The following is a 57,671-nucleotide window of genomic DNA, read 5'->3' on the forward strand; positions in this document are numbered from 1 at the left end:
TTCGATCCCTGTTGTTCCCACCACATTATGGCCCAGTGGCTCAGTTGGTTAGAGTGCCGGCCTGTCACGCCGGAGGTCGAGGGTTCGAGTCCCTTCTGGGTCGCCATAATTATGCTGGCATGGCTCAACGGTAGAGCAGCTGACTTGTAATCAGCAGGTTGTAGGTTCGATTCCTATTGCCAGCTCCATGAATTTAATAAAATAAGGCCCCTTGGTCAAGCGGTTAAGACACCACCCTTTCACGGTGGTAACACGAGTTCGAGTCTCGTAGGGGTCACCATTATAATGTGGGAGCATAGCTCAGCTGGGAGAGCATCTGCCTTACAAGCAGAGGGTCACAGGTTCGATCCCTGTTGTTCCCACCACATTATGGCCCAGTGGCTCAGTTGGTTAGAGTGCCGGCCTGTCACGCCGGAGGTCGAGGGTTCGAGTCCCTTCTGGGTCGCCATAATTATGCTGGCATGGCTCAACGGTAGAGCAGCTGACTTGTAATCAGCAGGTTGTAGGTTCGATTCCTATTGCCAGCTCCATGAATTTAATAAAATGAGGCCCCTTGGTCAAGCGGTTAAGACACCACCCTTTCACGGTGGTAACACGAGTTCGAGTCTCGTAGGGGTCACCATTAATATGGGAGCATAGCTCAGCTGGGAGAGCATCTGCCTTACAAGCAGAGGGTCACAGGTTCGATCCCTGTTGTTCCCACCATTTTTTTATTGGAGCTTAAAATAAGGTATACATCTTAGATGTATACCTTATTTTTTACTTTCTTCTTGCTACATTTTTTCTTACTCTTATATCATCGCCATAAAATTTATATAGATTAAAGTTTCCAAGTAGTCTAGATGATATTCTTTCTGAGTATGTCTTTAAAATCAATTCTAGAGTAAAGTTTGTAGAAATAATCATTTTCTTTCCTTTAAGCAGTTTTCTATTTAATAAGTTGAATAATTCTCCCTTAGAAAACTCAGTCATAGGCTCAGTGCCTAAGTCATCTATTATTAATAAGTCACAATTTAAAAGTAAATCTTCTAACTCATCATTATCTCTATAGCGTATCTCTTTTAAGTTTTCAATTAAATCAACTGCTGTTCTGTATATAACTAAATATCCGTTGTCAAAAAGCTCTTTTGCAACACAGTTAGCTAAAAAACTTTTTCCAGTTCCAGAATCCCCGTAAAATAACAAGTTTTCATTTGTATTAGGAAAGTTATTTATGAAGTTCCAACAATCATTTGCTATTTTCTCCATGTTTTTTCTAGGGCTTTCAGGCTCATTGGATCCTGCATTAGTAGAAAAGTATTCAAAGCTAAAGTTATCGAAGTTATTAGTTTTGAGGAGAACATTTAATTCAGAGTTTTGATATAATATTTTTACTAAATTATATTTATAGCAGCCACACTGCACATTGCCTATACGCCCAGTATCTTTACACTTGGCACATCTATAATGCAATTCTAAGTAATCTACAGAATAACCTCTAGAAACTAGTAGCTCTGACTTTCTTATTCTTAATTCTGTTATTTTCTCCTTTTGACTATTTATATAGGAGTTTATATCTTCTCTACCTCTTAATATATTTAAGGAAAGCTCTAAGGAAAGCTTTCCTACTTCTTTTTCTAACCTTATAACTTCGGGAAGTTTTTTTTCTATTTCTTCTCTTCTTTTTAAAAGGGCCTGTTCCTCTTGTGTCCTTATATTTTCATAAAGCTTAAGAACTTTTTCATGATAAACTTTAAGCATTATTTATCCCATCCTAACAATTTCTTTTCTAGCTCATCAAAATTATAATTTCTTTGATCATAACTATTGAAACTATCCATTTTAACTTTATAAGAGCCATTCTTTTTAATAGTCTTTTTATTATCTTTCTTGTCTATATCTTCTATAGTTTTGATACCTTCCCTTTGCCAACTATTTAAAATTCCATCTATATATTTAAAGTCAGCTTTATTTATTCGTTGAAAGCATATATCACAAGCCCTATGTATTATATCCATGCTAAAGCCATAGGTGTATAACCACTTAGTTAACATTTCTTCTTGAGGTTTCATTATTTCCCCATCTTTTATACCTAAGTAAGTTAGGATCTTCCTTATATTAATCCATTTATTTTCATGCTTTTTTATAAAGCCTTGTGCATCTTCAATGGATTTAATATTAGCATCATACCAAGCAATGGCAATGGTTTCTATATATCGGCAGTCAGTTTTGCCCTTAGAAACACAATATTGAATTAGGAGAAGTATTATCTCAGGTAAAAATGCATAGTCTTTAATCCAACCTATATACATAGTCATTTCCTTACTAGAGAGAGGTCTTCCTAAAAGCTTTTCAATATCTTGAAGCATATCTTTAGTAGAGTTTTTATTTAATTCCTCAAGTAAGTTTATGTTATTTTCATTTTCAGATGATATAGAAGTTGTAATATCTAAAAATTCTATAGTATAGTTACCCATATTATCTACAGGTATCATCTTTATAAGTCCTTCATCATTCCAATAACTCCAAGCATTAAGTACATCTGTTTCAAGTAAGTGTAGGCTACTTGCCATTATGCTGGAATTTACTCCAAGTTCTCCAGATACACAATATTTTAGCCCAAGAAGATATACTTTTACAAACTCTCCACGGGCTTTCGGCATGTACTTATCTATAAATATATTGCTTACAGGAGTATACTCAGAATGCTTATTTTTAAATACAAATGTACTCATTTATAAGCCCCCTAAAAATTCCTAATTATTTTACTTCAACTAATTATAACAAAGTATATTTATTATCTCAATAACAAATACTTGATAACTTAGCTAAAAAATAGGACATACTTATATCATATAAATAATAATAAAATTATAAGAAATGCATATAATAAGTAAGGATTGGTTAAAAATAGATTAACATAACATGTGATTAAGAATAGAAAGGAAAATAAATGATGAAAAAGAAGTTAATAATTGGGGTGCTTTCAGTAAGTATAACTTTTACTTCTACAGCTTATGTTATAAGTGCTGAAAGGATAGCAAAAGAGGCAAAGTATACGTCTAGCAGCACTATGAAAGAATCCAATATTGATATGGTTGAAGTTATATCTGTAAAATCAGATGGTAAGGAAGTTGCATTAGTTAAAGATAAATCTGAGATTAAAAAGTTGATTGATATGGTAAAGAAAGAGGCTATAAAGCAAAGTGATGTAAAAGAGGTAGAAGAAGTAAGATTGAATAGTAAAATTACATATGTACCAAAGGTAGTTAATAGCTCAGAAATAAATGACTTAGCACACTATGTTTTAAATATAGCTGTAGGTCATGATAATAATTGGCCAATAAAGTTTCAGGTAAAGGGTTATAAAGAAGGAGACAAATGGATACCAGTTTCAAGAGGAACTATTTCATCCAGCTTTGGAGAAAGATGGGGAAGGATGCATAAGGGAATAGATATAGCCGCACCTACAGGAACTCCCATATATGCAGTAAGAAAGGGCAGAGTTATATTTTCGGGATGGCAGGATGGATATGGAAAGGTAATTAAAATAGATATAGGAGAAGACACTGTTATAATATATGGCCATTGTAGTGTTCTAAATGTTAATAAAGATGATTTAGTAGATACAGGGGATAAAATTGGAGAAGTAGGAAGTACAGGAAATAGTACTGGACCACATCTTCATTTTGAAGTAAGAAAAGGTGATGTTCCTCAAAATCCAGAACCATATTTAAAAAAATATTAAAACAACATTATTTTAATGATTTACCGCTTTACAAATTTATCATGCTAAAGTATAATAAATTTATAAATTTTAAAAGTATAGGGGGATTAACTATGAAAAAGAAATTTTTATTAGGAGTAGCAGCTTTAATTTTAAGCTTTAGCATGATAGGATGTTCATCACAGGGAAGTAACAGCAAGGAAGATAAGTCTTTGGAATCAATAAAGCAAAAGGGTGAATTCGTAGTAGGACTTGATGACACCTTTGCACCTATGGGATTTAGAGATGAAAAAGGTGAAATCGTAGGAATGGATATAGATTTGGCAAAAGAAGTAGCAAAGAGAATGGGAGTTAAAGCAGTATTTAAACCGGTTGAGTGGGATGGAATAATAATGAGCTTAAACAATGGTGATATAGATCTTATATGGAATGGGTTAAGTATTACTGAAAAGAGAAAAGAGCAGATAAATTATTCAAATTCATATTTAGTTGATAGACAAGCTATAATGGTAAAGAAAGATTCAAGTGTAAAGACTAAGAAAGATTTAAAAGATAAAGTAGTAGCATTACAAATGGGAAGTACTAGTGAGGATGCAGTACAAAAGGAACCTGAATTATTAAAGTCATTTAAGGAGTTAAAGAAATATGGAAACTATGCTGAGGCTCTTATGGATTTACAAATAGGAAGAGTTGAAGCAGTAGTTATTGATGAAATAGTTGGAAGATACTATATGACTAAAAAGCCAGGAGTATATACTGTATTAGATGATTCCCTTGAAGAACAACCAATGGGAGTAGGGTTTAGAAAAGCTGACGGTAGCTTTAAGGATGAAGTAAATAAAATTCTCGATGAAATGAAAGCTGATGGCACAGCTAAAAAGATATCTGAAAAGTGGTTTGGAAAGGATCTTATTAAAAAATAGAGGTGAAATAAATGGATAATCTTCAATCATCAGTACTATTTATATTAAAGGGAAGTATAGTAACAATTAAACTATTTTCTGTTATATTTTTATTTTCTATACCAGTTGCAGTAATATTATCTCTTATGAAGGTTTCTAATAATAAAATATTAAAAGGAATAATTGGAGTATATACATGGGTGTTTAGAGGAACACCCCTTTTACTTCAATTGTTTTTTGTATACTTTGGTCTTCCGGTTACAGGGGTAAAATTATCTCGTTTTGCAGCAGCATCAATTGCTTTTATATTAAATTATTCAGCATATTTTACAGAAATATTTAGAGCTGGAATTGAGTCTATAGACAAAGGACAATATGAAGCTGCGAAGGCTTTAGGGATGAGTTATTCACAAATCATGAGAAGAGTTATAATACCTCAAGCAGTAAGAAGAGTAATACCTGCTACTTGTAATGAGGGCATAAGCTTAGTAAAGGATACAGCATTAGTAGCAACCATAGGTATGGAAGAGCTATTACGAGCAGCTAAGCAAATTCTTTCAAGGGATTTTACCATTACGCCTTTTTTTATAGCTGGATTTATATACTTAATATTAACTTCTATAGTGGTGATATTTTTCAAAAATGTGGAAAAAAAATACGCCGCTTTTGAGTAAATTTTCAAATTTTTTATTGACTTTATTTTTTTTTAGATATATACTTTGACTATCAAAATATTTGAATATCAAATAGTAGGGAGGGGAGCTTATGAATATTCCTCCTTTGCAAATTGGAGATCTAACCTTAAAAGTTCCTATTATACAGGGGGGCATGGGAATAGGAGTTTCCTTGTCAACTCTTGCAGCAGCAGTAGCGAATGAAGGAGCTTTAGGAGTGATTTCTGGGGTGCAGATAGGATTTAGAGAAGAAGACTTTAAATCTAATAGCAAAGAGGCTAATATTAGAGCTTTAAGAAAAGAAATAAGAAGAGCAAAAGAACTAAGTCCAAAGGGAGTTATAGGGCTAAACCTAATGGTAGCTATGAATAATTACGAGGACATGGTAAAAACAGCAGTAGAAGAGAAGATAGATATTATAATATCAGGAGCAGGATTACCAACTGTTTTACCAAAGCTTGTAAAGGGAAGTACTACTAAAATAGCACCTATAGTTTCATCAGCTAAGGCGACTAGAGTTATATTAAAGTTATGGGAAGAAAAGCATAATTATATCCCAGATTTAATAGTAGTAGAAGGTCCTAAGGCAGGAGGACATCTTGGTTTTAAGAGAGACGAACTAGAAGTTATCGAAAAATATGATTTAAGTAATATATTAAAAGAAGTACTTGATACTGTAAGTGAATATGAAGCTAAGCATAATTGTAAGATACCTGTTGTAGCAGCAGGTGGAGTATACTCAGGGAAAGATATAGCAGAGCTTTTAAGTATTGGCGCTTCTGGAGTACAAATGGGTACTAGATTTATAGGAACTTATGAATGTGATGCTGATGAAAAGTATAAAAGAGCATTTATAGAAAGCAAAAAAGAAGATATAGAAATAATTCAAAGTCCAGTTGGAATGCCAGGAAGAGCTATAAAGAATTCATTTATAAAGAGTGTAAACGAACAAAGACCTAAAATAGATAGATGTTATAATTGTTTGAGAAAATGTGACCCTAAAACTACCATATATTGCATATCTAATGCATTAATGGAGGCAGTTAAGGGAAACATTGAAAATGGGTTAATATTTACTGGAAGTAATGGGTATAAGATAACTAAATTGGTTACAGTAAAAGAGCTTATAAATGATCTTATTAAGGAAGTGATGGAGTATGAGCAAGTCAATTAGCATACTAAATGAGTTACTGGTGGAATTGTTCAATGATATCCTCACTATAGAACAAAATGCATTACAGTCCGGAGCGTTTAAAGATTTATCTGTGACTGAAATACATACTATAGATGCCATAGGCATGTATAGTAAAAGAACTATGTCTGAAGTTGCACAAGAGTTAAGAATTACTGTAGGAACCTTAACAACTGCAATTAATCATCTAGTAAGAAAGGGTTATGTAGAAAGAAAAAGGTCAGAGGAAGACAGAAGAAATGTATATATAAGCCTTACTAAAAGAGGAAAGCTTGCCTATAGAATTCATCAAAAGTTTCATTCAGATATGATTAAAAATACCATATTAGGACTTAATGGCGAAGAGGAAAGAGTTCTTATGGATTCTCTTGAAAAATTAAATGGTTTCTTTAAAAGTCATTATGACATAAAAAATTAAGAGAAGGAGACATAATTAAATGAATGAGGTAGAAATTATAGCAACAGGTAGCTATGTTCCAGATAGAATAGTTACTAATAAAGAGCTTTCTGAATTTGTAGATACAAATGATGAGTGGATAAGAAGTAGAACAGGTATATCAGAAAGAAGAGTTTCACTTAACGAAAATACATCAGATATTGCAGCAAAGGCAGCAATTAATGCCTTAAAAAGTTCTAACTTATCTGCTGAAGATATCGATCTTATAATAGTTGCTACAGTTACACCAGATTGTTACACTCCTTCTACTGCATGCATTGTCCAAGAAAAAATTGGAGCAAGTAAGGCCACTTGTTTTGATATTTCGGCAGCTTGCTCAGGATTTATATTTGGATTAAATATTGCATCTCAGTTTATAAAGACGGGTGCTGCAAAAAATGCATTAGTAATAGGAGCAGAGACATTATCAAAGATTTTAAACTGGAATGATAGAAATACCTGTGTATTATTTGGTGATGGAGCTGGTGCAGCCATTATAACAAAAAGTGAAAAACAAGGTATAGTAAGTTTCCATACTGGATCAGATGGAACAGGTGGAAAATTTTTAAGTTGTACTGCGGCACCTTTAAAGGTAAACAATGAAGAATTTAATAAGAAGCTTAAGGGTTCCTGTGAAAATTCCATTTATGAGGAATTGTTTTTATCTATGGAAGGTAAAGAAGTTTTTAAATTTGCAGTAAGAGCTATGAATGAAACAATTAAAGAATTATTAAAATCAAATAATTTAACTATTGATGATATAAATTATGTGATTCCACATCAAGCTAATTTAAGAATAATAGAGCATGTTGGAAAGAAGCTAAATATAGATAAAAATAAGTTTTATATAAATTTACACAAGTATGGAAATACGTCTGGAGCAAGTATTGCAATAGCACTAGATGAAGCTAATAAGAGTAATCTTTTTAAGAAAGAAGATAAATTAATATTAGTAGGATTTGGTGCAGGACTTACTTGGGGCGGAACCTTAATAAAATGGGCTATATAAATTGAGATATTTAATTTTGAGGAGGGTACAAAAATGGTTTTTGAAAAAATAAAAAATATTATTGTAGAACAATTAAATATAGAAGAAGAAGGTCTAACTTTAGAAACTAGTTTTGAGGAATTAGGAGTGGATTCATTAGATCTTTTCCAAATAGTTATAGAAATTGAAGAAGAATTTAATCTTCAAATAGAAGATGCAGAATCAATAAAAACTATAGGCGATGCAGTTAAATTTGTAGAAAATAATATAGAAGAATAAAATGAGGCCTTTTAGTATTAAATTTTTGGAGGTCAATGATGAAAAGTAATAAATTTTGTGAAATGATAGGTATTGAATATCCAATTATCCAAGGAGCTATGGCATGGATAGCAGATAGTAGTTTAGCTGCTGCTGTATCTAATGCAGGGGGACTTGGAATTATTGCTACTGGCAATATGCCTGTAGAACTTGTAAGAGAAGAAATAAGAAAAGCCAAAGAGCTTACAAATAAGCCGTTTGGAGTTAATATAATGCTTTTAAGTCAAAATGCTGAGGAAGTTGCAAGGATAGTTTGTGAAGAAAAGATAAAAGTGGTAACCACAGGTGCAGGGAGTCCAGGAAAGTATATGGAGATGTGGAAGAGCCATGATATAAAAGTTATCCCAGTAGTAGCTTCAGTAGCACTTGCAAAGAGAATGGAGAAAGCAGGTGCAGATGCAATTATAGCAGAAGGATGCGAATCAGGAGGCCATGTAGGAGAACTTACAACTATGGCATTAGTGCCTCAGGTAGTAGATGCTGTAAGTGTTCCTGTAATTGCAGCAGGAGGAATTGGAGATAAAAGAGGAGTAGCAGCAGCCTTTATGCTTGGAGCAGTAGCAATACAAGTAGGAACAAGGTTTTTAGTAGCTAAGGAATGTAATATACATGAAAATTATAAGCAAAAAGTTTTAACTGCTAAAGATATAGAAACTGTAGTCACAGGAAGAAGTACAGGTCATCCTGTAAGAGTACTTAGAAATAAGCTTACAAGAAAGTTTCAAATCTTAGAAAAGGAAAATGCTCCTTCAGAAGAGTTGGATAAATTAGGAAAAGGCGCATTAGTAAAGGCCGTTAAAGAAGGAGATTTGGATAATGGGTCCTTTATGTCAGGTCAAATTGCTGGCTTGATAAATAAAGAAGAAACCTGTAAAGAAATAATAGAAGAAATGTTTGATTTAGTAAACTTATTAGAAAAAATTAATAAAGATATTAGATAGATAAAGAGGAGATAAGTATGAGTAATTCAAGTAAAGTAGCTTTCATTTTTCCAGGACAGGGAGCTCAATATGTAGGGATGGGCAAGGAATTATATGAAAATCATCCTAAGTGTAGAGAAGTATTTCAAGAGGCAAGTTATGCTTTGGGTTTCGACATGGCAAAGCTATGTTTTGAGGGACCTGAGGAAAAATTAAACAGTACAGAATTTACTCAACCAGCTATTTTAACTGTAAGTATCGCAGCATTAAAGCTACTAGAAGAAGAAGGGATAAGACCTGATGTAGTAGCAGGATTAAGCCTTGGTGAATATTCTGCATTAGTTACAGCAGGTGTAATTAAGTTTAAAGATGCAGTAGCTTTAGTAAAGAAAAGAGGAAGGTTTATGCAAGAGGCTGTTCCCAGTGGAATAGGTGGAATGGCTGCAGTGCTAAAACTTGATGAAAAGCAAATTTATGAAGTATGTGAAATAGCTAAAGAAAAGGGTATAGTGGAACCAGCTAACTTTAACTGTCCAGGGCAAATAGTTATTGCCGGGGAAATGGAAGCTTTAAGTTATGCTTGCGAAATAGCTAAGGAAAAGGGAGCGCTAAAAACTGTAATGCTTCCTGTAAGCGGGCCTTTTCATAGCTCTATGCTTAAAGATGCGGCAGATAAGCTTTATGAGGAACTACAAAACTTAGAGATCTCAAAGCCTAATATACCTGTTATAACAAATGTTACAGGGGAATACATGAATGAAGATAGTATCAGGGAGACATTAAGACTTCAAGTTATGACTTCTGTAAAATGGGAACATAGTATAAGAAAAATGATAGAAGAAGGTGTAGAGTCCTTTATAGAAATTGGGCCTGGAAAAACCTTAAGTTCTTTTGTAAAGAAGATAGATAGAAAATTAAAAACTATTAATTATGGAGCATAATCAATTGCTCCATTATAAGTTAGAGAAGGAGTTGTTAGTTTGGATAGAGCACTGGAAGGAAAGGTGGCTATAGTTACTGGAGGAAGCAGAGGCATAGGAAAGGCAATATGCTTTAAACTTGCGAGCCTAGGAGCTAATATAGTAATTAACTATAGAAGTAGTAATAATTTAGAAGAACTAGTTGGAGAGATTAAAGGCATGAATGTAGAATGTATTGCTATTAAAGGAGATATAAGTGATTTTACCGAATCAGAAGTTATAATAAAGGAAACAATAAATAAGTTTGGAAGAATAGACATTCTTGTAAATAACGCAGGTATAACTTTAGATGGATTGGTCATGAGAATGAAAGAAGAAGACTTTGATAAAGTTATAAATGTAAACCTAAAGGGTGCATTTAATTGTATTAGACATGTATCTTCTGTAATGGTTAAACAAAGATATGGTAAAATAATAAATATGTCTTCTGTAGTAGGAATTACAGGTAATGCAGGCCAAGCAAACTATGCTGCTGCAAAGGCAGGAATAATAGGTCTTACTAAAAGTGTAGCTAGAGAACTAGCATCAAGAGGGATAAATGTTAATGCAATAGCACCTGGCTTTATAGAAACCGATATGACAAGTAGTTTATCAGATAAAGTTAAGGAAGAATCAGTAAAGAGTATACCACTTAAGAGATTTGGAAAAGCAGAAGATGTAGCAGAATTAGTGGCGTTCTTAGCTTCTGATAGTGCCTCATATATAACAGGTCAGGTTATAAATGTAGATGGAGGAATGGTGATATAACTTGGAAAATAGAGTAGTAATTACAGGAATGGGAGCTATAACTCCCCTAGGAAATAATGTTAAGGATTTTTGGAATGGTCTAAAAGAAGGAAAATGTGGAATAGATTTCATAAAGGCATTTGATACAGAAAACTTCAAGTCCAAACTAGCAGCAGAGGTTAAGGATTTTAAGCCAGAAGATACAATTGATAAAAGAGAAGCTAAAAGAATGGATAGATATTCACAGTTTGCAGTGGCAGCTGCTGTAGAAGCTATGGAAGACTCAAAGCTTGATTTAGAAACTATAAATAAGGATAGGCTTGGAGTAGTTGTAGGTTCTGGAATAGGTGGGATAGACACTGTTGAAAAGCAACATGGAACTCTTGTGGAAAAGGGACCTGGTAGAGTACATCCATTGTTTATACCAATGATTATAAGTAATATGGCAGCAGGAAATATTGCTATAAGATTTGGAGCAAGAAATATATGTACAACAGTTGTTACTGCCTGTGCTACAGGTACAAATGCCATCGGCGAAGCATTTGAAATGATAAAATCGGGAAGAGCAGACGTAATAATAGCGGGAGGAACAGAGGCATCTATAACTCCTCTTTCAGTAGCAGGCTTTATAACATTAACTGCTTTAAGTAAAAGTACAGATCCAAGCAGAGCATCAATACCTTTCGATAAGGAAAGAGCAGGATTTGTAATGGGAGAAGGAGCAGGGATAGTTGTTTTAGAATCTTTAGAACATGCATTAAAAAGAGAAGCTAATATATATGGTGAGGTAGTGGGCTACGGATCAACTTGTGACGCTTATCATATAACATCTCCAGCACCAGGTGGAGAAGGAGCAGCAAGAGCTATGAAAATGGCGCTAGAAGAAGCTAATATTAAACCAGAGGATGTTTCTTATATTAATGCTCATGGAACAGGAACAGAAGTTAATGATAAACTTGAAACAGCAGCAATAAAACTAGTATTTGGTGATAAGGCTAAAGAAGTACCAGTGAGTTCCACTAAATCTATGACTGGACATCTTTTAGGAGCAGCGGGCGCAGTAGAAGCTATAGCTTGTATAAAAGCTATGGAAGATAGTTTTATACCTCCAACCATTGGATATAAAGTTCCTGATGAAGAATGTGATTTGGATTGTGTTCCAAATAAGGGAAGAGAGAAAGAACTTAAATATACAATGTCAAACTCATTAGGTTTTGGTGGACATAATGCAGTTATTTTATTAAAAAAATGGAGTGATAAGTAATGGATTTTAAGGGAATTACTGAACTTATTAAGGTAATGAGTAGTTCTAATATAAAACTTCTTGAGGTTCAAGAAAATGGAATATCAATAAAGATGGAAAAGGATTCACAAGGTATAGTTATTAAAAACGAAACACCTGTAGTCAATCCCCCAAGTTATGATATTCTTGATGAGGAAGTAAGTAGAGATTTAGCTGTAGAAAAAAAGGAAGTAGTAAATGATGTCAATGTATATACCATAACTTCACCTATAGTGGGAACCTTTTACGGTTCACCATCACCTGATAAAGATTCTTTTATAAAAGAAGGAAAAGAAGTGAAGAAAGGTGATACTATTTGTATCATTGAAGCCATGAAGCTTATGAATGAAATACAAAGTGAAGTGGATGGAGAAGTTTTAGAGATTCTTGTAAGTGATGGAGATATGGTAGAGTATGGTCAGGAAATGGTAAAAATAAGAAAGCTTTAATTTATAAATAAGCTAGGAGGTTATTATGGAAGGTTTAGATATAAAAGATATTATGGAAATAATTCCTCATAGATATCCATTTTTATTGTTAGATAAAATAGAGGAATTAGAACCAGGTAAAAGAGTAGTAGGAATAAAAAATGTTACTATGAATGATAACTTTTTTCAAGGTCATTTCCCAGGTAACCCTGTTATGCCAGGAGTGCTTATAGTTGAAGCTTTAGCTCAAGCTGGTGCAGTAGCAGTTTTAAGTCTTGAGGAGTTTAAGGGTAAAACTCCATATTTTGCAGGAGTTAATAAGGCTAGATTCAGAAAAAAGGTTGTACCAGGGGATACTTTAAAACTTCAAGTAGAACTTACTAAATTAAGAGGAAATTTTGGTGTTGGAGATGCCGTTGCATTAGTAGGTAATGAGAAAGTAGCGGAAGCCGAAATTATGTTTATGATAGGGTGATTATATGTTTAAGAAAATATTAATAGCAAATCGAGGAGAAATTGCAGTAAGAATAATAAGAGCATGCAGGGAAATGGGAATAGAAACTGTTGCAGTTTATTCCACTGCAGATAAAGATGCGCTACATGTTCAAATGGCAGATGAAGCAGTTTGCATTGGACCCCCTGCGTCAAAGGATAGTTACTTGAATGTAAAGAATATCTTAAGTGCTACAGTACTTACAGGTGCAGAAGCAATACATCCTGGATTCGGATTTTTATCTGAGAATAGCAAATTTGCACAAATGTGCAATGAATGTAACATAACATTTATAGGCCCTGATGCTGAAACCATAGACTCTATGGGTAATAAATCCAATGCTAGAAAAATGATGATAGAATCAGGGATTCCTGTAATCCCTGGAGTAGAAGAAAAAATTACGGAAGAAAATATAAAGGGCATAGCAAATGATATAGGATATCCAGTTATGATTAAGGCATCAGCAGGTGGCGGCGGAAGAGGAATAAGAATTGTAAGAGAAGAAAAAGAATTATTGGATGCGTTTTTTGCAGCAAGGGAAGAATCTAGAGTTGCCTTTGGAGATGATGACGTATATGTGGAAAAGTATATAGAAAATCCTAGACATATAGAAATTCAAATCCTTGCAGATAACTACGGAAATGTGCTATATCTAGGAGAAAGAGACTGTTCTATTCAAAGAAGAAATCAAAAGGTTTTAGAAGAGGCTCCAAGTCCAATAATGACTGAAGAATTAAGAAGTAAAATGGGAGAGGCAGCTGTTAAAGCAGCTAAATATGTAAATTATAAAAATGCCGGAACCATAGAATTCTTAGTAGATAAACACATGAACTTTTACTTTATGGAAATGAATACAAGAATACAAGTGGAACATCCTATAACTGAGTTTATAACTGGTGTAGATTTGATAAAAGAGCAAATAAAAATAGCATCAGGAGAGAGATTGAAATTTACACAAGAAGACATTCAGATAAAAGGGCATGCTATAGAATTTAGAGTAAATGCAGAGGATCCTTCAAAAAACTTTATGCCGTGTCCAGGAAGAATAGATGGATTATTTATGCCAGGGGGATTAGGTGTAAGGGTAGATAGTGCAATATATGAAGGATATACTATATCTCCATATTATGATTCAATGATAGGAAAACTCATTGTATATGGAAAAGATAGAAATGAAGCTATAAATAAAATGAGAAGAGCATTAGGTGAATTTTTGATAGAAGGACTTACAACTAATATAGAGTATGCATTTAAGATTATTGATAATGCGGAATTTAATGAAGGAAATTATGATACAGGATTTGTAGGTAGAAACCTAATGTAGGAGATGATTTTGGTGTTTAAAGGATTATTTAAAAAGACTAAATATATAACCGTAAGTACTCAAAATTTAAATACATCAGTAAATGATAAGGAAGAACAAAAACCTAATATTCCAGGAGGAATGTGGGAGAAGTGTGAAAAGTGCGGGCAAATAATATATATCAACGATTTGAAGGAAAATAATAAAGTATGTAATTTTTGTAAGTATCATTTTAAGATGCCTGCATATGAAAGAATAGAATCTATTTTAGATGAAGGAAGTTTTCAAGAGCTAAATAAAGAAATGAAAACTTTGAATCCATTGGACTTTGAAGGATATGAAGAAAAGGTAGAGCTTTCAAAGGAAACTACAGGACTTAAAGAAGCTGTTATTACAGGAACAGGAACTATAAATGAACAAGATGTTGTAATTTGTGTTATGGATAGCAGATTTTTAATGGCAAGTATGGGATCTGTAGTAGGAGAAAAGCTTACAAGAGCAATTGAATTTGCAACTAAAAAAGGATTACCTCTTATAATTTTTACAGCATCAGGTGGTGCTAGAATGCAGGAGGGAATGTTCTCTCTAATGCAAATGGCTAAGGTTAATTCAGCACTTGCAAGATTTAAGGAAAAGGGATTACTATATATTTCTGTAATTACAAATCCTACCACAGGAGGAGTTACTGCTAGTTTTGCAATGGTGGCAGATATAGTAATTGCAGAGCCAGGAGCACTAATTGGTTTTGCAGGAAAAAGAGTTATTGAGCAAACCGTTAATGAAAAGCTTCCAGAAGGATTTCAAACAGCTGAGTTTATGTTAAAGCGTGGATTTATAGATAAGATAATTCACAGAAAAAATTTAAGAAATGCCCTAGGATATTTAGTAAAGGTTCATAGAAATGACTGTATTAAGGATATTAATAACATTGAAAACAATGAAGACGGTAAGGAAAGTATTGAAGAATGCAATGGATTAACGGCCTGGCAAAAGTTAAACCTTGTTAGAAAGGCTAATAGACCTACTGCTCTTCACTATATAGATAAAATATTTGATAATTTTATAGAAATGCATGGAGATAGATACTTTGGAGATGACGGATGCATAATAGGTGGAATAGCTACTATAAATGGCATGCCTTTCACAGTAATAGCTCAGCAAAAAGGTAGAGATCTAAAGGAAAATATAAAAAGAAATTTTGGAATGCCAAATCCTGAGGGATATAGGAAGGCATTAAGACTTATGAGGCAAGCAGAAAAGTTTAAAAGACCTATTATTTGTTTTGTGGATACACCAGGAGCTTATCCAGGTATAGGAGCAGAAGAAAGAGGTCAGGGGGAAGCTATAGGAAACAACATTTTAGAAATGAGTCAAATCAAATCTCCTATTATTTCTATAGTAATAGGGGAAGGCGGAAGCGGAGGAGCTTTAGCTTTAGCCGTAGCTGATGAAGTATGGATGCTTGAAAATGCCATTTATTCTATATTAACTCCTGAGGGATTTGCAAGCATACTATGGAAGAATTCTTCAAGGGCCGAAGAAGCTTCGGAGATAATGAAAATAACTGCACAAAACCTAAAAGAGTTTAAGATAATAGACAAGATTTTAAAGGAACCATCAGGAGATGCATCTACAGATGTAGAAAGATTATCCGAAGAATTAAAGATAAGTCTAATAAGCAAAATTAATGAATTATCTTTATTATCAGATGAAGAGTTGTTACAAAAAAGATATGATAAATTTAGAAATATGGGTATGTATTCAGAATTTTAATTTTTAGGGAGTAATGCAATATAAGATTGTATTACTCCTTAGTGACTTATGGAAGTAATTTTTCTATATCTATTACTCCAGCACCTTGTATCCATCTTGATATATTTAGCATATTACAAGATATTTTTAAAAGAGAAGTAACGTCTTTAAATGTAAGATCAGGATTAGTTTCAAATAATAAAGCACAAAGCCCTGATATATAGGCTGCTGCACAGGAGGTACCAGTATATGTGATATAGGGGTCATCTAAAGGTCGAGGATATATACGCCTATTATTACGTTCAGATATATAGTTTATATTAGAGTTTAGAGAACATATATCTACACAAGATGCAGATAAGTTAGGTTTATCTAACTTTCCTACAGGTCCTGAGGATGAATTGGCATAAGCCTTTAAATCATCAGAGGAAGTATCAATTCCACCTACAGTAATACAATTTGATAAAGTTGCTATACCTCTTATAGAACATTCTATGTTTCCATTATGTCCAGAAGGAACAACAACAACTATTCCATTATCAACTGCCTTTTGAAATAACTTAGAAAATAATGATAATATAAATTCATTGTTTTCATGAAGTTCACAAGGTAAGCATATAACCTTTATGTTATAGATATCCTTTTCTTCTATTAGCTTGTTTAAAGAGAATAGTATATTAGATACATAACCCTTTCCTAAGTTATCAAAGGCTTTTATGCAATACAAATTGCTATTAATAGCTACCCCTCTATAAACTCCTTTAGATGCAGATCCATTACCACATAATATGCCGCTTATAAAGGTTCCATGTCCATTATCATCATATGGATACTTATATTGATTTATTAAATCAATAAAGCACTTAATTCTATTATAAGGATTTACTAAATCCATGTGTGGATAAACTCCACTGTCAATTAAGCCAATGGTAATTCCTTTTCCAGTAAGCTTATGATTGCTTTGTAAAGCACATCCATTTGACTTTAATATGCTTTTAGCACAAAGAAAAGCCATTGTATCTAAGGATATATAGCTTATACTGGGAAACTCCAATAGCCGTTCTATTGCATTAGGAGATAAATTAGCTACAATGCAATTTATATCAGGAAGTGAATGAATAACATGGCCTCTATAGCTTTTTATTTTCCCCTCTATTTTTTCTTGGAGCAGCTTACAATGAATAATAACTCTTAAGCTTTTGTAAAGCTTATTTTTTACGAGTACCTTTAAATCAGGGCTTAATTTACTTTTAAAAAAATACATAGTAAGATACTCCTTAAAATTTATTCCATTATATATTATAGTGATAAAGAGATATATATGTGATAAAAACTATATAAAATTTTAAAATTCATTTTGTGAATATTTAGGAGGTACAAAATGTATCTCCTAAGAATTTAACATTTCCATTTAAATATAATAATACCTATAATCATAACTCCAACTCCAATTATTTTTGTTAGTCCAAATTTAACTTGGGCGGAATCAAAAAGTCCAAAGGCATCTATAATAGCAGCGGCAGTTAATTGCGCTACCAATATAGTTGCAATGGAGCAGGTAGGACCAAGTGATTTTATTCCCATCATAACTGTATATATTATTATCACACCTAATATTCCACCGGTAAGGTATAACTTGTTTGCTGCACGTAAATTTTTAAAGCTGCCATTTCCCGAAATTAGAAGTGCTATTAAAGTAACAATTAAGCCAGTACCTTGAACAAATACATTTGTTTCCCAAATTCCTATTTTTTCACCAAGTCTTGTGTTGAATACTCCCTGAAAACTCATAGCTATTCCTGCAATTATCGAAAAAATTATTCCTAGCATAATTAATTTATCACTCTCCTTTTTTTTAGTGTAACCAAAGAAGAATGTAATTATAAAAAAAAGAAGTAGTTAAAAACTACCTCTTAATATCCAATAACCTGTCTTTGATGATTTATGAAATTTTTTTTATGATAACCTTTTTCGATATCCTCATCTGTAAAATTTAAATACTTACCTAATAACAGAAAGTCTTCAAATAAAGTTTGATAGTGATCTTTAGAAGGGCAAATTATAAAATCATTTACATCTATATACAAGTTTGTAAATTTATCTGTTATATCTGCTTGTAAGCTAACATCAGGTATAGTAAGTGATATATCAGTATAGTTTTTTTCAAGGCCTATGGTTAATATAAAATGAAGACAATCCACATATTCTTCCAAGATAACATCTTTTGAAGATGGACCTTTAGTGCTCCAGTACTTAAAGCAACGTGTTTCATTAGCAAGCTCCGCTATTTCAACTTGAAGTGCAAGTAACTTTTGCGGCAAAAGGGGTTTATCTTGAAGATTATGTTGGTTTATTATATATTCATCCAGCTTTTCTTGCATTACAAAAAGATTTTTAAGATTCATATTGTAAGGCCGCCTTTCTATATACTCTTCTTAAGATTTTAGTTACATAATATATTTTATATAAACTTATTAAAAAGTTAAAGGTGCAGCAATCGGTTACATGAAAATTTTTTTATATATGTGTGAAAAATGGATTAAAGTAAATGTGAAAACGGTTTTCTTAGGTTAAATCGTTGATAAATAAAAGAAACACCGCAAAGCGATGTTTCTTTTATTTACATTAGGTTAACAAAACCTTATAAATAGGAATAATAAGTACACTTAATAAGGTACTAATTGCAACCATAACAGCTGCATATTTATAATCTGCATCATAAATCCTTGACATAATAGCTGTGTTGGTCATTGCAGGCATTGCTGCTTGTACAGTAAATACGTTTTTCATTAGTGGAGGAAGTGGGTAAACAAGAATAACAATAAGAACTAGTATGGGGGAAATTACAAAACGACCTATGAGTGACCCGATCATATCCTTATCTACTTTAATTCCCTTAAAATCAACATAGTAAATAGTATTACCTATAAAGATCATAGATAAAGGTGTAGTGATGTTTCCTAAATATCTACAGCTATCTAATATAAAGCTTGGAAGTTTAATACCTAAAAGAATTAATACTATAGCCGATGAAAAACCTAAAAGAGGAGGGGAAATTATTCTCTTTAATGTATCTTTAGAAAATAACTTAGCTCCACCAGTCTTTCCATCTTTACTTATTTCATAAACCCCAATTGTCCAAAAGAATGTTGTATTTGCTATATAATATAAAAGTACATAAGGAACACTTTGTTCTCCAAATAGAGCTAGATTTACAGGAAGACCCATATATATGGTATTTGATACAAAGAATATAGATTGGAATGCTCCCTGTCTTCCCTTTCTTACTCTAAATATACGACAAAAGATCTTGGCACAAATATAAGATAAAGCAATGGAGGCAAAGGGAACAAATAGTCCCTTGCCAGCATCTAAAAGTTTTTCCTTGTCGAAGTTAACCATTAAGTTATTTATCATCATAGTAGGAAGTCCTATATTGGTAATTAATTTTGCAAAAACCTTAGCATTTTCTTCATCAATCCACTTTTTATGTGTTAGAAAATACCCTAGTGCTATCATTATTACTATGCTAAATACACTCCCTAAGGCATCTAAAAAAGCCATTGAACTCCCCCTTTAAAAATTATTTATTAAAATTCAGCAGAACCTGTAGTTCTTGGATAAGGAATAACATCTCTAATATTAGAAATTCCGGTGATATACATTATTATTCTTTCAAAGCCTAAGCCAAATCCAGCGTGTTTAGTACCACCATATTTTCTAAGCTCTAAGTACCACCAGTAATCTTCCTTATTAAGGCCTAATTCTTCCATTCTTTTTTCAAGGACATCAAGACGTTCTTCTCTTTGGCTTCCACCTATTATTTCCCCAACTCCAGGAACAAGTAAGTCAGCAGCAGCAACTGTTTTATCATCATCATTTAATCTCATATAAAATGCCTTTATATCCTTTGGATAATCAGTAACAAATACAGGTTTTTTAAATATTTTTTCTGTTAAGTATCTCTCGTGTTCAGTTTGTAGATCTATTCCCCATTCAACTGGATATTCAAAATTTTCTCCGCAATTTTTAAGAAGTTCTACAGCTTCAGTATAGGAGACTCTTTTAAATTCTGAATTAACTACATTATTTAATCTCTCAAATAAGCCTTTATCTACAAAGCTATTAAAGAATTCCATTTCCTCAGGAGCATTTTCCATTACATAGTTAATTACGTATTTAACCATATCTTCAGCTAAATCCATGTCATCTTGTAAGTCTGCAAAAGCCATTTCAGGTTCGATCATCCAAAACTCAGCTGCATGTCTTGCAGTATTAGAATTTTCAGCTCTGAATGTAGGGCCAAAAGTATATACATTTCTAAAAGCTAATGCATAGGTTTCAGCAGATAACTGACCGCTTACTGTAAGATTAGATTCTTTAGCGAAAAAGTCCTTTGAAAAGTCTATATTACCATCTTCAGTTTTGGGAATGTTATTCAAGTCTAAAGTGGTAACCTTAAACATTTCCCCTGCACCTTCACAATCACTGCCAGTAATTATTGGAGTGTGAACATATACAAATGCTCTTTCATTAAAGAATTTATGTATAGCAAAGGCAGCTAGTGAACGCACCCTAAATACTGCAGAAAACATATTACTTCTTGGTCTTAAGTGTGCTATAGTTCTTAAGAATTCAACAGTATGTCTTTTCTTTTGCAGTGGATAATCTGAAGATGAAAGTCCTTCAATTATTATTTTTGAAGCGTGTAATTCAAAAGCTTGCTTTGAATTAGGTGTAGCCACTACCTTTCCTTCTACTGTTAAGGATGAGCTTATAGCAAGTTTTGTAATTTCTGCAAAGTTATCAAGCTTATCATCAAATACTATTTGAACATTTTTAAAGAAACTTCCATCATTTAATTCTATAAAACCAAATGTTTTAGAATTTCTTTGAGTTCTTATCCACCCAGATATGCTAATTTCTTTGTCTGTAAACTTTTCTGTTTCTCTGTAAAGCTGTTTAATTAATATAGTTTCCATAGTTATCCTCCCTATATCTAATTATATTATGTAAAAATTTATTTATATGTTATAAATAATTTGTAAAATAAAAAAAGACTTTCATCCTAAAGGGACGAAAGTCTTATATTCGCGGTACCACCCAATTTGCCAAAAGGCCTCTTAGCTACATAGAAAAATCTACATACCAACTATAAGGTGTTGGGAACCTCTAAGCCTACTTTTACGTAAAATTTCGGTTAGAAACTCAAGGATGTTCTTCTGTAAAGGCTTCACACTGATCTTGCACCATCATCAGCTCGCTTTGGCTATATCCTATACATACTCTTCCTATCATAGTTTTTACATATTATTATATCTAATAATTATAATAATTCAAATATTTTCTGTCAAGGTAAAGTTTAATAAGATTATTTATTTAAACCAATTATCAACTTCATGCAATATTTTAAAGTTAGTTAAATCATAATGAAGAGGAGTAATAGTTACATAGCCATTATTAAAGTAAAACTTATCAGTTCCGTCGCCTATATTATTATTTAAAGTACCTCTTAACAGTACTGAAATTTCGTTGTTTTCAGTAGTTGATTCTAAATAATAATTATCATAAGTTCTACCACCGATAGGGCAAACCTGTATTCCCTTAATATCCTTCTCTTCAACACAAGGTACATTTACATTTAAAACTAAATCTTTATAAATTCCATTTTTCATTGCCGTATCTAAAATTTTAGGTGCAAATTTTGCAGCTATATCATAGCAAAGTTTATCCTTGCGTACCTCTGAAGAAATAGCTATTGATGGAATTTTATAAATAGCAGCTTCTATTGCAGCAGATACAGTCCCAGAATAAAGCACATCAGTTCCTAGATTAGTTCCCAAGTTTATTCCTGATATAACCATATCGAAGCTATCACTTGTAAGCTTATCTATTGCAACTCTTACACAATCTGCAGGAGTGCCACTTATACTATAAGCTTTTGATGATACGCCTTGTAAATTTATTGGTCGTATTATAATAGGGTTTTCAATTGTTATTGAATGACCAGTTGCGCTCTTTTGAGCATCTGGTGCAGCTATTACAAGCTCATGGTCCTTTTCTAATTCTTTTGCTAAGGCAAGTAATGCCGGAGATTGTATGCCATCGTCGTTAGTAAGTAATAATTTCATAGTTACCTCCTAAAAATATATTAAATAAAGTATTAATATAACTAATTATGCTAATTACTATTTATTATATATTAATATTATATATTTATATACAAATTATTATCTTCAAAGCTTTTATGAAATATCTGAATTATTATATTCAGAAAAAGTATTTATAGAAATAAAAAAGGTTAAATTTTCATAAGTTATTTGATATAATTTTAGATGCATTAAATAAATAGGAGGGAACAATATGGCAGAGTTTTTTACGAATACCATTGGGCAGGTAAATAATATACTATGGTCTTATGTATTAATTGCGGTTTTGGTAGGAGTGGGTTTATATTTTGGGTTTTTAACAAAATTTGTTCAAATAAGATATTTTAAAACCATGTTTAAGCTTTTAGGAGAAGGTGCAGGAAAGGCTATAACAGAAAAAAATAAAAGTCATGTTTCATCATTTCAAGCATTTTGTATAAGTACAGCTTCAAGAGTTGGAACAGGGAACATGGCAGGAGTAGCAATTGCTATTGCAGCTGGAGGGCCTGGAGCAGTATTTTGGATGTGGGTTATAGCAATCATAGGAGGAGCCTCTAGCTTTATAGAAAGTACGCTAGCACAAATTTATAAGGTTAAAGATGAAAATGGAGGGTACAGAGGTGGCCCTGCATATTATATGGAACAGGGTTTAAATAAGAGATGGCTTGGTATAATATTTTCCATTCTTATAACGATAAGCTTTGGATTAGTTTTTAATTCAGTGCAAGCTAATACTATATCTGTGGCTTTTGAAGAAGCTTTTGGTGTAAATAAGCTTATAGTAGGTGTAGGATTAATAGTCCTAACATCTATTATCATATTTGGAGGAGTAAAGAGAATAGCTCAAGCTGCAGAGGCTATAGTGCCTGTAATGGCAGTAGCATATGTATTGACAGCATTATTTGTAGTTATAAGAAACATAACCTTAGTACCACATATGTTTAATCTTGTAGTTACAAATGCCTTTGGATTACAGCCTTTTGTAGGAGGTGCAATAGGTACAACTATTATGATGGGAATAAAAAGAGGTTTGTTTTCAAATGAAGCAGGTATGGGAAGCGCTCCTAATGCAGCTGCAACTGCAGAGGTTACTCATCCTGTAAAGCAGGGATTTATACAAACACTTGGCGTGTATACAGATACCATTTTAATATGCAGTTGTACAGCATTTATAATACTTCTTTCAGGTGTTTATACTGAAGCTAATTTAACAGGGATACAACTTACTCAGAAGGCCTTGAGTTCACAGGTAGGAAGTTGGGGAAATACATTTATAGCAATATGTATATTTTTGTTTGCCTATAGTTCAATAATTGGAAATTACTATTATGGAGAAACAAATATTGAATTTATTAAGGGAAATAAGGTATGGGTTTTTGTATATAGAATAGCGGTACTTGGTATGGTTATATTTGGAACTGTAGCTAAAGTACAAATAGTTTGGGATATGGCTGATTTATTTATGGCATTTATGGCACTTATAAATTTAGGTGCTATCTTCATGCTTGGTAAGGTAGCCTTAGCTGCATTAAGGGACTACGAAGTTCAATTTAAACAGGGAAAGGATCCTCATTTCAATAAAGATAGCATTCCTAATTTAGAAAATGTTGAATGTTGGGATAAATAAAATATATAAGAATTTATAAATTTAAAAGGCATGCAGTGTATTACATACTACTACATGCCTCTTTTATTTATCAGTTTTTCCAGCATTTAAATAAAGACTTTCAAGTTCATCATGGGATAAGAGTCCTTCTATTATAAAGCCCATGAGGATTATACCAGGAAGGTTTACAAGGAGCCTTGCAAAGGTAAACTTATAACCTAAAGCTGTAAGTTCAAATAAAAATGTTGATATCTTTGTGACACACCAAGCATTCATAAATATTAGTATATTGCTGAATCGTACACCTTTCTTTAATAATACCGTTGTAAAAGGAAAGGCTGCATACATAGGTCCAGCAGCAAGGGAACCTATAAGTATAGAAAGTAATATTCCTAAAAGCCCTGAATTCTTTCCCATATATCTCATCATTGTTTCTCTAGAAACCCATGAATCCATTAATCCTAGCATTATCATTATCGGGGGTAATACTGAAAGCATTTGTTTAAAACTTGATAGCGTTATAGTAAAAGACTTTAACCCAATATTTTTATTAAATAAGGTTAACAGAATAGTAATAAGAATAGAAAATAAAAAGAAACTGTATCTTTTTAATATTTTAGCAAACTTCATTTAAAAACCCACCCTATGATAAGTGCTACAATAAAAGAAAACAAAAAAGCCACAAAGTTTCTTAAAAAAGCAGCTTTTTTGCCAATGTATTTAGATTCTAGAGGCAGAGTAATCACTCCTACCAGCGTTAATGTAGATACAAGTGCTCCAACTTGTGCATAGCCGGCACCATTTTTAAGGAGCATGTCAGCAGTAGGAAACGCAACAAAGGTTGGCATCATTGTTATGGATCCAATTATTGAAGATAAAAATACTCCTAAAACCCCAGAATTCTTACCAATAAAAGTGGATATGACTTCAGGCTTAAGTAGTGCAAGCATTATTCCAACTATAAATATTATCCCTAAAAATTGAGGCATTATATTTTCAAAGGATTTTAGGGATTTAATAAGTGCCTCCTTAGTTTTATTTTTATCTCTAAAGTAAGATAGCATAAGTAGGATTCCAGCACTTATATAAAGTATTAAAGATGACATTTAGACCTCCAATATAATAAGCACTAATATACTATTAGTCTATTATAAAAATGCAAATGGGTGATAGGAGTAATCAAACTTTATAAGGTATGTTGATTTAAATAAACAAATCATTAATTAACTTTCCATCAGTATTCTCCATGGAAATACCAAGTATTTTAGCAAGGGTAGGACCCTCATCAATAATATTAGCTTCTTTAATTATTCCGCCTTTTTTTATATTTTTACCTATAGCTGCAAACATTGTACTGTAATTAGGTTTTAAAGGAGAGTAGCCATGAGTAGCCTTTGTATAGTGTTTTTTAATGCCTATAAGTGATTCATCTACTTTCTCCAAAATACTTCCAGTATACTTTTCTAAAAAGTAATATCCCTTCTTAGCTTCAAGCATAAACGAACATTTATCATTAGCCCCTAAGCCTATTGCTTGGTCCCTATTAAGTAAAGATTCTATTCCACTATTCTCTCTTTTTATGAAATCTATAAGTATATCTTCAACCCTTTTAATTAAATGACTACTATGAGGGTCTTTTAAATAAACATAGCCACTTCCATCACAGCTGCTAAAGTAAGCTTCCCAGTCCTTTAATTCTCCATTTGAATCTAAGGTAATTAGGCCATTTTCTTTAAAGAGCACATTTATATTTATTGTGGTATGTTCATCTAATGCACTATGATCACCTAGTATGACAAATGTAGTGTCTTCATATATACCAACATCTTTAGTAGCCTTTAATATTTCACCTAATCTAAAGTCATGACGGTGAATAGCATCTACAGCTTCTTTTGAGTTATATCCATATAAATGCCTATTTGTATCTACATCTGTAAAGTGAACTAAAAGTAAGTTAGGCATTTTACTCTTAATAGTGTACAATGCAGACTGCAGTATGAAGTTATCTAAGAAGGGCTGAGATATACCTTTTCTTAGCTTACCAAACTTACTATTTAATTTAAGTATATAGCAGAAAGAGCCACTTAAAAGGGAAACTAAGGCTTGATTCTCATACCATTTATTTGGCCATATTTCAGGGAGATTATAATCTATATTAGCACCAGCGGTTACAGGCCAAAGAAGCGCTGCAGTCTTTAATCCTTTTTCTTTAGCTAGATCATATAATGTAGGGCGCTTTATATATTTCCTATGCCAATACCAATCAGGACTCTGTTTTCCAGGTTGAAACAATGTATTATTTACTATACCGTGATTTTTAGGCAGCATACCTGTAATGATAGATGTATGTGCAGGATAAGTTAAGGTTGGATATATAGAGGTTACTTTTTCTATATGGGAACCATTATCTAAAATAAACTTAAAGTTTGGAAGAGTTTTCATATAGTCATAATCTTCTGAAGACATAGCATCAAAGGATAACACTATTAAATACTTAGAAGTTGTCATTTTTTCACCCCTTCAGGTTAGATATATTATATATATTATGCATGAATAAAACTAATTGATAAGGAATATTAAATATTCACCTATATTGTAACATGTACAGTTTATTAATCATAAAATAATTTGATAAATAATTTTTGGGGGAATATTTATAAAAACCAATGGATTGTTAAATCTTTTAATAAATGTACCACAAAGTGTATTGGCAAAGTTAGCGGAGTTATCAAAGAATGAACAATTTTTAACTGGAAAAGTGGAATTAACAGTAATATATAATGTTCGGCCTGAGGAAATATCTAGCCAAGTTGCAGCTATAGGAGGAACATTTGAAGATTTAGGCTATAATTTTGGAATTGTAGTTTTAAATGTAGGTGACATAGAAAGGATTTCTGAAATAAGGGGGATACAATATTTAGAACTTCCAAGGACAGTATACACATCAGATTTGAATAGTAATAGAGCTTCTTGTGTTCCACCAGTATGGAGCAGCGGATTGACAGGGAAGGGGACACTAGTGGGATTTATAGATTCTGGAATAGACTATACAAGTTCTGCATTTATAAACGAGGATGGTACTACAAGAATTGATTATATATATGATTTATCTCAAGGGGGAATGGTATATAACAGAGCGGATATAAATAGAGCACTTCAATCTGGAAACCCATTTAGTATAGTTCAGCAAAGAGATACCCTTGGACATGGAACTCATGTTGCAGGTATAGCATGTGCTGGCGGAAAGATTTCCAGGGAAAATTATGGGGTAGCTTTTGAAAGTTCTATAGCTATGGTTAAGATAACTGCAGGAGGACAAATAAATTATACTAAGGATACTTTAATTATGAGAGGAATAAAGTTTCTTTTAGAAAAAGCTGTAGAACTTAATAAGCCGTTGATAATAAATTTAAGTTTTAGTACTAATGATGGATCACATACAGGAAGTACTTTATTTGAACAATATATTGATACTGTCTGCAGGTTAAATCCAATTAGTTTTGTAGTTGCAGCTGGAAACGAAGGAGATAAGGCACATCATGCAGGCGGTGAATTAAGACAAAACCAAACAATACCTTTGAACATAGCACCAGATGAGAGAGGAATATTATTTCAAATATATAAGCCTGTACTAAATGATATTACTATACAAATAGTAAATCCTAGTGGAATACGTTCAGAGCAAATTAGAATAACTGAAGGATACAAAGAAGGTACAATAGGACAAGATAGATATTATGTTTATTATACAGGCCCTAAACCTTATAACATGAATGGAGAAATTATAATAAGTTTAATACCTACAGGAGATTTTTTGACGTCGGGAATTTGGAATCTAAATATTACATCACAGGGAGAATATCAAGGAAGATACAATATATGGCTTCCTATAACAGAAGGCTTAAATCCCAATACCAAATTTCTAGAGCCTGAAGTGTATTTTACCATAGGTATACCAGCTACAGTAGAAAGTGTATTTTCTGTAGGAAGTTATAATGGAATTACAAATACTATTTCAAGTTTTTCAGGAAGAGGAGAACTTGGAGGAAATATAATAAAACCAGATTTAGTGGCTCCGGGAGAAGATATTCAATCTGTAATACCAGGTGGCAGGCTAGATACTAAAAGTGGAACCTCTATGGCAGCTCCTCATGTAAGCGGAATATGTTCACTTTTTATGCAATGGGGTATGGTAGATGGGAATGACCCCTTTTTATATGGAGAAAGACTTAAATATTATCTTGCACGAGGTGCCAACAAGGATAGACCTCAGGTTATTTATCCTAATCCTACTTGGGGGTATGGTCAGGTGTGTGCACAAGCATCCTTTGATTTATTAAGACTTTTTAGGGGTGATCTATTGAATATAAATGATAACTATTATGATAAACTAATTCGTGAGCAGCAAGAAGTTCAACCAGCGCCAGAAGGTCAAACATCTCCTGAAGCTGGGGGAGTTAATCCAGAGCCAATTCTTTTAAATTATCTTGTAGAATATGATGGGGATATAGTTGCAAGACTTCAGCAAGTACCTTATGCAAGTGCAGCGATTTTGGATGAAAATTACGCCATAATATCGGTGGAGCGAGGTAGGGAAACAGAAATTTTAAGAATACCAGAGGTGGTTTATGTAGATAGGTCATCATTATATACATTGATGCAAACACAACCTCAAGAATCTGCAAATATATATCAATTTCATGTAAATCCATATCTCAATTTATTAGGTACAGGAGTATATGTAGGAATAATAGATACGGGGATAGATTATTTAAATAAAGAGTTTATGTACGAAGATGATACAACAAAAATACTAAGTATTTGGGATCAAAGTGATAATGAAGGAACTCATCCAAAGGGACTTAATTACGGAACTGAATATAATAGAGCACAAATAAATGAAGCAATAACTATTTCAAAGAATCAAGGAGATCCTTATAGAGTTGTAAGACAAAGGGATACTATAGGCCATGGAACACAAATGGCAGGAATTATAGGAGCAAGAGGATATAATAAGGAAATCATAGGTGCCGCGCCTGATGTGCAATTTATAGTTGTAAAGCTTAGACAGGCCAGTGCTGATGCTATAGATGAAGGAATAGCAAGTATTTCAACTCCAGTACCTGTGTATGAGGGAACTGATATTATAACAGCTATAAGATATGTATCTGACGTGGCAAAATCGTTGAACAAACCTACAGTGATTTTTATACCACTTGGAACTAATTGTGGACCACATGATGGCAATACAATTATAGAAAGATATATAGATGAAGTTTCAAAGGTAAGAGGGATAGCGGTGGTAACAGGTGTTGGAAATGAGGGAGATGAAAACGGACATACTTCTGGAACTTTAGAAAAGCAGGGTGATAGGAAAGTTATTGAATTAAATATGGCTCCAGAACAAAGAAGCTTAGTTTTTCAAATATGGGTAAGAAGGCCTGATGTGTTTTCTATAGGTATAGTATCACCTTCAGGAGAAACTATAGATAGAATTCCAGCTAAGCTTCAAGAAGTAGAACAAATAAACCTAGTATTTGAAAGAAGCAGAGTATTTGTAGAATATTCACTTCCTGAAGAGTTAACAGGAGATGAATTAATATTAATACGAATTGAAAATGCTAGACCTGGAGTATGGCAGTTTGTACTATATGGGGATCTTGTTTTAGATGGAAGATATGATGCATGGCTTCCTCAAAAGCCATTGGTTAGGGAAGGAACGAGATTTTTAAACCCTACACCCTTTGTTACAATTCAAACACCAGCTACTGCAAGACAAGTACTAGTAGCTGCCTTTTATAATCAAAATACTAATGCAATAGTTGTGGAATCTGGTAGAGGGTATACTAGGGATGGAAGAGTAGTTCCTAATGTAGCGGCTGGAGGCATAAATGCTAAAACTACGGCAGTAGGAGGAGGAGTTACTACTATTAGTGGCAGCAGTGTAGCAGCAGCAGTTTACGCTGGAGCTTGTGCCCTATTATATCAATGGGGATTAGTAGATGGTAATGATCCAAGTCTTTTTGTAGGAAAGATGAAGACTTACTTTATAAGAGGGGCAAGAAGAAGGCAAGGGGATATCTATCCAAATCCTGAATGGGGTTATGGGCAGTTAGATTTAGAAAGGGTTTTTGAAACAATCCGTGCTGGAGGTAGGGGGCTAGATGAAACAATGCTAAGAAGTAGAAATATATCAATAAAAGAAGATTGTATAGAGTGTAATATAGGTGAAATATTTTTAAGAATACCAAAAGATATATAAAGTCGCCATTTAGGCGACTTTATAGTTTAAAGCAATATCTTTAAAAACGCATCTATTTCCCGGGAATTCAGATATATATCTCCGATTAGTCCATGTTTTAAATCAGTTTGCTTATTTGTATGAAAGTCAGAACCAGCAGTATAAAATAATCCACTTTCAATAGCTATTTTCATGAAAAATTCCATATCACTAGGTGTATGTGTAAAATGCTTTGCTTCTATACCATCAAATGGCATATTAATAATTTCTGTAAGACAGTTCTTATTTATAAGAATGGGGTGAGCTAAAACTACTGTTGCTCCAAATAGCTTTAACGCCTTAATTCCATCATCAACAGATAACCTATGGCTATTTTTATTATAACTGCTTTGTAGATTTATTAAGTGTTTTGCATCATTTCCTCTATGATTTTTTACAAGGTTTAGGAATCTCTCAAAGGTTTTATCCTTATATCTATCATCTTTAAAGTAACCTAAAATATGAACACTCTTATTTTTATAACGTGAAGATAATTCAACCCCTGGAATTACCGTAATTCCAAGTTTTATACCTGCTTCAATGGCTTCTTCAACACCTAATATAGTATTGTGGTCTGTGATAGATATTATATCCATATGTTCATTGCTTGCAAGGCTTACTATTTCACTTGGAGTAAGGTCGCCATCGGATGCTGTAGAATGTATGTGAAAATCACCCTTATAAAACATATTAAAATCCTTTAATTAATTATTATACATTTATAGTATTAAAAAGAATTAATAAAGGGTACTAGAAATCATAGATATTATAACAAAAATATAGATTATAAATATTAAGTTTAATATTTATCTATAGCTTTTCTCTAATTATAGGCATACTCATGCACCTTGGACCGCCACGTCCTCGTGATAACTCATAGGATTGGAATTCTAACACTTCAACGCCATTTTTGCGAAGTGCTTCATTTGTAACATAATTACGATCATAACAAATTACTTTCCCAGGAGAAATAGCCAAAGTGTTACTTCCGTCACTCCATTGCTCTCGGCTAGCAGCAATTGGATCTCCGTTTCCACATCTAATTAAGTTTACCGCAGGTAGACTTAAATGTTTTTTTAGTATATCGCATAAGTCATCACATTCATAAGTAATGCTTATCTCATTATTTTTGCTTCTAGTTATTCTATATACATCTAAAGGATCCTCAATTCCTGGATATATGCTAAACTTATCATAGTCTACCATTGTAAATACAGTATCTAAATGCATATATGCCCTTGCTTTTGGAATATCTAAGGCTAAAACTACTTCGAAGGGTTCATCTGAAGCTAAGAGTTTATGTGATAATCTTTCAATAGCCATTGGATCTGTTCTATCGCTAATACCTATAGCTAGTATTTTGTCAGAAAGAACTAAAATATCTCCACCCTCGATAGGATGTGTCTTATCACGGTTGTACCAACGGCTTACATCTTTAAATCTAGGGTGATAATTAAAGATATATTTAGCAAATAAAGTTTCTCTATTCCTTGTGGTATTTGCCATCACATTTAAAGAAATCCCTCTTCCAATTGAGGCAAATGGATCCCTTTGAAAATAAAGATTTGGAATAGGATCCAAATAAAATGGGTAAGGATTTTTAACCATATCGCCTAGTGATTTAGGCTTAATATGCCTAAGTTCCTCTTTACGTACTCCAGATATACATTTTCTTATAAGTTCATGAGGGGAATATGGGTTAAATAATTCCATAATGGCTTCTTGCAAGCCCCATGTAACTACACCGCCTTCCTCCATAAACTCTGTCAAAAACTCTTGCCTGATTTGTGGATATTGTAAGATTTCTGCCATCAAATCTGTTAAGTATAGGACCTCCACACCTTCTTTTTTTAAAATATTGGCAAATTCAGTGTGCTCTTTGCGAGCTTGTTTTAAATAAGCAATTTCATCAAATAAAAGTCTTCTTAAATAATCTGGCACTATATTTTCAATTTCTTCCCCAGGGCAGTGAAGTAGTACACATTTTAGTTTTCCTATTTCGTTGTAAACAGAAATACTTGGGTTAGAATACATAGGCTTCATCCTTTCTATTATCTATTCTAACCATTAGTTTATCAATTCAATAAAATATTATGCTAATTTATATTTACATAGAAATGGATTAAAGATTAATTGGATTTAATTCTATTAAATTCAGATGTTATTTTTTGTAATTTATCTTTATTTGTAATCAAAGTGAGTCCAGTAATTGCTAGAGCTTTTGCACCGATAATTAATGCCTCATCGGCTTCCTTAGAAACAGATGCTTCACAAAATTCAGGGGTATGTCCTACTAAGGTATTACCACCAATTTTTATATGAGGATGTATAGTAGGAACAACCTGACTTATATTTCCTGCATCTGTTGACCCTAATCCCTCTTTTGCCTTGGTGCTTATTTCTAAACCAAGCAAGTTAGAACTTTCAATAAATAGTTCATCAAAACTTTTATTGATAAGAAAGTTGTCAACTTTATTTTGAAAGGCTATTATATTTAGTTTCGCACCAGTGGCAAGAGCAGCACCTTGCGCAATGTTTTTAATTTTAGAGGTAACTTCATCACAAATTTTTCTAGTAGCTGCACGAATAAAAAATCTTGCTTTTGCATAATCAGGCACTATATTTGGGGCATCACCACCATGAGTAATAATTCCATGTATGCGTACATCCGTAGGCACATGTTGCCTTAAGGCATTTATACCGTTAAAAAGCTGAATAACCGAATCTAGGGCATTAATACCCTTTTCAGGTGAACCTGAGGCATGGGCTGATTTGCCTATGTATTCGAAATCAAGTGGGTCCACAGCTAGAGAATTTCCAGTTACCCCTGTTGTATTTGCTGGATGAATTATCATACAAGCATCTATACCCTGAAGCAAATTATGATTAACAAAACTTGCTTTGGCACTTCCATTTGGTCCACCTTCTTCTGCAGGAGTACCTAGGACTACGACTTCTCCACCTATTTCATCTAAAAGGCATGAAAGGGAAATAGCGGCTGCCGTACTAATTGTTCCAATCATATTATGCCCACAGGCGTGTCCTAGTCCTGGCAAGGCATCATATTCTGCTAAAAATCCTATAGTAGGACCTCCAAGCTTTGTTGATTTTTTTCTTGCTATAAAGGAAGTATCATGACCTGCTACAGCTCTTTCTACAGAAAAACCTGAATCAGCCAAGGTATCTGCAAGAAGTCTAGATGCAAAAAACTCTTGATTACCTATCTCCGGATTATCATGAATTTGATGACTTATTTTTATATATTTATCTCTTTCATTGTCCAATTTATCAATAATGCTTTTTTGATAGTTATTTAATATTTTACTCATTGTAATAGTTCCCCCTTTTTATAAGCATATAAAGATACTAGTCTTTATAAACTTGCGATAATAAAATTAGATAAAATAAAAATCTTCTTCCTAGATGGAAGAAGATTTTAAAACATAAACTCTTATAAGAGCAATATTTAAATTTAACACCTTCCCTCATCTACCAGAACAAACTTCTGTTGGATTTAGCACCATACAGGCTAATGATACCTGCTGGTTGCTGAGACGTCATAGGGCCAATCCCTCGGTCTCTCTTGATAAGGATACTTATTAACTTTTAACTTTATCATGACAAAGATTAATTGAGTAAGATTATATATGCATAAGTAAGAATTGTCAACAAATTTATAATGTTTGTTGGATTGACGGTAATGTATGATTATTACATGATTAAATAAAAAATTTTGTGAATTATGTTTAATTTAATAATTTATTTTTCAATACTTTCCCCAAATATATTAAAGTATATTTATTATATGAATAGCAAAAAAAGTTTATTTTTCTATAAAAAATTTTATTGACATTTAAAAAAGATGAGAATATAATAAGTCTCAAGCAGAAAATGCTAACTTAAAAATCGAATATAGATCCTTATCTAGAGAAGCAGAGGGACTGGCCCGATGAAGCTTCAGCAACCAGCAATGCTTATTTGCAAAGCAAGGTGCTAAATCCTGCAGACATTAGTCTGAAAGATGAGGGAAGGTAATAGTTTAAAAGCGGTCCTTCCATGGGGCTTTTTTTATTGAAGTTATCCTCTTTCTCATCTGGGAAAGAGGATTTTTTATTTTATTTGGGGAGGGAAATGAATGATTTATTTAAAGGATGTTAAAAAAGTCTATGAAACTAAAGAGCATAAGATAGAGGCTGTGAAGGGAGTGAACTTACATGTAGAAGCTGGCAAGATAATGGGAATTATCGGATATAGTGGAGCAGGGAAAAGTACTTTAATTAGATGTATTAATTTACTTGAATCTCCTACTTGCGGCGAGGTAATTGTAAATGGGAAAAACCTCACAAAGTTATCACCGAAGGAGCTTAGAAAAACTAGGGAAAAGATAGGTATGATTTTTCAGCACTTTAATCTTATGAGGAGTAGAAATGTATTTGAAAATGTAGCCTATCCTCTTAAAGGAAAAGGTCTTACTAAAGAACAAATAAAGCAAAAGGTAGAAAGCCTTTTGGAATTAGTGGGATTAAGCGATAAAATAAAGGTTTATCCTGGAGAGCTAAGTGGAGGACAAAAGCAAAGAGTTGCCATTGCTAGAGCACTAGCAAATGACCCACAGGTGCTTTTATGTGATGAAGCTACTTCAGCATTAGATCCTCAGACAACTGGATCCATTCTAAAGCTTTTAAAACAAATAAATGAAGAATTACGACTTACAATAGTTATCATTACTCATCAAATGGAAGTTGTTAAAGAAATATGCCATAAGGTAGCAGTAATGGAGGGGGGAGAAGTTATTGAAGAAGGAGATGTTCTTCAGATATTTATAAATCCTAAGGCACAAATGACTAAGGATTTTGTATCTACAGTATTTCATTATGATAAGATTTATGAGGTTTTAGATAAGGAGTCCTTTATAGGAGAGCTTACTGAAGAGGAAGTGATTGCAAAGATATCATTTGTAGGTCAGAAATCAGGCCAGGCCTTTATTTCAAAGGTTTCTAGAAAGTTTAAGGTTGATGCAAGCATTTTATTTGGTAATATTGAAATAATTCAAGAAGTACCTATAGGAAATTTAATTGTCAAATTTAATGGTTCTAAAGAAGGAATAATTCAATCAATGAGTTATTTAAAACAAAATGATATTTATGTGGAGGTGATTAAAAATGCTGGAACTTCTGAATACCTTTATGCCGAATGTAGTAGAACTCTTTCCTGATATGATGAAGGCATTAGGCGAAACCATACTTATGGTAGTTATAGCAGGAAGTATTTCAACCGCTATAGGAATAATAATAGGAATAATTATTGTGGTAACAAGGCCGGGAAATATACTTGAGAATAACGGAATTTATAGTACTGTTGGGAAAATAATAAATATATTTCGTTCAATTCCTTTCGTAATACTTTTAGCAGCAGTTGTACCTTTTACAAGACTCATAGTTGGAACAACAATTGGATTAAAGGGCGCCATAGTTCCATTGGTACTTGGGTCTGTTCCATTTGTGGCAAGGCAAATTGAGTCAGCTCTTTTAGATATTGATAAGGGAGTAATAGAGGCAGCACAGGCCATGGGTTCAAGTCCTTTTGAGATAATCTACAGGATTTTATTAAAGGAAGGGCTCCCAGGTATCGTTTATGCTCTAACAATTACAACAGTTAGCTTAATAGGGTTTTCAGCTGTTGCAGGAACTGTAGGAGGGGGCGGACTTGGAGATTTTGCTATAAGATATGGCTATCAGTATTTTAAAACTGACATAATGGTAGCTACTATAATAATTCTTCTAATCCTAGTTAATGGGATACAAAGCTTTGGTGACTTTTTACTAAAGAAATTAAGCCATTAACAAAATAAAATATTTAACATAATTTAAGGGGGCTTTAATAATGAAAATAAAAAGATTAGCAGCGTTAGTATTAGGGGTAGTAATAACTGCTACAGCATTTGTCGGATGTGGACAGTCAAAAGGAACATCTGCTGATGCAAGTAAGAAACAAGTTATAAAACTAGGAGTTACAGGGGATGACCATAAAGTTTGGGATAATGTGAAAGATAGATTAGCAAAGGAGAATATTGAGTTAAAGATTGTAAGCTTTAGCGATTATGTAAGGCCGAACATGGCATTAAATGATGGAGAAATAGATGCAAATGCATTTCAAACTGTGGCATATTTTGAACAATTTAAAAAAGACCGCAACCTAGACCTTGTATCTATCGCAAATACTGTTTTAGCACCTATGGCAATATATTCAAGTAATTTAAAGGATTTAAAAGAGCTAAAAGATGGAGATAAAATTGCTATACCTAATGATGCAACCAATGGCGGAAGGGCACTTTTACTTCTTCAAGAAGCAGGTTTAATTAAATTGAAGGAAGGCTCAGGCATAACACCAACTGTTAAAGATATAGTAGAAAACCCTAAAAATTTTGAAGTAATACCACTTGTAGCAACACAAATTCCAAGATCAATAAAAGACGTAGCAGTTGCGGCTATTAATAACGGTGTTGCGGTGGAAGCAGGGTATTCTCCGCTAGAAGATTCCATATACATTGAGGATACTAAGAAGGATAGTGTTAAAAACTACTTTAATATTATAGCTGCAAGAGCTAAGGATAAAGACAATGCAGCGCTTAAAAGATTAGTAGAAATTTACCAAACTGATGAAACTAAAAAGCTTATAAAAGAAACAACTAAGGGATCATCTATTCCTGCATTTTAAGCTTTAGCTAAAAAAGATTATGGAAATTATTTGTTCAATAATATCCATAATCTTTTTTATACATTAATAATATCTTATGTCACTGATTTGATAGTCTTCCTGCAAGTACATTTATCCCATCAACAGAAGTCATGCCAATTCTATGTAAGGTATATATTCCGTCGCCTCTTCTTGCAATTCTTCCTCCTGTTGTAAATCCCATAATATATCCAGCACTTTTTGCTGCTTTTATTGTATTTTCATTATATTTACCAAAAGGATATGCAATAAAATTTACTTTTTTATTTAAGATTTTTTCTAGTGTATCTTTTGATTGTTTTAAAGCTGTTAATTGTTTTTCATAAGAAAGACTACTTAATTCTTCATGCTTAAAGGTATGACTTTCTATATCTATTCCATTATATTGTAATTCCTTAAGTTGTTTTGAATTCATACTTCTATTGTCCTTATCTATATTATCTACAATAACAAATATTGTAGCTTTAAGTCCAAGTTCTTTAAGTACTGGATATGCATATTTATAATTATCTAAATACCCGTCATCAAAAGTTATAACCACAGATTTCTTAGGGACAGGTTTATTTTGCATAAAAAAGTTATATAATTCTTGAAGAGTTAGAGTGTTATAACCATTATCTTTTATATATTTCATTTGTTGCTTAAATTCTTGCTGTGGGATTCGTAGTCTATTATTTTTTTCATAACCTATGGAGTGATACATAAGTACACATACTCGAGCTGTATTGTGTTTTAATGGCACACTTTTATTCATAGAAAAATTATCTTGATTTATCATCTTTGAGTTGGTACATTTCTGTGATAATTCATTAAATACATTTACACTTGAGATTGACCTTTCAATCTTTGTTTTTTTACCAATATATACCTTGTTGCAATATATTGTCTTATATCCATATGATTTTATAAATAGTATGCCTAAAATTAAAATAAGAATTTTTTTGAGAGTGTCCATAATTTTCACCTCTGATTAGTGTTTTCAAGAGTTAATAATGATTATTATGTACATCTGATATAATATTATTTATTATTTTACTAATGTTAAATCTTAAAAAGTGTATTAAAGTTTTAAAATATGCTCAATTATTATTTGTGATATAATATTATAGGGTGATAACATGCAAATATTAAAAAATGGTTGGCAGGACTTATTAGAAGATGAATTTAAAAATGCATATTATTTAAAACTTAGAGATTTTTTAATAAATGAATATAAAACAAAAGCTATATATCCTAATATGTATGATATATTTAATGCTCTACATTACACTGATTATAAGGATGTAAAGGTGGTTATATTAGGTCAAGATCCATATCATGGTCCTAATCAGGCACATGGACTAAGCTTTTCTGTAAAACCAGGCGTACCAGCACCACCTTCTCTTATGAATATTTATAAGGAACTTAATAGTGATATAGGTTGTTATATCCCTAATAATGGTTACTTAAGGAAATGGGCGGATCAAGGAGTTATGCTCCTTAATACTGTACTAACAGTTATAGCTGGTGAGGCAAATTCTCATAAGGGAATAGGTTGGGAGCACTTTACTGATAAAGTAATTAGCCTATTAAATGATAGGGAAGAACCTATTGTCTTTATATTATGGGGAAAAAATGCTCAATCCAAAGTTGATATAATAAATAACCCAAAGCATTACATAATAAAATCCGTTCATCCAAGTCCACTATCTGTTCATAGAGGATTTTTCGGAAGTAAGCCTTTTTCTAAGACTAATAAATTTCTTATCTCCATAGGTAATATGCCTATAGATTGGCAAATTGAAAATATATAATAATGTCCATTTGAGGCTATCCATACTATAAAATATAGGTGATTGTAACTTAATTTCATTAGTGATGCTAAGTACAATAACCTATATTTATTTTTTGACTAAAAACTTTAACTTTTTACAGCAATTTTTATATTACTGCATATTAAATATATAGGTAGAGATTTTTTGGAGGTGGATTACTTATGGCATTATATAGACAATTACAATTATCCTTTTGGGGAGACGCTTTTGTTATGGATTTAACACCGGAGGAGAAGTTTTTTTATGTATACTTGCTTCAATGCACCAATACTAAACAATGTGGGATTTTTGAACTTCCTAAAAGAACTATTGAATATGAGACAGGCTATAATAGAGAAACTGTGGGGAAGCTTTTAGAGAGATTTATTACTTATGGCAAAATAGAATATTGTGAGGAAACAAAAGAGATTATGATTTTAAACTGGATAAAGTACAACTTTATAAACAGCCCAAACACAATAAAATGCATAAATAAGGAAATAAAAGAAGTCAAACATAGAGAGTTTGTATACAAGCTTTATGATTTATGTAAGAAGCTAGTATGCCCTATACATTTAATTTTTGATGGCGTAGAGGGCTTTCAGAAAAAAACAAGGGGCTTAGAAGGGGCTTATAAGGACCTAGGGGAAGAAGAAATTAAAGAAGAAATTAAAAAAGAAATTGAAGAAGTAGAAGAAAAAGAAGATGCAGAAGAAATAATAGGGAACTCTGCTGCTGATGTTTATAGGAATGTAGTTAATGGGACAGAAAATGAAGGTATCAGTGAAGTTTTAGAGGTGTTTAATAACAATATTCACCCAATAACCCCTATAGAGTTTGAAAGCCTTCAGGATTGGAGTAAGGATATGAGCTGTGATTCCATAATTTTGGCCATTAAAGAGGCGGCGTATCATAATGCTCGAAGCATGAAATACATAGATTCGGTTTTAAATAATTGGTATAGTCTTAATCTTACAACGTGCCCAAAAATTCTAGCTTATCAAAGGGAATGGAAAGATAAAAATAAAGATAAGTGCAATGGAACTAAATTTGAAGGTGCTAATGCTGAAGCTTATGTATACGTAACGTAGAGTAGGGGTGATTGGGGTGTACTAAAAGTGCCACCCACATAGCAAGATTAAAAAACAATAGAATATCTTTTGCTTTACTAGTAATTTGTAAGCACATAGTCCATTTGTTTGCAGCCGATGGCAGAAGCAACTGAACTGCATTTTGCTCGCAAAAGATAAAATATAGTTTTATCTTTAATATCACTTAATGTTTCAAAATTAGCTTGCCCTTTGCTTATAATAAGATCTGCCTTGTTAAATTCACTCTTAAATTCACTTGAGCAATCTTTTAATATGGTTCCCTGTGCAGCGTGTCCATTGTCGATAACTTTAACTAGATCTACAATTCCTGTACTTATTGCATCCTGCATCGTTGCATCATTAACTATTGGACCTCCTTTTACCACATAAGTAACCTTGTTTAATGGAAGATTCTCTAATAAAAATTTATCAAATATGATTTCCCCAGCATTGTCAGCAATATACATAATATTATTTGCTTTCTCTGCTGCTTCTCGCAGAGCTGCTGTTCCAGTACCAAAAATATCATGCTTGATACTGTCCTCAACGGACTTAACAACATCTGAGTGCTCTAGCTTTAGACCAACTGAAAAATCTATAATATTTCCTGCAATAGCCAGCCTACAGGACATATCGAAGGGATCTTCTGCATTATCTAGCCATTTTTCTTCAATAATTTTTTTGTAAATTTCACTAGCAATTTCATTATATTGTTCTTTTAGCCTTGCATATGGATCAGTAATATTAGTAATATTCTTAGCATGCTGATGCATCCTAAAGGCTATTTCAGGTGCTGTTTCATTGAAGTTCATTTCCCCTAATTCCTTCAAAGATTTTTTTATTATTTCTTCCTGTATTAGTACATTGCTTGTAGCTTCTTCAGCTATTTCTACTGCTTGCCTAGCAAGACAGTGAATGCATTCATATGATATTTTCATAGCATCTTCTCCTTAAGAGCAATATGATTTTACTTCACTAATTGGATTATTTATATTATACCATCTTAATTTATAATTAAGAAATTACATTTATTTATGGTACGATCACCGTATCATAAGTAGATGTAGTTTATTTGATAAATATTCATATGAACTTACTTGAAAAACACTTTAGAGTGGTTTTATATAAATATTTTTTGACAATTGCCTAAGCTTATCTACATCCAGTATATATATTTTTTTGTCATCACATTTTATAATTGATTTTTCCTCCATACCTTTAAGTGTTCTGTTTAAATGTCTATATGTTGTACCTAAAAATTGTGCAATATCCAAATACGATGAATTTAATATCATGTAATTCTTATCTGTTAAATGTTCAATTAAATAACTTGATAACCTATTAATAAGCGGATATACAAAATTATATGAACCGTTGTTAATAGTTCCGTAGAGCTTTTCACTCAAAGAATCTATTAAATGATGCAAAAACTTTATATTATTAAAATACTTTTCCATGAGTATTGCTGAAGGTATTGCTATCAAATAAGTATCTTCCACTGCATCGACATTGCAAAGTATGGGAATACCCTTAAAAAGTTCTATATCTCCTAATGTATTAAAAGTCTTATAGAATTTCAATAGCATTGATTTCCCATTTTCAAAAGGATAATAAATTTTAATTTTACCCTCCACAAGTAAGTAATAATATTCAAGATTTTCTCCTGATTCTAATATATACTCTTCTTTTTCATAGAAATGAAGTTGTGCATATTTTATTATTTCATCATCAAATATATTTTCTATATTGTGTTTTTTAATATACTTATTTAACAGGTTATTATCTGAGATTTTTCTCATAAATCCTCCTAACATGACTAATGTCATGTTCTAATTATTATAAATATATTATTTTATTTATAAGGACTTGTAAAGAGATGAATCAATAGGTCAAATGCTTACAAGTGCAATTATAGATTATTGGTATTTTAATATTGTTTCCACGGGGAAGGTAATAGTTGCATACTATTTTTAGCAGGTATTATACTTAATGCAAAGTCTAATAAAAACTATAAGCAAAATCAAATTAAGTTATTTATATAAAGGCTGGAGGACATATTATGAAATATGAAGTGATATTATTTGATGCAGATGATACTTTATTTGACTTTAAAAAGTCTGAAAGAGAAGCTTTTAAGAATACTATGCTACAATTTAGTATAAAATATGATGAAAGTTACCATTTGAAAATTTATCAGGAAATAAATACAGTTATATGGAAAGAATTTGAACAAGGACTTATTACACAAGATAAATTAAAGGTAGAAAGATTTAAAAGGTTATCAGATAAATTGAATATAAAGTTTGATGAAACTAACTTTGCAAAGTCATATATAAAACATTTGGCTGATGCGTCATTTCTATATGATGATAGTATAAATCTTATAGAGAATTTAAATAAGTCTTATAAGCTTTCTATCATAACTAATGGTCTCACATTTGTTCAAGATGGAAGAATTAGAAAATCTATCATTTCAAAATATTTTGCTGATATAGTAATATCTGAGGAAATACTAATATCAAAACCAAACCCTAAAATTTTTGAACATGCTCTAAAAAATATTAATCATACTAATAAAAGTAAAGTATTAATGGTAGGAGATAGCTTAACTTCTGATATACAAGGGGGAATAAACTTTGGAATAGATACATGTTGGTATAACCCTAATAAAATTAAAAATGAAACATTAATAAAACCTACCTATGAGATTTTTAATTTTAATGAACTAAAATCTTTACTACTTAAGCCATGAAAAATTCCAATGAATAATATCACAAAAGGTATAGAATTATATTTAAATCTATACCTTTTTTAATATTAGTAGAAACCTCATTTATAGATTTTAATTCACAAACAAAAATGGGCCACCTAGAAACAAATTAGGTAGCACATTCTATATTAATGCATTTTCTCTTTTGGGAAACAATTCTTTGTATAGTCTTAGGTGACAGATAATACTTCTCTGAAAGTAATCGTGTAGACATTCCTTTTAGATAATCTTCATATATATTTGTATTCCTCTTTAAAAGTTCAATTTTACTCTTGGTTAGTTCACCCCATGCAATCTTATTTTCCTCTTTCTTCGGTATATAAATGTATTCACCGTCCACGTAGTTTTGAATTATTTCTAATACCTCATTAGGTAAAATATCTCTCGCATTTGAATAGCTCATTTTGCTCCTCCTAGTTATTCACTTTTTAGGATTTGCAAATGCTATTTTATTACATTTTTATAATAATGCAATAGCCTCTGCTATGCATTAAAAATATCTCTCATCATAAACAATTCCTCCAGTATTTATATATATATATTTTATCAGTTATGCATAGTACATAAAACCTCATTCTTATTTCATAAATAAAAATGAGACAATATGATAAAGATCATAATGACTCATTTTTTTGCATAAAATCTCATTTGTTTATGGTATAATTCTCCATAGAAGTTGTAAGTGAGGTTTTTGGTTAAATAACGGATTTTATAATCAAAGAGGTTCTATCTATAAAGCATTGGAAAGTTTTACTTAAGAAAGTAAGATGTCCATTAGCCACATTCTCTCCTAGGCTAGGGTATTTTCAGTTCTTTGAACAATGAGATAGCATCCGCCGGTTTCCTTTATTTACAAATTAAATGGCTATTTCATGGTCAAACACGTATCTTTTTATTAAATATCTCATCCAACAACAGTATTTCCTCTTTTGCACTTACAGCATGGTTTCCAAGCAAAACATCAATCGTAAAATCACTGCTCAGCATCTTGCGGTACATATGAATAATATCCTTTTCCGACATTTCCCCTATTGACTTCGTTTCTGGAGGGATTACTGGAATTCCCGCTTGAGATACCATGTGTAAATTTTGTTTCAATTCTGCGGCAATGTTTAGTAAAGTGCTTTCACTTTTTGCAGTCTCTATATCCATCATTCCAGTATTCGTATAAAAATGTTTTATAGCTATAGCGGTTGCGGTATGAGAAATATGGAATGCGATTATGTTTTCTTGTATTTCATAGTGTAAATTTGATGTTTCAAATATTTGAGCAAGGTCTTTCACTCTTTTGGTAATTTGTCCATCTATTTCACCAAAAATTGTTCCTTGATGCTTTTCAGAACCAAATTGCGCATACAGAATACCATCTTTCATGTCACCACCTGCACCTGGGAATCCTGGAAGCAACCGGTCTCCTACAATTTCAAGCCAACGGTCATATCCCATGGTATTAGTGAAGGTGATAATGGTTTTACTATTATTATTCTTAATTGCATACAGCGCAGATTCAGCCTGATCATAACGTACCGGAACAAAGATGAAATCATAAATATCATCATCCTCAAGTTTTCCGATTGTCTTAATAGATATGGAATTTATCGTTCCATTGTCATTATATCGTAATCCATCCTTTTTTAGGGCCTCTAGCCTTTTTCCTCTGGCCAATAATGTGACATCTAGTCCAGACTGTGAAAATCTAAGTGCATATATACTACCAACCACACCGGCACCAAATATTAAAATTCTTTTTTGTTTTGTATTCATATTATCATTCCTTCCAGTAAATTAGCTGCATGTTGTTTAAGCAACACTTGTATGATATTATATTAGTACGACATTCTTATGATTACAACCAGCAGAATAAATGAAAAGTTGCTTAGACAACAGATTTTGATATTTGATGTTTTGGAAAGGAATATATATGGTGAATAAGGAAGATCCAAGAGTCTTGCGCACACGACAATTAATAAGAGAAGCCTTTAGCACTTTATTACAGAAAAAAGAATTTGATGCAATTACCATAAAGGATATTGCGCAGAGAGCTTCTATTAACCGTGCTACCTTTTATGCACATTATGAAGATAAGTATGCTTTGTTAGAAGAAATTACAGAACAGGCTTTTTATAAGATGATTCCTGAAGAAGTTATGTATTCTCAGGAATTTACGGATGAAATATGTAACAAGTTGATCTTATTGACACACAATTACATAGTAACTTTTTATAAGATATGTGGATGGAATTCCAAATCTATTGCTACGCTTGTTGACGAAAAAATAAAAAAGATGCTACAACAAATAATAGAAGGCATATTTTTGAAAGGGAATACTTTCTGTATAAAAGACAACCTAAATATAAAAATTATTTCATCCATGACATGCTCAGCTATCTACAGTGCTACTTATTCTTGGTTTATGGCTGGTGAAAATGATCGAATCAATTCACTTGTAGATATTGTCCGTCCCTATGTAATGAAAGGTCTCGATTTATATGGCAATTGTGATGTATAGCTGTCTTATTTCTTTATCAATTTGGATTTATGTCGATATATTAGACATAAATCCATGTCCTCTCTTTATAACTATCGACCTCCAGCAAAGTTCGTATTTACTTATGGTACGGTTCGCCGTACCGCTCTAGCTGCGTTTTTTTGATATGTATTCATTTACAGTTTTGCCTATAAAATCGGATAGGGATAGTGTACCTATCTGTACAAAGGTTTATTTCAGAAGTTTCATATCAATCTTATTGTGCCCGCCAACATTTACTCCTCGCAGCAAATTAACATAAACCATTATAGTACCTACTATCATAAGTACTGTGCCTGACACCTAGAATTTATCATTTAGTAAGCTGTAATTGGCTCTTTGCTCTATAATTCCATCATCCATTTGAACCTGAAAAGTTTTTTCTAATACAAAGCCGCATCTTTCTAAAGCCTTTATTGATTTTATATTTTCCACTCGCACTTCTTCCGCTACTATTTTATCTAGTTTCAATACTTCAAATGCATAATTCATGGCAGCATGAATGGCTTCTTGGATATAACCCTTGCCTCTATACTTTGGCAAAAGATCATAACCTATCTCAGCTTGGATCTTATCATCCGATATATTCCATAAACATATCCCGCCTACATACTCCTTTGTATCCTTCATATCGATTGACCATAGAATAGCCTCATTTCTATTGATCATTCCTTCTATCTTTACCAAATATGCTTCTGCTTCTTGAACCGTCTCATATCTTTTTATTCCCGTAAACTTGGAATACGCTTCATCTGAGCGGATTTCGAATATATTTCCTGCGTCGGATATATTCACTTTTCTTAGAGTAAACCTTTCCGTTTTTAATGTAGGAAAAGGTGTGAAATTAATACTATTCATTTTAGCAGCCTCCTCTTTTCAACACTATTATTTTCATAATATACCCCTTTGAGACTATGACCTAGTAGCCTTACGTAGATTTAATAACTATTATAATCTTTATACATTCATTATACCTGAGAATTAGTAATAGATTAACATTCAAGATCATCCATTGATAAAAACAATATAAAGATTCTGCAATTTATTTTATAAATGAATATAGCGCTCACTTATGATACGTTTCACTGCATCAGTTGCAAGTGAGGTTTTTACAATAGATTTTACAATATGTTTTCTGTTCCTATATTGTTTCTTTTTTCAATAATGCTGTAACTTCTAATTGCTTCAACTTCTCCTGCACATTAATGTCTTACCGCCAAAAATAGTAACCTTAAGATCAGTAACATTCCTCTCAGTAATCTTAGCTGCACGCTTGGATTTCAAATCTCGGCCACATGCTATACCCACATCCATAGCTACTGAAACCTCTGCTTCGGTGATGTTGTCTCTTAAGCCTGGAAGTGTAATGCTTGCTCTTGAACCTTCTGAGTTCAGTTACTAGTTCCTTTTGTTTTTTTAACTTTACCAGATGAGGACCGCTAGTGTAAGTAATATTTTCTATGCGTGGTGAATAGGCTAATATATGGTGCTCCGGCATATAATTAGTATGTAATTGAGAGGTAATTGCAATGATGAAGCTTGCTTTGATAGGCTGTGGAAAATGGGGAAAAAATTATTTGAAAACTATAAATGTAATAGAGGGCTGTGAATTGAAGTGGGCCTGTGACCTAGACTATGAAAAGCTAAATCAGGCAGCAGCTGTTTACCCTCAGACCAGGTTAACTGAAAATAAAGCAGATATATTGAATGACAGTGAGGTACAGGGGGTTATTATAGCCACAACACCTGAAAGTCATTACATGCTGGCGAAGGAAGCAATAAGTAAAGGCAAAGCTGTTCTCGTAGAAAAGCCCGTGACAATTAACAGGAAAGACAGTCATGATCTAATTGAATTGGCTACTGCTCAAAATACCGTATTGATGGCCGGCCATACATTGATTTACCATCCTGCTGTGAAAAGGATAAAGGAGCTTCTGGAAGAAAAACATATTATTGATGATCTATGTTACGTCAACATGTCCAGAACCAGTTCCACCTTTCAGGCTCCCAAAGTAGATGTTCTTCATGATTTGGCGGTTCATGATATTTATCTTTCCCGGCACCTCATAGGGATGGACCCTATCTGGGTAATTGCCCATGGTGAAAGATATATTCAAAGTCCTTATAACAATGTTATCAATATACTGTTGGGTTTCCCCAATGGTAAAATAGCTTCTATATTTGCTAGCTTTATTCATACGGAAAAAACCAGGAAAATGACACTGGTTGCATCGAAAACAAAATTGGTATTTGACGATGCACAGACTGACGATAGAAAAATCCAAATCTTCCATAACGGAGAGCAGGAGCATTTTTTGGCAGTGGAAGGCAATTCGCAACCTCTGACACAGGAGTGTATTCATTTTATGGAATGCATTAGAGAACACAAGGAGCCTCTTAGCGGCAGAAAAAATATAGAATTTGTGGCAAAAATAACTGATTGCATTTCACAATCTATCGCAAAAGGCGGAGAGAAAATCAACATCTTTTGATGGAGATGGTAAGCACTATATTCAGGAAAGTGTGGTGAAATTATATTGTTTGTAAAGAGCTATTCAAAAGAACTTGAGAATGAATGGGAGGGATTTGTGAGTTCCTCAGTTAACGGCACTTTTATGCAGGAGAGAAGATTCCTGGGTTATCATCCCTCAGACAGGTTTTCAGACCATTCCCTGATATTTATGGAGGATAAGGGAATCATTGCTCTTCTTCCTGCTGCTGTAGTACAACAAGAGGATAAACGCATCCTAGTTTCCCACCCCGGCGCTTCCCATGGAGGGCTCATAATAAAGTCCAGTCTAAGCACTAAAAAATGCCTGGAGCTCGTAAGTGCCCTTGTGGAATATTGTGTCATGGCTGGTTTTGACTATATACGGCTAAAACCTGTTCCGAAGGTTTACCATAAGGAGATTTCGGACCAACTTGACTTTGCTTTAAGGTTTTCTGGGTTTAGGCTTGAGTATACAGAGCTGGCCACAGTCCTTGAGCTAAAAAAAAGTGAGGAATTTTTTGTAAAGCGGGTAATGAGTGACACAGCTTTTCGAAACTATCAGAAGGCATTGAAAAGTGGGTTATCAGTGGTGGAGGATGCCGATATAAATGATTTTTGGCCTATTCTGGAAAATAAACTTAAACATAATCATAATGCAAAGCCTGCACATACATTAGATGAAATTAAACATCTAAAAACTCTTTATCCTCACAGGATAAAACTCTTTGCAGCATATGAAGGAGTAACTCCTGCAGCGGGTGTTTTGGCATTTTTACTGAACGACAGAGTTATAAACTGTTTTTATATTGCCCACCACGATGGTTTCCAGCATAAGCGGCCGTTAAACCTTATTTTTGGTCATATGATGGAATGGGGACTAAAAAACGGCTTTTTATATTTAGATTGGGGTATTTCCACTGAGGTAAAAGGAAGTAGAGTCAATACAGGGCTGTTTCGTTTCAAAGAAGGTTATGGAGGGCATGGGGTATTGCGTGAATGCTATTTGTATGAAGTAAACAATAGCAAATAATTTAAAGGAGTTAGGCAATGAAATTAGCAGGTCATCAACCGAATTATATTCCCTGGCCGGGATATTTTGTTAAGATGGCACAGTGTGATATTTTTTTCATTTTAGATACTGCTCAGTTTCAAACGGGCAGTTCATTGGATAATAGGAATCTTATCAAAACTTCCCAAGGGACTCAGGTACTGACTGTGCCGGTGAAACGCAAAGGCATGGGCTTGCAGCGGTTTAATGAAGTTACTGTTATACCAGGTTGGAAAAGGCATCATCTTATGGCACTCAAAGTAAACTACGCAAAAGCACCTCATTTCAAAGAAGTTTTCCCCATGATGGAGCAGGTATTGCAAGATACCGGATATCTTATAGATACCAACATAGCTTTCATTAAGCTGGTACATGACCTGCTGGGACTTAAAACAAAGCTTGTGTTTTTATCAGAGTTACCTCAATTTTCTGAGCTTAGAAAAAATGAACTGATAGCTGCAATCTGCTCCCACTTTTCTGCTGACAGTTACCTGTCCGGTATTGGAGGAAGGGCATATATTAAGCCAGAGATTTTTGAAAAACAAGATATTAAATTGGAGTATTTGGATTATGAGCCTATAGCATATCCGCAGCTTTGGGGCAATTTTATACCCAATTTGTCTATAGTTGATATGTTATTTAATTGTGGGGCAACGGGCACACGCAAGCTTTTGTTGAAGGAGGTGTAAGTATGAAAAGAATATTGTTTTTTGCACATAGTTCTAAATATACTCTTGGGCTGCCCCAGGGTTTTAGAGAATTGAACTGCCCTGTTTTTATCCTGAGGGATTTAAGTAGAAGTTCTATAACAGAGGCAGTTGACCACTTTAGGCCAGATATTATGATAACAACGGGATGGGCTTACCGCAGATATAGCCGTGAGCATATAGAGGAGCTTACGAAAAGAGCTTCTAAATATAAGGTGAAACATGTCTATTGGGCAACTGAAGATCCAAGATGGACCGAAAAGTGTTCCTTCAGGTGTATTGAAACCTTTAAACCTAATGCAATTATGACCATACATCCTGGTAGTGTAAATAAATACAGAGGGCTTGGGCTTCCCACCGGGCATCTGGATTTTGGCTGCAATCCGGAATTCAATAAGAATGAACCTCCAAGCAGTAAATATGATTATGATGTGGCCCTAATTGGTAATGGTGGACGAGAGTGGAAGTCATATCGGAAGGATAGCGTTCAGATATTACTTAAGCCTTTGGTGGAAAGGGGATATAACATTGCTATTTGGGGTAAGCGATGGGACCGTTTTAATGAGGAGCTAATGGGTTTTAAGATCCCAACGCATATGCTTAAAGGTGAACTACCTTATGAGGAAACAAATAAAGTATATAATTCAGCTAGAATTATATTAGGTTTGCAAAATGACCATGACATGTTAACATCTCGGACTTTTGAAGTACTGGGTTCGGGCGGTTTTTTGCTTACCGTACCAACACAATCTGTCACCAAGCTGTTTATAAATAATGTTCACCTGTCATGTGCCTCTTCCCCAGAAGATACAGTTGACCTGGTAAATTATTTTCTTAAAAATACCGCAGCACGGCAAGAAATAGCGCGCAATGGTCAGCTGGAGGTTTATTTAAACCATAGTTATAAGGAACGCGCCAGACAAATTCTTGATTTCTGCAGATTAGTTGAAAGGAATTGAAATTGAAATGGATAATCAGACAACTATTAAACAAAGGGTTTCTTTAATGGGTACTAGCATTGCTGGCGAAACTGATGCAAAGGTAACTTTTTATCCAGCACCGCCGAGTACTGGTATAATATTTATCCGTAATGACCTGCCAGGCTGCCCTAAAGTAAAAGGCTCATTTGAAAAAGCAAAGGTTGAATACAGATGGACTTCTCTTGTTGATGGAGATGTTCGCATCGAACACACGGAGCATGCCTTGGCAGCCTTATCAGGATTAGGACTCGACAACGTATTTATTGAGCTGGAACAGGCCAGCCTGCCCGTAACAGAAGATTACAGCAGTAAAGAGTTCAAAAGAGCGCTCACGGAAGCTGGGATAGTGGAACAAAATGCCAAGAAGGAAATGATAAAAATACTTAAGCCCATTATTGTATATAAACGTGAAAGCTTAGGGGATATGGAATATGAAAAGTTCCTGATAGCTCTTCCCTACGATGGATTTAAGCTAACCTATGTGGTTGACTATCCCAATCTGCCTCAATTATCTCAAGTAGCTGAAATGGACATAACTCCTGAAACCTTTGCTAAAGAGCTGGCAGATGCCCGTTCTTATATAATTGAGTCAGAGATTGAAGATGTTGTAAACCTAACTGGGAAAGTCAGCTCAAATGTATTGGTAGTCAAATCCGGGGCTGAGTACAGGTCCTGGAAATGGCCCAATGAACCTGCCCGTCATAAAGTGCTTGACCTTCTCGGAGACCTTAGTTTACTTGGGAAAAAGGTACTGGGACATGTAATAGGCTTCAGATCCGGTCACCGGTTAAATCTAGAGCTGTGTAAAAAAATTTATGAGGAGTGTAATTATGAATGAAATCAATGATACTCTCAGTGTATTGGTTACAGGTGCAGGTTCCGTATACGGGCAGGGTATTATCAGGTCACTGAAAGAATCGGTGCTTCCTGTTGAAACAATAGCAATTGACGCTAACCCATATTCTCTAGGTTTATTTTTTGCCGACAAAAGCTTTATCGCTCCACAGGTAGCAGATGAAGAAAGCTATTATATGTTTATTAAAAATCTTTGTATAAATCATCAGATTAAAGCGATATTTATCGGCTCTACAGCAGAGCTTCCCTTTTACTCCAGAAATAGAGAATCCCTTGAAAAATCTACAGGAGCGAAGGTGTTTGTAAATTCTCCGAGAGTGATAGAGCTTTGCACCGATAAGTGGCTGACCATGTGCCATTTATCATGCTCCGGTTTTCAAATTCCTGCAACAATCAGGTATCCTGAAGATGCTGGTATGCTCTCCTCATTTATTGAAAGTACTGGGTTTCCCTTGATAGTCAAGCCGCGTTTTGGACGTGGCTCAGTAGGTGTTGTTCTAGTTAAGGATAAGCAACAGCTGCTTGAAAATATAAAGGGTAAGAAAAGCCTAATTATACAGGAATATCTTACAGATGAGGAGCAAGAGTTTACCGTAGGGATTTGCATAAACCAAAAGGGAAAGGTGATTTCCAAAGTCGCTTTAAGGAGGTATTTACTGGAAGGGGTTTCTATTGCTGCAGTTTCTGATGATTATCACCACATTGCAGATTATTGTGCTATGGTTGCAAGTACATTGGGAGCCTATGGGGCTATAAATATTCAATTGCGTCTTAAAGATTGCATGCCAGTAATTTTCGAAATAAATCCCAGATTCAGCAGTTCTACATGTATGCGGTTACTATTTGGAATAAATGAGCCGGAAAGCTTAATACGCTCAGAAGTGCTTTGCCAGGAGGTAATACCAGGCATCCCAGCAACCGGCCTTGTATTGAGACAATACATGGATTATTACTTCCCACTAGATAAGCTTAACTCGCTTTCTACAGCCAGGCCTCACTAGATATAAATATTTACGTGAAAATTATTGAAAACCACGACTAATTAATTAGTCGTGGTTTTTATGTTTTTTATTTATAGAATCGATCAGCAGTATCCTTTGCAGTAAAGCGCTTAAATATATATCTACATAATGCTTCATACAACGGAAGCTTCAATGTCCTATCATCTCTCCAACTGAATCCAGCTTTGCTTATAGTATGTTATTTTAGGCTAAAACCTCATTTACTTATGGTACGGTTCACCCTTTATTATTCTAAATGCTCTATATATTTGTTCTAAAAGCATTACTCTAAACAGTTGATGAGGAAAGGTCATTTTAGAGAAACATAGCTTGTAATGACATCTATTTAAAACTTCCTGTGCAATACCTAGGGAACCACCAATAATAAAGGTTATATGACTGCTGCCTGATAAGGCACGGTCTTCTATAAAACCGGCAAGTTCATCAGATGAAATCATTTTTCCCTTTAAATCCAAGGCAACTACATACATATTATCTTTAATATGTTTTAAAATTGACTGGCCTTCCTTAAGCTTAATATTTTCTTCTTCCTTAGCTGAAGCATTTTCGGGAGTCTTTTCATCAGCAACTTCTACAATTTCAAGACTGCAATATTTGCTTAATCTTTTAGAATACTCATTTATTGCTTCTTTAAGATATTTTTCTTTTAGTTTACCTACAGTTATTATTGTTATATTCATTTTAATTCTCCTAATGAAGAAAGTCGGGATATCCCGACTTTCAAATTTATAAGTATTAATTTTTATTAAGCTTCTTTACCACAGCATTTTTTGTATTTCTTACCGCTTCCGCATGGGCAAGCATCGTTTCTGCCTACTTTATTGTTATTAACTATAACTTTAGATTCCTTCCACTGATTACGAATTTCTTTTCTCTTTTCAGGGGAGAATACAGCTTCCCATTGAGGAAGTGTATAAAGGTAATCAGCTTTAGCATCTAACATGTTGAAATATAGCTTATCAAAGTCTATAGCTAAATTTAACTCTGCATTAGCATCTATAGCATCTAAATCTAGAGGGTTAATTAAGCTATCATTTACTCCATCAATAAATCCCATAAAAAATATTGTAGAAGTATTAAAGTCATTAGCTAAATCTTCTAGTTTTCCACTAATTTCTTTTGTATGATTTGCAAGTATTTTGGTATATATATTTTTTTCAATAGCACCATATTCCTTCCAAAAAGCAGCTTCACCTTTTGTTTTAACATACTCTACAACCATATCTGTCCATTCTGTATATAAACTCATATCCATTCTCCTTTTGTAAAAAGTATAAAATTTTACAATAATATTATAATAAAAAAAGTTAAAGATTTCAATTAAAAGCAAGTTAGAAAAAAATATATTTATCTTTTTTCTAATTGTTCTACATCAGATTTTCCTATAGGTTTAGCAATATTAAAGTTGCCACCTAAGGTATCAACAGTTTTATTTTCTACCAATATCTTAATTTTATCAATTGAAGGTAACTGGGTAAGTGACCATATAAGACTTCTTAAGCAGGCTTCTTCAGCCACAGGAGACATAGTTAAAATAGCTTCTTTGCTTAAATTTACATATGCAATTCCGTCATTAATAGAGAAACTTAAAAGTCTTGTGTTTTTAGGTAAAATAGGGCTTAGGCTACTATTTACTGCAGGGCCCTTTATAAGTTCACGAACTATAATTTCACCAATCAGTTCATTTTCCTTAATAATTCGCTCTTCCTTAGTAATAGTTACTTTCTTATTATCTTTAGAGGAATTAAAGTACAAATTTAATTCTAAAGTATCGTTATCAGCTTCAGATAAGGTAAATTGCTGTACTTTTTGCTTATTTTCTGAGCTTAAAACATCTGTTTTTTCACAACCTGAAAAGGTAAAACTTAAAAATAGCATAAAAGAACACGATAAGATAATAGATTTTTTCATTAACTTCACCCCTTTTAAAACTCTATACATTTAGTGGGTGCACTTCTGTCAGCCATAAGCAAATCGATATCCTTATTTAATTTTAATTTGTTTTCTATAAGAATATTCTTTACAGTTTCGTAAGCTAGTTCAGGATAATTATTGGTTTTACTCAAGTGTCCAAGCATTATCCTTTTAAAGTTGCCATCCATTAAATTAATGATTGCTTTTCCACAATCATCATTAGAAAGATGACCTTCATTGCTTAATATTCTTCTTTTTAAAACATATGGGTAAGGACCAAACTTTAGCATTTCTACATCATGATTACTTTCAAGCAGTATGGCATCAGCACCTTTTAAAGCTTCTTCTACTTCCTTAGAAAAGTAACCTAAATCTGTAGCAAGGGAAAATTTTTTATTATTGCTACAGATAGAATATCCATGAGGAGAAACGGCATCATGAGATATTCTATAGCTTAAAATATCCATGTCTTTAATATTTACATGATTATTTTCAATAATTTTTATGTTCTTTTCCTTGATTTTCCCAATTGACTTACTCATGGCTTCCCAAGTAAGAGCGTCAGTATATATTGGAATATCATATTTTCTTGATAAAACTCCAACACCTTTAGTATGATCTGTATGCTCATGAGTAACAAATATAGCATCTATTTCGTTAGGGGACTGCCCTATAGTTGATAAAGCATTTTCAATACTTTTCCCAGGCAATCCTGCATCAATTAGTACTTTTGATTTTTCTGTAGAAACTAATATGCTATTTCCACTACTACCACTATATAAAGAACAAAAAAACATATATTAATTCACCTTGCCTTAGGAATAAGATACGCGCTTAATATCTGCACCTAGCTTATTAAATTTATTTTCTATATAAGGGTAACCTCTGTCAATATGCTCAATATTAATTACTTCAGTAATTCCTTCAGCAATTAAACCAGCTATTACCATAGCAGCTCCGGCCCTTAAATCTGTGGCTTCCACTTTTGCTCCTTTAAGTTTATCTACTCCAACTATAGTGGCAATTCTACCATCTACTTTTATGGATGCACCCATTTTTATCAGCTCATCAACATGTTTAAATCGGCTTTCCCAGATGCTTTCATTTATTATGCTTGTTCCCGTAGAAATACATAATAAAGTACTCATAGGTTGTTGAACATCTGTTGGAAATCCTGGGTAAGGTAATGTTTTGATATTAACTCCCTTTAGGTTTTTACTGGATATAACACGTACAGATTCACCATTTTCAATAACTTCTGCACCCATTTCTATAAGTTTGGCAGATATGGATTCTAAATGTTTAGGTATAACATTATTTACAGTAACATCTCCACCACAGGCAGCTGCAGCAATCATATAAGTTCCAGCTTCTATTTGATCTGGAATTACACTATAAGAACATCCTTTTAATTCCTCTACACCAGTTATTCTTATAATATCAGTTCCTGCGCCTTTTATATTTGCACCCATACTATTTAGAAAATTAGCTACATCTACGATGTGAGGTTCCTTAGCTACATTTTCTAGTGTAGTTATACCTTCTGCTAAAGTAGCAGCAAGCATGACATTAATAGTAGCTCCAACACTGACTACATCAAAGAAAATATTAGTTCCTATAAGTTTATCTGCTTCAGCAGTTACTACACCATCTTCAAGAGTAACTTTAGCACCAAGGGCCTCAAAACCTTTGATATGTTGATCTATAGGTCTTACACCTATAGGACATCCTCCTGGCATCTCAACTCTGGCTTTTTTAAATCTACCAAGTAAAGCACCTATAAGGTAATATGATGCTCTCATTTTTTTAACATCTTCACTATTAGCATTATAGCTATTTAAAGTTGTACTATCTATAACAGCAGAATTATCCTTTATGGATACCTTACAACCTAAGTTTTCTATAATTCGTTCTATACAATGAACATCTTCTATATTAGGAATATTATCAATATAACAAGTTCCTTTACTAGCGATTATTGCAGCAGGCAATATTGCTACTGCAGCATTTTTAGCACCACTAATATCAATGCTTCCATAAAGGGGTTTACCACCATTGATAACTAACTTTTCCATCCCCGCATCCATCCTTATCTATAAATTTTAATTTATATGTAAATTTACTGATGTAAATTGAAAAATTCATGACTATTTATTCATAACCCCTATTATATCATAAGTTCATATTATTTTAACATGAAATTTTAAAATATGTACAAGCATATTAAAAAAATAATTAAAAATCCAAAGGAATTATATAAAACCTTTGGATTTCTAGGAAATTATTATTCTTTTTGGAAGCTACCACAATCTGTACATTCTACAGTATTAGCTACAGATTCATGTTTTGATACTTTAATTTGATCAAGGGTACAGTAGTCATCATCCTTACAGTGAAATTTGCACTCATCAACTATACATGCTATACTATCATTATGATCGTGTCTCATAGTATAATCCCTCCTACATATTTTTCTATATTAATGCCAATAATATTTTTGATATAATTGACAAAGTTATTTTCCCACGAAGGATTTTTTATATGCATGTGTAATTAATATTATTAAAGTTTAATAAATACTATAACTGGGGGAAAAAAATGAAATATTATTTAGTTGCTTTATTTGATGAAGAATCACGAAAGTCAATGGAAGAAATGCAAAAAAAAATATCTAAAAAGTATAAGATATATCGTAGTACTCCTGCGATACATTTGACGCTAGAAGTTATAGATAATCCTAATTTAGAAAAGCTTATACCTATAATTCAAGATGTGCTAAAGCCATATAAGAGGTTTAAGGTTTCTGTAAATGGTGCTTTATGTTTTGATCCACCTTATAAATCTGTCAATTTAAAAATTGAAAATAAGGGATATGCAATAAGAATTAGTAGAAACCTAAATGAAACTCTTAAGTTATCTGGATTTAATGTTAGGGAAAATATAGATAAATGGGACTTACATGTATCATTAGCTAATACAAATTATGCTGCAAGGGAATGGAGTAATAAAGAATATAATGCAGCATGTGAAGTTACTAAGATGGAGAATATGAACAGAATGGCAACAGTTGATAGAATTGAACTGTGGAAGCCTATTAATAATAAAAAAGAGATGATTGTAAAATCATTTCCACTAAGAGAATATTAAAAAGTATTAGGTATTTTTATAGATAATAATTAAGGTAGAAAATTACCAATAGGTGATTCTCTACCTTAATTATTATCTTATGAAATTTCTTAGCAGTTTATTAAAAATCTAAAAGATTTTTCTTGTAATTAGAATACAGTTTCCTTAGCGTAGCAATTCTTTCATCTAATTCAAGTTGTAATTCAGATACTTTAGCATAATCTTTTTCATCTGCAGCATCTTTGATTCTTGTAAATAAGCTCTTAGTAGTATAAGTATCTTTCATTAAGTATCTTCTTAACTCATCAATAGCAATCCAATTAGATAAATCTAAATCTAATGCGTTGTCCATTGAATGAAGTTTCTTGTAGCTTCTTATTTCTTCACCATAGTTATTTATAAGCCTAGTAGTTATTTCTGTAATCCATCTATTAATAGTTATTAATTTAAAACTATTAATAATTTTATCACTTAATA

At 33.0% G+C, this 57,671-nt stretch carries 60 protein-coding genes, 8 tRNA genes, 2 riboswitches and 1 other annotated feature (1 of these 71 running past the window's edge); of the genes, 39 read left to right on the top strand and 29 right to left on the bottom strand.

What is annotated here, in order from left to right; genetic code table 11:
• Positions 1-29: 29 nt before the first annotated feature.
• From DP68_RS04365 to DP68_RS04400, 8 genes are all read left to right on the top strand, one after another.
• Positions 30-106, top strand: a tRNA-Asp gene (locus tag DP68_RS04365).
• A 7-nt stretch (positions 107-113) separates the two neighbouring features.
• A tRNA-Thr gene (locus DP68_RS04370) sits at positions 114-188 on the top strand.
• A gap of 17 nt (positions 189-205) precedes the next feature.
• Positions 206-280: transfer RNA gene (locus DP68_RS04375), tRNA-Glu, on the top strand.
• Positions 281-289: 9 nt separating this feature from the next.
• Positions 290-365 (top strand) — tRNA-Val (locus tag DP68_RS04380).
• A gap of 6 nt (positions 366-371) precedes the next feature.
• A tRNA-Asp gene (locus DP68_RS04385) sits at positions 372-448 on the top strand.
• A 7-nt stretch (positions 449-455) separates the two neighbouring features.
• Positions 456-530, top strand: a tRNA-Thr gene (locus DP68_RS04390).
• A gap of 17 nt (positions 531-547) precedes the next feature.
• Positions 548-622, top strand: a tRNA-Glu gene (locus tag DP68_RS04395).
• A gap of 7 nt (positions 623-629) precedes the next feature.
• Positions 630-705 (top strand) — tRNA-Val (locus DP68_RS04400).
• Between the two features lie 54 nt (positions 706-759).
• Here the strand turns inward: DP68_RS04400 and DP68_RS04405 are convergent.
• Both DP68_RS04405 and DP68_RS04410 read right to left on the bottom strand, forming a co-directional pair.
• Positions 760-1,740, bottom strand: a complete 981-nt coding sequence (locus DP68_RS04405; protein WP_035306653.1) for an ATP-binding protein — start codon at positions 1,738-1,740, stop codon at positions 760-762.
• Entirely contained in the window at positions 1,740-2,714 is a 975-nt protein-coding gene (locus DP68_RS04410; RefSeq protein ID WP_035306656.1) for a DnaD domain protein, read from the bottom strand. The genes DP68_RS04405 and DP68_RS04410 overlap by 1 nt, the downstream gene beginning before the upstream one ends.
• A 221-nt stretch (positions 2,715-2,935) precedes the next feature.
• Between DP68_RS04410 and DP68_RS18845 the strand changes: the two genes are divergently transcribed.
• From DP68_RS18845 to DP68_RS04485, 15 genes are all read left to right on the top strand, one after another.
• On the top strand, positions 2,936-3,727 hold the full coding sequence (locus tag DP68_RS18845; RefSeq protein ID WP_052085648.1) for a M23 family metallopeptidase: 792 nt from the start codon (positions 2,936-2,938) through the stop codon (positions 3,725-3,727).
• A gap of 92 nt (positions 3,728-3,819) precedes the next feature.
• Positions 3,820-4,629, top strand: coding sequence for an amino acid ABC transporter substrate-binding protein (locus DP68_RS04420; RefSeq protein WP_035306659.1), 810 nt, complete (start codon positions 3,820-3,822; stop codon positions 4,627-4,629).
• Between the two features lie 11 nt (positions 4,630-4,640).
• Positions 4,641-5,282, top strand: a complete 642-nt coding sequence (locus tag DP68_RS04425) for an amino acid ABC transporter permease (protein ID WP_035306662.1) — start codon at positions 4,641-4,643, stop codon at positions 5,280-5,282.
• A gap of 91 nt (positions 5,283-5,373) precedes the next feature.
• The gene (locus DP68_RS04430; RefSeq protein ID WP_035306665.1) at positions 5,374-6,456 is read left to right on the top strand and encodes a nitronate monooxygenase family protein; all 1,083 of its coding nucleotides are present in this window, start codon (positions 5,374-5,376) and stop codon (positions 6,454-6,456) included.
• Positions 6,440-6,892 carry a MarR family transcriptional regulator gene (locus tag DP68_RS04435; protein WP_035306668.1) on the top strand — a complete coding sequence of 151 codons (453 nt, stop codon included), beginning with the start codon at positions 6,440-6,442 and terminating at the stop codon, positions 6,890-6,892. The genes DP68_RS04430 and DP68_RS04435 overlap by 17 nt, the downstream gene beginning before the upstream one ends.
• A gap of 19 nt (positions 6,893-6,911) precedes the next feature.
• On the top strand, positions 6,912-7,919 hold the full coding sequence (locus DP68_RS04440) for a beta-ketoacyl-ACP synthase III (protein WP_035306671.1): 1,008 nt from the start codon (positions 6,912-6,914) through the stop codon (positions 7,917-7,919).
• A gap of 33 nt (positions 7,920-7,952) precedes the next feature.
• Positions 7,953-8,177, top strand: a complete 225-nt coding sequence (locus DP68_RS04445) for an acyl carrier protein (protein WP_035306673.1) — start codon at positions 7,953-7,955, stop codon at positions 8,175-8,177.
• Between the two features lie 38 nt (positions 8,178-8,215).
• Positions 8,216-9,157, top strand: coding sequence for an enoyl-[acyl-carrier-protein] reductase FabK (fabK, locus tag DP68_RS04450; RefSeq protein ID WP_035306675.1), 942 nt, complete (start codon positions 8,216-8,218; stop codon positions 9,155-9,157).
• 17 nt (positions 9,158-9,174) lie between these two features.
• Positions 9,175-10,077 carry an ACP S-malonyltransferase gene (gene fabD, locus DP68_RS04455; RefSeq protein ID WP_035306677.1) on the top strand — a complete coding sequence of 301 codons (903 nt, stop codon included), beginning with the start codon at positions 9,175-9,177 and terminating at the stop codon, positions 10,075-10,077.
• A 39-nt stretch (positions 10,078-10,116) separates the two neighbouring features.
• The gene (gene fabG / locus DP68_RS04460) at positions 10,117-10,863 is read left to right on the top strand and encodes a 3-oxoacyl-[acyl-carrier-protein] reductase (protein WP_035306680.1); all 747 of its coding nucleotides are present in this window, start codon (positions 10,117-10,119) and stop codon (positions 10,861-10,863) included.
• Between the two features lies 1 nt (position 10,864).
• On the top strand, positions 10,865-12,106 hold the full coding sequence (fabF, locus tag DP68_RS04465; protein ID WP_035306683.1) for a beta-ketoacyl-ACP synthase II: 1,242 nt from the start codon (positions 10,865-10,867) through the stop codon (positions 12,104-12,106).
• Positions 12,106-12,573: an acetyl-CoA carboxylase biotin carboxyl carrier protein gene (gene accB, locus DP68_RS04470; protein ID WP_035306686.1), complete on the top strand. Its 468-nt coding sequence runs from the start codon at positions 12,106-12,108 to the stop codon at positions 12,571-12,573. The genes fabF and accB overlap by 1 nt, the downstream gene beginning before the upstream one ends.
• 22 nt (positions 12,574-12,595) lie before the next feature.
• Positions 12,596-13,027: a 3-hydroxyacyl-ACP dehydratase FabZ gene (gene fabZ / locus DP68_RS04475; protein ID WP_204600165.1), complete on the top strand. Its 432-nt coding sequence runs from the start codon at positions 12,596-12,598 to the stop codon at positions 13,025-13,027.
• A 4-nt stretch (positions 13,028-13,031) separates the two neighbouring features.
• Positions 13,032-14,369: an acetyl-CoA carboxylase biotin carboxylase subunit gene (locus DP68_RS04480; protein ID WP_035306692.1), complete on the top strand. Its 1,338-nt coding sequence runs from the start codon at positions 13,032-13,034 to the stop codon at positions 14,367-14,369.
• A 12-nt stretch (positions 14,370-14,381) separates the two neighbouring features.
• Complete coding sequence (locus tag DP68_RS04485; RefSeq protein WP_035306695.1) at positions 14,382-16,121, top strand: acetyl-CoA carboxylase carboxyl transferase subunit; 1,740 nt, start codon at positions 14,382-14,384, stop codon at positions 16,119-16,121.
• 46 nt (positions 16,122-16,167) lie between these two features.
• On the opposite strand, the gene DP68_RS04490 is transcribed toward DP68_RS04485, so the two are convergent.
• The 6 genes from DP68_RS04490 to surE all read right to left on the bottom strand — a co-directional run bounded on the left by DP68_RS04490 (position 16,168) and on the right by surE (position 22,231).
• Positions 16,168-17,364 (bottom strand): S8 family serine peptidase, encoded by a 1,197-nt coding sequence (locus tag DP68_RS04490; RefSeq protein ID WP_035306698.1) that lies wholly within the window; start codon positions 17,362-17,364, stop codon positions 16,168-16,170.
• Between the two features lie 134 nt (positions 17,365-17,498).
• A complete protein-coding gene (locus DP68_RS04495) occupies positions 17,499-17,930 on the bottom strand; it encodes a DMT family transporter (RefSeq protein WP_035306701.1) in 432 nt (143 codons plus the stop codon).
• Between the two features lie 83 nt (positions 17,931-18,013).
• Positions 18,014-18,505 (bottom strand): dUTP diphosphatase, encoded by a 492-nt coding sequence (locus DP68_RS04500; RefSeq protein WP_035306704.1) that lies wholly within the window; start codon positions 18,503-18,505, stop codon positions 18,014-18,016.
• A gap of 220 nt (positions 18,506-18,725) precedes the next feature.
• A complete protein-coding gene (locus DP68_RS04505) occupies positions 18,726-19,664 on the bottom strand; it encodes an AEC family transporter (protein ID WP_035306707.1) in 939 nt (312 codons plus the stop codon).
• A 26-nt stretch (positions 19,665-19,690) separates the two neighbouring features.
• Positions 19,691-21,082, bottom strand: a complete 1,392-nt coding sequence (gene asnS / locus DP68_RS04510) for an asparagine--tRNA ligase (RefSeq protein ID WP_035306710.1) — start codon at positions 21,080-21,082, stop codon at positions 19,691-19,693.
• An 87-nt stretch (positions 21,083-21,169) separates the two neighbouring features.
• Positions 21,170-21,407, bottom strand: a binding site (T-box leader).
• A 68-nt stretch (positions 21,408-21,475) separates the two neighbouring features.
• Positions 21,476-22,231, bottom strand: a complete 756-nt coding sequence (gene surE / locus DP68_RS04515) for a 5'/3'-nucleotidase SurE (RefSeq protein WP_035306713.1) — start codon at positions 22,229-22,231, stop codon at positions 21,476-21,478.
• Between the two features lie 232 nt (positions 22,232-22,463).
• Between surE and DP68_RS04520 the strand changes: the two genes are divergently transcribed.
• The gene (locus tag DP68_RS04520; RefSeq protein WP_035306716.1) at positions 22,464-23,876 is read left to right on the top strand and encodes an alanine/glycine:cation symporter family protein; all 1,413 of its coding nucleotides are present in this window, start codon (positions 22,464-22,466) and stop codon (positions 23,874-23,876) included.
• Positions 23,877-23,939: 63 nt separating this feature from the next.
• Here the strand turns inward: DP68_RS04520 and DP68_RS04525 are convergent, their stop codons facing one another.
• The 3 genes from DP68_RS04525 to DP68_RS04535 form a co-directional block, all read right to left on the bottom strand.
• A complete protein-coding gene (locus tag DP68_RS04525; RefSeq protein WP_035306720.1) occupies positions 23,940-24,485 on the bottom strand; it encodes a permease in 546 nt (181 codons plus the stop codon).
• Entirely contained in the window at positions 24,482-24,961 is a 480-nt protein-coding gene (locus tag DP68_RS04530; protein ID WP_035306723.1) for a permease, read from the bottom strand. The genes DP68_RS04525 and DP68_RS04530 overlap by 4 nt, the downstream gene beginning before the upstream one ends.
• Positions 24,962-25,058: 97 nt before the next feature.
• Entirely contained in the window at positions 25,059-26,363 is a 1,305-nt protein-coding gene (locus DP68_RS04535; RefSeq protein WP_035306727.1) for an ectonucleotide pyrophosphatase/phosphodiesterase, read from the bottom strand.
• A gap of 163 nt (positions 26,364-26,526) precedes the next feature.
• Here DP68_RS04535 and DP68_RS04540 point away from each other — a divergent pair, with 163 nt between their 5' ends.
• Complete coding sequence (locus tag DP68_RS04540; protein WP_291547276.1) at positions 26,527-30,117, top strand: S8 family peptidase; 3,591 nt, start codon at positions 26,527-26,529, stop codon at positions 30,115-30,117.
• Positions 30,118-30,143: 26 nt separating this feature from the next.
• Here the strand turns inward: DP68_RS04540 and DP68_RS04545 are convergent, their stop codons facing one another.
• The 3 genes from DP68_RS04545 to DP68_RS04555 form a co-directional block, all read right to left on the bottom strand.
• The gene (locus tag DP68_RS04545; RefSeq protein WP_035306730.1) at positions 30,144-30,824 is read right to left on the bottom strand and encodes a PHP domain-containing protein; all 681 of its coding nucleotides are present in this window, start codon (positions 30,822-30,824) and stop codon (positions 30,144-30,146) included.
• A gap of 121 nt (positions 30,825-30,945) precedes the next feature.
• Positions 30,946-32,169, bottom strand: a complete 1,224-nt coding sequence (arcA, locus tag DP68_RS04550; protein ID WP_035306733.1) for an arginine deiminase — start codon at positions 32,167-32,169, stop codon at positions 30,946-30,948.
• A gap of 95 nt (positions 32,170-32,264) precedes the next feature.
• Positions 32,265-33,464: a M20 family metallopeptidase gene (locus DP68_RS04555; protein WP_035306735.1), complete on the bottom strand. Its 1,200-nt coding sequence runs from the start codon at positions 33,462-33,464 to the stop codon at positions 32,265-32,267.
• Between the two features lie 153 nt (positions 33,465-33,617).
• A riboswitch (SAM riboswitch) is annotated at positions 33,618-33,728 on the bottom strand.
• 324 nt (positions 33,729-34,052) lie between these two features.
• Positions 34,053-34,163, top strand: a riboswitch (SAM riboswitch).
• 107 nt (positions 34,164-34,270) lie between these two features.
• On the opposite strand from DP68_RS04555, the gene DP68_RS04560 reads away from it, so the two are divergent.
• Genes DP68_RS04560 through DP68_RS04570 form a run of 3 tightly spaced genes read left to right on the top strand, consistent with a single transcriptional unit; the run spans position 34,271 to position 36,852 of the window.
• Positions 34,271-35,350, top strand: a complete 1,080-nt coding sequence (locus DP68_RS04560; protein ID WP_035306738.1) for a methionine ABC transporter ATP-binding protein — start codon at positions 34,271-34,273, stop codon at positions 35,348-35,350.
• Positions 35,298-35,978 carry a methionine ABC transporter permease gene (locus DP68_RS04565; protein WP_035306741.1) on the top strand — a complete coding sequence of 227 codons (681 nt, stop codon included), beginning with the start codon at positions 35,298-35,300 and terminating at the stop codon, positions 35,976-35,978. Before DP68_RS04560 ends, DP68_RS04565 begins: the two co-directional genes overlap by 53 nt.
• Before the next feature lie 40 nt (positions 35,979-36,018).
• On the top strand, positions 36,019-36,852 hold the full coding sequence (locus DP68_RS04570; RefSeq protein WP_035306745.1) for a MetQ/NlpA family ABC transporter substrate-binding protein: 834 nt from the start codon (positions 36,019-36,021) through the stop codon (positions 36,850-36,852).
• A gap of 79 nt (positions 36,853-36,931) precedes the next feature.
• Here DP68_RS04570 and DP68_RS04575 read toward each other — a convergent pair whose 3' ends face one another.
• A complete protein-coding gene (locus DP68_RS04575; protein ID WP_081957091.1) occupies positions 36,932-37,825 on the bottom strand; it encodes a polysaccharide deacetylase family protein in 894 nt (297 codons plus the stop codon).
• A gap of 163 nt (positions 37,826-37,988) precedes the next feature.
• On the opposite strand from DP68_RS04575, the gene DP68_RS04580 reads away from it, so the two are divergent.
• Together DP68_RS04580 and DP68_RS04585 are read left to right on the top strand one after the other, a co-directional pair.
• A complete protein-coding gene (locus DP68_RS04580; protein ID WP_035306748.1) occupies positions 37,989-38,663 on the top strand; it encodes a uracil-DNA glycosylase in 675 nt (224 codons plus the stop codon).
• 182 nt (positions 38,664-38,845) lie between these two features.
• Complete coding sequence (locus DP68_RS04585; RefSeq protein WP_052085649.1) at positions 38,846-39,754, top strand: DnaD domain protein; 909 nt, start codon at positions 38,846-38,848, stop codon at positions 39,752-39,754.
• Positions 39,755-39,831: 77 nt separating this feature from the next.
• Here the strand turns inward: DP68_RS04585 and DP68_RS04590 are convergent, their stop codons facing one another.
• Both DP68_RS04590 and DP68_RS04595 read right to left on the bottom strand, forming a co-directional pair.
• Positions 39,832-40,692, bottom strand: a complete 861-nt coding sequence (locus tag DP68_RS04590; RefSeq protein WP_035306751.1) for an ARMT1-like domain-containing protein — start codon at positions 40,690-40,692, stop codon at positions 39,832-39,834.
• Positions 40,693-40,863: 171 nt separating this feature from the next.
• Positions 40,864-41,553, bottom strand: coding sequence for a cyclic nucleotide-binding domain-containing protein (locus DP68_RS04595; RefSeq protein WP_035306754.1), 690 nt, complete (start codon positions 41,551-41,553; stop codon positions 40,864-40,866).
• Positions 41,554-41,813: 260 nt separating this feature from the next.
• Here DP68_RS04595 and DP68_RS04600 point away from each other — a divergent pair, with 260 nt between their 5' ends.
• On the top strand, positions 41,814-42,506 hold the full coding sequence (locus tag DP68_RS04600) for a YjjG family noncanonical pyrimidine nucleotidase (protein ID WP_035306755.1): 693 nt from the start codon (positions 41,814-41,816) through the stop codon (positions 42,504-42,506).
• Positions 42,507-42,633: 127 nt separating this feature from the next.
• Here the strand turns inward: DP68_RS04600 and DP68_RS04605 are convergent, their stop codons facing one another.
• Together DP68_RS04605 and DP68_RS04610 are read right to left on the bottom strand one after the other, a co-directional pair.
• Positions 42,634-42,927 carry a CD3324 family protein gene (locus DP68_RS04605; protein WP_035306758.1) on the bottom strand — a complete coding sequence of 98 codons (294 nt, stop codon included), beginning with the start codon at positions 42,925-42,927 and terminating at the stop codon, positions 42,634-42,636.
• A 473-nt stretch (positions 42,928-43,400) separates the two neighbouring features.
• Positions 43,401-44,288, bottom strand: a complete 888-nt coding sequence (locus tag DP68_RS04610; protein ID WP_035306761.1) for a 2-dehydropantoate 2-reductase N-terminal domain-containing protein — start codon at positions 44,286-44,288, stop codon at positions 43,401-43,403.
• A 157-nt stretch (positions 44,289-44,445) separates the two neighbouring features.
• Between DP68_RS04610 and DP68_RS04615 the strand changes: the two genes are divergently transcribed.
• Entirely contained in the window at positions 44,446-45,033 is a 588-nt protein-coding gene (locus DP68_RS04615) for a TetR/AcrR family transcriptional regulator (RefSeq protein ID WP_035306765.1), read from the top strand.
• Positions 45,034-45,243: 210 nt separating this feature from the next.
• Here the strand turns inward: DP68_RS04615 and DP68_RS19850 are convergent, their stop codons facing one another.
• The 3 genes from DP68_RS19850 to DP68_RS19855 all read right to left on the bottom strand — a co-directional run bounded on the left by DP68_RS19850 (position 45,244) and on the right by DP68_RS19855 (position 46,446).
• A complete protein-coding gene (locus DP68_RS19850) occupies positions 45,244-45,336 on the bottom strand; it encodes a DUF1697 domain-containing protein (RefSeq protein ID WP_363330945.1) in 93 nt (30 codons plus the stop codon).
• 18 nt (positions 45,337-45,354) lie between these two features.
• Positions 45,355-45,909: a GNAT family N-acetyltransferase gene (locus DP68_RS04620; RefSeq protein ID WP_052085650.1), complete on the bottom strand. Its 555-nt coding sequence runs from the start codon at positions 45,907-45,909 to the stop codon at positions 45,355-45,357.
• A gap of 327 nt (positions 45,910-46,236) precedes the next feature.
• A complete protein-coding gene (locus tag DP68_RS19855) occupies positions 46,237-46,446 on the bottom strand; it encodes a DUF2922 family protein (RefSeq protein WP_081957092.1) in 210 nt (69 codons plus the stop codon).
• A 134-nt stretch (positions 46,447-46,580) separates the two neighbouring features.
• On the opposite strand from DP68_RS19855, the gene DP68_RS04625 reads away from it, so the two are divergent.
• From DP68_RS04625 to DP68_RS04650, 6 genes are read left to right on the top strand one after another with little or no spacing between them, the layout of a single operon-like run.
• Positions 46,581-47,543 (top strand): Gfo/Idh/MocA family oxidoreductase, encoded by a 963-nt coding sequence (locus DP68_RS04625; RefSeq protein ID WP_035306768.1) that lies wholly within the window; start codon positions 46,581-46,583, stop codon positions 47,541-47,543.
• Positions 47,544-47,588: 45 nt separating this feature from the next.
• On the top strand, positions 47,589-48,572 hold the full coding sequence (locus DP68_RS04630) for a GNAT family N-acetyltransferase (RefSeq protein ID WP_035306770.1): 984 nt from the start codon (positions 47,589-47,591) through the stop codon (positions 48,570-48,572).
• A gap of 17 nt (positions 48,573-48,589) precedes the next feature.
• Positions 48,590-49,279, top strand: coding sequence for a WbqC family protein (locus tag DP68_RS04635; protein ID WP_035306772.1), 690 nt, complete (start codon positions 48,590-48,592; stop codon positions 49,277-49,279).
• A 2-nt stretch (positions 49,280-49,281) separates the two neighbouring features.
• Positions 49,282-50,256 (top strand): glycosyltransferase, encoded by a 975-nt coding sequence (locus DP68_RS04640; RefSeq protein ID WP_035306774.1) that lies wholly within the window; start codon positions 49,282-49,284, stop codon positions 50,254-50,256.
• On the top strand, positions 50,243-51,115 hold the full coding sequence (locus DP68_RS04645) for a UDP-3-O-acyl-N-acetylglucosamine deacetylase (protein WP_291547297.1): 873 nt from the start codon (positions 50,243-50,245) through the stop codon (positions 51,113-51,115). Before DP68_RS04640 ends, DP68_RS04645 begins: the two co-directional genes overlap by 14 nt.
• Complete coding sequence (locus DP68_RS04650) at positions 51,108-52,133, top strand: ATP-grasp domain-containing protein (protein WP_035306781.1); 1,026 nt, start codon at positions 51,108-51,110, stop codon at positions 52,131-52,133. Before DP68_RS04645 ends, DP68_RS04650 begins: the two co-directional genes overlap by 8 nt.
• A 221-nt stretch (positions 52,134-52,354) precedes the next feature.
• Here the strand turns inward: DP68_RS04650 and rlmH are convergent, their stop codons facing one another.
• The 6 genes from rlmH to DP68_RS19165 form a co-directional block, all read right to left on the bottom strand.
• Positions 52,355-52,834 (bottom strand): 23S rRNA (pseudouridine(1915)-N(3))-methyltransferase RlmH, encoded by a 480-nt coding sequence (gene rlmH, locus DP68_RS04655; protein ID WP_035306785.1) that lies wholly within the window; start codon positions 52,832-52,834, stop codon positions 52,355-52,357.
• Positions 52,835-52,899: 65 nt separating this feature from the next.
• Positions 52,900-53,403, bottom strand: coding sequence for an SEC-C metal-binding domain-containing protein (locus DP68_RS04660; protein ID WP_035306789.1), 504 nt, complete (start codon positions 53,401-53,403; stop codon positions 52,900-52,902).
• A gap of 98 nt (positions 53,404-53,501) precedes the next feature.
• Entirely contained in the window at positions 53,502-54,065 is a 564-nt protein-coding gene (locus DP68_RS04665; RefSeq protein WP_035306908.1) for a GerMN domain-containing protein, read from the bottom strand.
• 14 nt (positions 54,066-54,079) lie between these two features.
• Positions 54,080-54,865: an MBL fold metallo-hydrolase gene (locus DP68_RS04670; protein WP_035306792.1), complete on the bottom strand. Its 786-nt coding sequence runs from the start codon at positions 54,863-54,865 to the stop codon at positions 54,080-54,082.
• An 18-nt stretch (positions 54,866-54,883) separates the two neighbouring features.
• Positions 54,884-56,143, bottom strand: a complete 1,260-nt coding sequence (locus DP68_RS04675; protein ID WP_035306796.1) for a UDP-N-acetylglucosamine 1-carboxyvinyltransferase — start codon at positions 56,141-56,143, stop codon at positions 54,884-54,886.
• A gap of 209 nt (positions 56,144-56,352) precedes the next feature.
• Positions 56,353-56,517 carry a DUF1540 domain-containing protein gene (locus DP68_RS19165; RefSeq protein ID WP_081957094.1) on the bottom strand — a complete coding sequence of 55 codons (165 nt, stop codon included), beginning with the start codon at positions 56,515-56,517 and terminating at the stop codon, positions 56,353-56,355.
• Positions 56,518-56,666: 149 nt separating this feature from the next.
• Between DP68_RS19165 and DP68_RS04680 the strand changes: the two genes are divergently transcribed.
• The gene (locus DP68_RS04680; protein WP_035306799.1) at positions 56,667-57,215 is read left to right on the top strand and encodes a 2'-5' RNA ligase family protein; all 549 of its coding nucleotides are present in this window, start codon (positions 56,667-56,669) and stop codon (positions 57,213-57,215) included.
• 100 nt (positions 57,216-57,315) lie between these two features.
• Here the strand turns inward: DP68_RS04680 and DP68_RS04685 are convergent, their stop codons facing one another.
• Positions 57,316-57,671, bottom strand: partial view of a glutamine synthetase gene (locus DP68_RS04685; protein WP_035306802.1) — the final stretch only. It continues 1,543 nt past the right edge of the window; only the last 356 of its 1,899 coding nucleotides appear in the window; its start codon lies beyond the right edge, outside the window — the gene reads right to left on this strand; its stop codon occupies positions 57,316-57,318.

Source organism: Clostridium sp. HMP27 (assembly GCF_000765165.1).
In the GTDB taxonomy this organism is placed as follows: domain Bacteria; phylum Bacillota; class Clostridia; order Clostridiales; family Clostridiaceae; genus Clostridium_AK.

Excerpts from the sequence above, each read along its gene's own strand:
- DP68_RS04500 (WP_035306704.1), bottom strand. The coding sequence starts at position 18,505 with ATGAATCTTAAAAATCTTTTTGTAATGCAAGAAAAGCTGGATGAATAT.
- DP68_RS04535 (WP_035306727.1), bottom strand. The coding sequence starts at position 26,363 with ATGACAACTTCTAAGTATTTAATAGTGTTATCCTTTGATGCTATGTCT.
- DP68_RS04665 (WP_035306908.1), bottom strand. The coding sequence starts at position 54,065 with ATGAAAAAATCTATTATCTTATCGTGTTCTTTTATGCTATTTTTAAGT.
- DP68_RS19165 (WP_081957094.1), bottom strand. The coding sequence starts at position 56,517 with ATGAGACACGATCATAATGATAGTATAGCATGTATAGTTGATGAGTGC.
- DP68_RS04680 (WP_035306799.1), top strand. The coding sequence starts at position 56,667 with ATGAAATATTATTTAGTTGCTTTATTTGATGAAGAATCACGAAAGTCA.
- DP68_RS04585 (WP_052085649.1), top strand. The coding sequence starts at position 38,846 with ATGGCATTATATAGACAATTACAATTATCCTTTTGGGGAGACGCTTTT.
- fabD (WP_035306677.1), top strand. The coding sequence starts at position 9,175 with ATGAGTAATTCAAGTAAAGTAGCTTTCATTTTTCCAGGACAGGGAGCT.
- DP68_RS04625 (WP_035306768.1), top strand. The coding sequence starts at position 46,581 with ATGATGAAGCTTGCTTTGATAGGCTGTGGAAAATGGGGAAAAAATTAT.
- DP68_RS04440 (WP_035306671.1), top strand. The coding sequence starts at position 6,912 with ATGAATGAGGTAGAAATTATAGCAACAGGTAGCTATGTTCCAGATAGA.
- DP68_RS04520 (WP_035306716.1), top strand. The coding sequence starts at position 22,464 with ATGGCAGAGTTTTTTACGAATACCATTGGGCAGGTAAATAATATACTA.
- DP68_RS04420 (WP_035306659.1), top strand. The coding sequence starts at position 3,820 with ATGAAAAAGAAATTTTTATTAGGAGTAGCAGCTTTAATTTTAAGCTTT.
- surE (WP_035306713.1), bottom strand. The coding sequence starts at position 22,231 with ATGAAATTATTACTTACTAACGACGATGGCATACAATCTCCGGCATTA.
- rlmH (WP_035306785.1), bottom strand. The coding sequence starts at position 52,834 with ATGAATATAACAATAATAACTGTAGGTAAACTAAAAGAAAAATATCTT.
- DP68_RS04615 (WP_035306765.1), top strand. The coding sequence starts at position 44,446 with ATGGTGAATAAGGAAGATCCAAGAGTCTTGCGCACACGACAATTAATA.
- DP68_RS04490 (WP_035306698.1), bottom strand. The coding sequence starts at position 17,364 with ATGTATTTTTTTAAAAGTAAATTAAGCCCTGATTTAAAGGTACTCGTA.
- fabK (WP_035306675.1), top strand. The coding sequence starts at position 8,216 with ATGAAAAGTAATAAATTTTGTGAAATGATAGGTATTGAATATCCAATT.
- DP68_RS04425 (WP_035306662.1), top strand. The coding sequence starts at position 4,641 with ATGGATAATCTTCAATCATCAGTACTATTTATATTAAAGGGAAGTATA.
- DP68_RS04640 (WP_035306774.1), top strand. The coding sequence starts at position 49,282 with ATGAAAAGAATATTGTTTTTTGCACATAGTTCTAAATATACTCTTGGG.
- DP68_RS04595 (WP_035306754.1), bottom strand. The coding sequence starts at position 41,553 with ATGAGAAAAATCTCAGATAATAACCTGTTAAATAAGTATATTAAAAAA.
- DP68_RS04545 (WP_035306730.1), bottom strand. The coding sequence starts at position 30,824 with ATGTTTTATAAGGGTGATTTTCACATACATTCTACAGCATCCGATGGC.
- DP68_RS04505 (WP_035306707.1), bottom strand. The coding sequence starts at position 19,664 with ATGGCTTTTTTAGATGCCTTAGGGAGTGTATTTAGCATAGTAATAATG.
- DP68_RS04620 (WP_052085650.1), bottom strand. The coding sequence starts at position 45,909 with ATGAATAGTATTAATTTCACACCTTTTCCTACATTAAAAACGGAAAGG.
- DP68_RS18845 (WP_052085648.1), top strand. The coding sequence starts at position 2,936 with ATGAAAAAGAAGTTAATAATTGGGGTGCTTTCAGTAAGTATAACTTTT.
- DP68_RS04555 (WP_035306735.1), bottom strand. The coding sequence starts at position 33,464 with ATGAGTAAAATATTAAATAACTATCAAAAAAGCATTATTGATAAATTG.
- asnS (WP_035306710.1), bottom strand. The coding sequence starts at position 21,082 with ATGGAAACTATATTAATTAAACAGCTTTACAGAGAAACAGAAAAGTTT.
- DP68_RS04635 (WP_035306772.1), top strand. The coding sequence starts at position 48,590 with ATGAAATTAGCAGGTCATCAACCGAATTATATTCCCTGGCCGGGATAT.
- DP68_RS04560 (WP_035306738.1), top strand. The coding sequence starts at position 34,271 with ATGATTTATTTAAAGGATGTTAAAAAAGTCTATGAAACTAAAGAGCAT.
- DP68_RS04675 (WP_035306796.1), bottom strand. The coding sequence starts at position 56,143 with ATGGAAAAGTTAGTTATCAATGGTGGTAAACCCCTTTATGGAAGCATT.
- DP68_RS04580 (WP_035306748.1), top strand. The coding sequence starts at position 37,989 with ATGCAAATATTAAAAAATGGTTGGCAGGACTTATTAGAAGATGAATTT.
- accB (WP_035306686.1), top strand. The coding sequence starts at position 12,106 with ATGGATTTTAAGGGAATTACTGAACTTATTAAGGTAATGAGTAGTTCT.
- DP68_RS04435 (WP_035306668.1), top strand. The coding sequence starts at position 6,440 with ATGAGCAAGTCAATTAGCATACTAAATGAGTTACTGGTGGAATTGTTC.
- DP68_RS04650 (WP_035306781.1), top strand. The coding sequence starts at position 51,108 with ATGAATGAAATCAATGATACTCTCAGTGTATTGGTTACAGGTGCAGGT.
- DP68_RS04525 (WP_035306720.1), bottom strand. The coding sequence starts at position 24,485 with ATGAAGTTTGCTAAAATATTAAAAAGATACAGTTTCTTTTTATTTTCT.
- DP68_RS04445 (WP_035306673.1), top strand. The coding sequence starts at position 7,953 with ATGGTTTTTGAAAAAATAAAAAATATTATTGTAGAACAATTAAATATA.
- DP68_RS04430 (WP_035306665.1), top strand. The coding sequence starts at position 5,374 with ATGAATATTCCTCCTTTGCAAATTGGAGATCTAACCTTAAAAGTTCCT.
- DP68_RS04660 (WP_035306789.1), bottom strand. The coding sequence starts at position 53,403 with ATGAGTTTATATACAGAATGGACAGATATGGTTGTAGAGTATGTTAAA.
- DP68_RS04495 (WP_035306701.1), bottom strand. The coding sequence starts at position 17,930 with ATGCTAGGAATAATTTTTTCGATAATTGCAGGAATAGCTATGAGTTTT.
- DP68_RS04600 (WP_035306755.1), top strand. The coding sequence starts at position 41,814 with ATGAAATATGAAGTGATATTATTTGATGCAGATGATACTTTATTTGAC.
- DP68_RS04480 (WP_035306692.1), top strand. The coding sequence starts at position 13,032 with ATGTTTAAGAAAATATTAATAGCAAATCGAGGAGAAATTGCAGTAAGA.
- DP68_RS04565 (WP_035306741.1), top strand. The coding sequence starts at position 35,298 with ATGCTGGAACTTCTGAATACCTTTATGCCGAATGTAGTAGAACTCTTT.
- DP68_RS04570 (WP_035306745.1), top strand. The coding sequence starts at position 36,019 with ATGAAAATAAAAAGATTAGCAGCGTTAGTATTAGGGGTAGTAATAACT.
- DP68_RS04605 (WP_035306758.1), bottom strand. The coding sequence starts at position 42,927 with ATGAGCTATTCAAATGCGAGAGATATTTTACCTAATGAGGTATTAGAA.
- arcA (WP_035306733.1), bottom strand. The coding sequence starts at position 32,169 with ATGTATTCTAACCCAAGTATTTCTGTTTACAACGAAATAGGAAAACTA.
- DP68_RS04590 (WP_035306751.1), bottom strand. The coding sequence starts at position 40,692 with ATGAAAATATCATATGAATGCATTCACTGTCTTGCTAGGCAAGCAGTA.
- DP68_RS04410 (WP_035306656.1), bottom strand. The coding sequence starts at position 2,714 with ATGAGTACATTTGTATTTAAAAATAAGCATTCTGAGTATACTCCTGTA.
- DP68_RS04610 (WP_035306761.1), bottom strand. The coding sequence starts at position 44,288 with ATGAATACAAAACAAAAAAGAATTTTAATATTTGGTGCCGGTGTGGTT.
- DP68_RS04575 (WP_081957091.1), bottom strand. The coding sequence starts at position 37,825 with ATGGACACTCTCAAAAAAATTCTTATTTTAATTTTAGGCATACTATTT.
- DP68_RS19850 (WP_363330945.1), bottom strand. The coding sequence starts at position 45,336 with ATGATAGTAGGTACTATAATGGTTTATGTTAATTTGCTGCGAGGAGTA.
- DP68_RS04670 (WP_035306792.1), bottom strand. The coding sequence starts at position 54,865 with ATGTTTTTTTGTTCTTTATATAGTGGTAGTAGTGGAAATAGCATATTA.
- DP68_RS04530 (WP_035306723.1), bottom strand. The coding sequence starts at position 24,961 with ATGTCATCTTTAATACTTTATATAAGTGCTGGAATCCTACTTATGCTA.
- DP68_RS04405 (WP_035306653.1), bottom strand. The coding sequence starts at position 1,740 with ATGCTTAAAGTTTATCATGAAAAAGTTCTTAAGCTTTATGAAAATATA.